The sequence below is a fragment of the Pseudobacillus wudalianchiensis genome, from assembly GCF_001685015.1.
In the GTDB taxonomy this organism is placed as follows: domain Bacteria; phylum Bacillota; class Bacilli; order Bacillales; family Domibacillaceae; genus Pseudobacillus; species Pseudobacillus wudalianchiensis.
In genome coordinates, this window is sequence record NZ_MAYT01000023.1 from 343,748 (window position 1) to 396,473 (window position 52,726).

General features: G+C 40.8%; 76 protein-coding genes and 1 tRNA gene (2 of these 77 cut by a window edge). 20 read left to right on the forward strand and 57 right to left on the reverse strand.

Features of this window, described 5'->3' with window-relative positions; all coding sequences use genetic code 11:
• The 5 genes from A8F95_RS12235 to dcm all read right to left on the reverse strand — a co-directional run.
• Positions 1-714 carry the 5' portion of a coiled-coil domain-containing protein gene (locus tag A8F95_RS12235; RefSeq protein ID WP_065410757.1) on the reverse strand. Its footprint begins 156 nt before the window's first position, so only the first 714 of its 870 coding nucleotides appear in the window; its start codon is at positions 712-714; its stop codon lies off the left edge, out of view.
• On the reverse strand, positions 711-908 hold the full coding sequence (locus A8F95_RS12240; RefSeq protein WP_065410758.1) for an XtrA/YqaO family protein: 198 nt from the start codon (positions 906-908) through the stop codon (positions 711-713). Before A8F95_RS12240 ends, A8F95_RS12235 begins: the two co-directional genes overlap by 4 nt.
• Positions 909-1,087: 179 nt before the next feature.
• On the reverse strand, positions 1,088-1,282 hold the full coding sequence (locus A8F95_RS12245) for a DUF6877 family protein (protein WP_065410759.1): 195 nt from the start codon (positions 1,280-1,282) through the stop codon (positions 1,088-1,090).
• A 21-nt stretch (positions 1,283-1,303) separates the two neighbouring features.
• A complete protein-coding gene (locus tag A8F95_RS23060) occupies positions 1,304-1,798 on the reverse strand; it encodes a hypothetical protein (protein WP_245671284.1) in 495 nt (164 codons plus the stop codon).
• Positions 1,799-1,836: 38 nt separating this feature from the next.
• The gene (gene dcm / locus A8F95_RS12255; protein ID WP_425414994.1) at positions 1,837-2,886 is read right to left on the reverse strand and encodes a DNA (cytosine-5-)-methyltransferase; all 1,050 of its coding nucleotides are present in this window, start codon (positions 2,884-2,886) and stop codon (positions 1,837-1,839) included.
• Positions 2,887-3,011: 125 nt separating this feature from the next.
• On the opposite strand from dcm, the gene A8F95_RS12260 reads away from it, so the two are divergent.
• Positions 3,012-3,347: a L,D-transpeptidase gene (locus tag A8F95_RS12260; RefSeq protein ID WP_065410761.1), complete on the forward strand. Its 336-nt coding sequence runs from the start codon at positions 3,012-3,014 to the stop codon at positions 3,345-3,347.
• Positions 3,348-3,495: 148 nt separating this feature from the next.
• On the opposite strand, the gene A8F95_RS12265 is transcribed toward A8F95_RS12260, so the two are convergent.
• The 19 genes from A8F95_RS12265 to A8F95_RS12345 form a co-directional block, all read right to left on the reverse strand.
• Positions 3,496-3,735, reverse strand: coding sequence for a hypothetical protein (locus A8F95_RS12265; RefSeq protein WP_065410762.1), 240 nt, complete (start codon positions 3,733-3,735; stop codon positions 3,496-3,498).
• Positions 3,725-3,907, reverse strand: a complete 183-nt coding sequence (locus tag A8F95_RS12270; RefSeq protein WP_065410763.1) for a hypothetical protein — start codon at positions 3,905-3,907, stop codon at positions 3,725-3,727. Before A8F95_RS12270 ends, A8F95_RS12265 begins: the two co-directional genes overlap by 11 nt.
• Positions 3,904-4,038 carry an IDEAL domain-containing protein gene (locus A8F95_RS22105; protein ID WP_141676266.1) on the reverse strand — a complete coding sequence of 45 codons (135 nt, stop codon included), beginning with the start codon at positions 4,036-4,038 and terminating at the stop codon, positions 3,904-3,906. The genes A8F95_RS12270 and A8F95_RS22105 overlap by 4 nt, the downstream gene beginning before the upstream one ends.
• Positions 4,039-4,072: 34 nt before the next feature.
• Positions 4,073-4,549, reverse strand: coding sequence for a hypothetical protein (locus A8F95_RS12275; RefSeq protein ID WP_065410764.1), 477 nt, complete (start codon positions 4,547-4,549; stop codon positions 4,073-4,075).
• A gap of 14 nt (positions 4,550-4,563) precedes the next feature.
• Complete coding sequence (locus tag A8F95_RS12280) at positions 4,564-5,004, reverse strand: DUF1064 domain-containing protein (protein WP_065410765.1); 441 nt, start codon at positions 5,002-5,004, stop codon at positions 4,564-4,566.
• Complete coding sequence (locus tag A8F95_RS12285; RefSeq protein WP_065410766.1) at positions 4,994-5,173, reverse strand: DUF6011 domain-containing protein; 180 nt, start codon at positions 5,171-5,173, stop codon at positions 4,994-4,996. The genes A8F95_RS12280 and A8F95_RS12285 overlap by 11 nt, the downstream gene beginning before the upstream one ends.
• A gap of 17 nt (positions 5,174-5,190) precedes the next feature.
• Positions 5,191-5,421, reverse strand: a complete 231-nt coding sequence (locus tag A8F95_RS12290) for a hypothetical protein (RefSeq protein WP_065410767.1) — start codon at positions 5,419-5,421, stop codon at positions 5,191-5,193.
• A gap of 2 nt (positions 5,422-5,423) precedes the next feature.
• The gene (locus A8F95_RS22500; RefSeq protein WP_176713685.1) at positions 5,424-5,591 is read right to left on the reverse strand and encodes a hypothetical protein; all 168 of its coding nucleotides are present in this window, start codon (positions 5,589-5,591) and stop codon (positions 5,424-5,426) included.
• Positions 5,591-5,785 carry a hypothetical protein gene (locus A8F95_RS12295; RefSeq protein WP_065410768.1) on the reverse strand — a complete coding sequence of 65 codons (195 nt, stop codon included), beginning with the start codon at positions 5,783-5,785 and terminating at the stop codon, positions 5,591-5,593. Before A8F95_RS12295 ends, A8F95_RS22500 begins: the two co-directional genes overlap by 1 nt.
• Positions 5,785-6,690, reverse strand: coding sequence for an ATP-binding protein (locus tag A8F95_RS12300; protein ID WP_245671286.1), 906 nt, complete (start codon positions 6,688-6,690; stop codon positions 5,785-5,787). Before A8F95_RS12300 ends, A8F95_RS12295 begins: the two co-directional genes overlap by 1 nt.
• Positions 6,575-7,351: a DnaD domain protein gene (locus A8F95_RS12305; protein WP_065410770.1), complete on the reverse strand. Its 777-nt coding sequence runs from the start codon at positions 7,349-7,351 to the stop codon at positions 6,575-6,577. Before A8F95_RS12305 ends, A8F95_RS12300 begins: the two co-directional genes overlap by 116 nt.
• Before the next feature lie 169 nt (positions 7,352-7,520).
• Positions 7,521-8,357, reverse strand: coding sequence for a recombination protein RecT (recT, locus tag A8F95_RS12310; RefSeq protein ID WP_065410771.1), 837 nt, complete (start codon positions 8,355-8,357; stop codon positions 7,521-7,523).
• A 10-nt stretch (positions 8,358-8,367) separates the two neighbouring features.
• The gene (locus tag A8F95_RS12315) at positions 8,368-9,303 is read right to left on the reverse strand and encodes a YqaJ viral recombinase family nuclease (RefSeq protein ID WP_065410772.1); all 936 of its coding nucleotides are present in this window, start codon (positions 9,301-9,303) and stop codon (positions 8,368-8,370) included.
• 97 nt (positions 9,304-9,400) lie between these two features.
• Positions 9,401-9,613, reverse strand: a complete 213-nt coding sequence (locus A8F95_RS12320; protein WP_065410773.1) for a YqaI family protein — start codon at positions 9,611-9,613, stop codon at positions 9,401-9,403.
• A 284-nt stretch (positions 9,614-9,897) separates the two neighbouring features.
• Positions 9,898-10,134: a hypothetical protein gene (locus tag A8F95_RS12325; protein WP_065410774.1), complete on the reverse strand. Its 237-nt coding sequence runs from the start codon at positions 10,132-10,134 to the stop codon at positions 9,898-9,900.
• A complete protein-coding gene (locus tag A8F95_RS12330) occupies positions 10,131-10,670 on the reverse strand; it encodes a helix-turn-helix domain-containing protein (RefSeq protein ID WP_077247345.1) in 540 nt (179 codons plus the stop codon). The genes A8F95_RS12325 and A8F95_RS12330 overlap by 4 nt, the downstream gene beginning before the upstream one ends.
• Positions 10,671-10,734: 64 nt before the next feature.
• On the reverse strand, positions 10,735-10,974 hold the full coding sequence (locus tag A8F95_RS12335; protein ID WP_065410776.1) for a helix-turn-helix domain-containing protein: 240 nt from the start codon (positions 10,972-10,974) through the stop codon (positions 10,735-10,737).
• Positions 10,974-11,675, reverse strand: a complete 702-nt coding sequence (locus tag A8F95_RS12340; protein WP_065410777.1) for a Rha family transcriptional regulator — start codon at positions 11,673-11,675, stop codon at positions 10,974-10,976. Before A8F95_RS12340 ends, A8F95_RS12335 begins: the two co-directional genes overlap by 1 nt.
• Before the next feature lie 12 nt (positions 11,676-11,687).
• The gene (locus tag A8F95_RS12345; protein WP_065410778.1) at positions 11,688-11,942 is read right to left on the reverse strand and encodes a helix-turn-helix transcriptional regulator; all 255 of its coding nucleotides are present in this window, start codon (positions 11,940-11,942) and stop codon (positions 11,688-11,690) included.
• Positions 11,943-12,117: 175 nt separating this feature from the next.
• Between A8F95_RS12345 and A8F95_RS23225 the strand changes: the two genes are divergently transcribed.
• From A8F95_RS23225 to A8F95_RS12360, 3 genes are all read left to right on the forward strand, one after another.
• The gene (locus tag A8F95_RS23225) at positions 12,118-12,576 is read left to right on the forward strand and encodes a helix-turn-helix domain-containing protein (protein ID WP_176713686.1); all 459 of its coding nucleotides are present in this window, start codon (positions 12,118-12,120) and stop codon (positions 12,574-12,576) included.
• 18 nt (positions 12,577-12,594) lie between these two features.
• Positions 12,595-13,050: an ImmA/IrrE family metallo-endopeptidase gene (locus tag A8F95_RS12355; RefSeq protein WP_065410779.1), complete on the forward strand. Its 456-nt coding sequence runs from the start codon at positions 12,595-12,597 to the stop codon at positions 13,048-13,050.
• Between the two features lie 207 nt (positions 13,051-13,257).
• Positions 13,258-13,548 (forward strand): SHOCT domain-containing protein, encoded by a 291-nt coding sequence (locus A8F95_RS12360; RefSeq protein WP_077247346.1) that lies wholly within the window; start codon positions 13,258-13,260, stop codon positions 13,546-13,548.
• A gap of 65 nt (positions 13,549-13,613) precedes the next feature.
• Here A8F95_RS12360 and A8F95_RS12365 read toward each other — a convergent pair whose 3' ends face one another.
• Entirely contained in the window at positions 13,614-14,060 is a 447-nt protein-coding gene (locus tag A8F95_RS12365) for a hypothetical protein (RefSeq protein ID WP_065410780.1), read from the reverse strand.
• Positions 14,061-14,086: 26 nt separating this feature from the next.
• On the opposite strand from A8F95_RS12365, the gene A8F95_RS12370 reads away from it, so the two are divergent.
• A complete protein-coding gene (locus A8F95_RS12370) occupies positions 14,087-14,866 on the forward strand; it encodes a hypothetical protein (protein ID WP_065410781.1) in 780 nt (259 codons plus the stop codon).
• Between the two features lie 96 nt (positions 14,867-14,962).
• Positions 14,963-16,171, forward strand: coding sequence for a site-specific integrase (locus A8F95_RS12375; protein ID WP_065410782.1), 1,209 nt, complete (start codon positions 14,963-14,965; stop codon positions 16,169-16,171).
• 137 nt (positions 16,172-16,308) lie between these two features.
• On the opposite strand, the gene A8F95_RS12380 is transcribed toward A8F95_RS12375, so the two are convergent.
• From A8F95_RS12380 to A8F95_RS12390, 3 genes are all read right to left on the reverse strand, one after another.
• Positions 16,309-16,381: transfer RNA gene (locus A8F95_RS12380), tRNA-Val, on the reverse strand.
• 88 nt (positions 16,382-16,469) lie between these two features.
• On the reverse strand, positions 16,470-17,168 hold the full coding sequence (locus A8F95_RS12385) for a hypothetical protein (RefSeq protein ID WP_065410783.1): 699 nt from the start codon (positions 17,166-17,168) through the stop codon (positions 16,470-16,472).
• Positions 17,165-17,959, reverse strand: coding sequence for an ATP-binding cassette domain-containing protein (locus tag A8F95_RS12390; RefSeq protein WP_065410784.1), 795 nt, complete (start codon positions 17,957-17,959; stop codon positions 17,165-17,167). The genes A8F95_RS12385 and A8F95_RS12390 overlap by 4 nt, the downstream gene beginning before the upstream one ends.
• Positions 17,960-18,039: 80 nt before the next feature.
• Between A8F95_RS12390 and A8F95_RS12395 the strand changes: the two genes are divergently transcribed.
• From A8F95_RS12395 to A8F95_RS12410, 4 genes are all read left to right on the forward strand, one after another.
• Positions 18,040-18,267, forward strand: coding sequence for a hypothetical protein (locus A8F95_RS12395; RefSeq protein ID WP_065410785.1), 228 nt, complete (start codon positions 18,040-18,042; stop codon positions 18,265-18,267).
• Positions 18,268-18,475: 208 nt separating this feature from the next.
• The gene (locus tag A8F95_RS12400; protein ID WP_065410786.1) at positions 18,476-19,201 is read left to right on the forward strand and encodes an alpha/beta hydrolase; all 726 of its coding nucleotides are present in this window, start codon (positions 18,476-18,478) and stop codon (positions 19,199-19,201) included.
• A gap of 107 nt (positions 19,202-19,308) precedes the next feature.
• Complete coding sequence (locus A8F95_RS12405; protein WP_077247347.1) at positions 19,309-19,824, forward strand: YjcG family protein; 516 nt, start codon at positions 19,309-19,311, stop codon at positions 19,822-19,824.
• 6 nt (positions 19,825-19,830) lie between these two features.
• Positions 19,831-20,253 (forward strand): GNAT family N-acetyltransferase, encoded by a 423-nt coding sequence (locus tag A8F95_RS12410; RefSeq protein ID WP_065410788.1) that lies wholly within the window; start codon positions 19,831-19,833, stop codon positions 20,251-20,253.
• 83 nt (positions 20,254-20,336) lie between these two features.
• Here A8F95_RS12410 and A8F95_RS12415 read toward each other — a convergent pair whose 3' ends face one another.
• The 7 genes from A8F95_RS12415 to A8F95_RS12440 all read right to left on the reverse strand — a co-directional run bounded on the left by A8F95_RS12415 (position 20,337) and on the right by A8F95_RS12440 (position 23,263).
• On the reverse strand, positions 20,337-20,600 hold the full coding sequence (locus A8F95_RS12415) for a hypothetical protein (protein ID WP_049660748.1): 264 nt from the start codon (positions 20,598-20,600) through the stop codon (positions 20,337-20,339).
• An 81-nt stretch (positions 20,601-20,681) separates the two neighbouring features.
• Positions 20,682-20,939 (reverse strand): sporulation-specific transcription regulator SpoVIF, encoded by a 258-nt coding sequence (spoVIF, locus tag A8F95_RS12420; protein WP_049660746.1) that lies wholly within the window; start codon positions 20,937-20,939, stop codon positions 20,682-20,684.
• Positions 20,940-21,115: 176 nt separating this feature from the next.
• Entirely contained in the window at positions 21,116-21,262 is a 147-nt protein-coding gene (locus tag A8F95_RS21730; protein WP_077247348.1) for a YjcZ family sporulation protein, read from the reverse strand.
• A gap of 79 nt (positions 21,263-21,341) precedes the next feature.
• Positions 21,342-21,698, reverse strand: coding sequence for a stage V sporulation protein AE (gene spoVAE / locus A8F95_RS12425; protein WP_065410789.1), 357 nt, complete (start codon positions 21,696-21,698; stop codon positions 21,342-21,344).
• Positions 21,699-21,728: 30 nt separating this feature from the next.
• Positions 21,729-22,205, reverse strand: a complete 477-nt coding sequence (spoVAC, locus tag A8F95_RS12430; RefSeq protein ID WP_065410790.1) for a stage V sporulation protein AC — start codon at positions 22,203-22,205, stop codon at positions 21,729-21,731.
• An 11-nt stretch (positions 22,206-22,216) separates the two neighbouring features.
• Entirely contained in the window at positions 22,217-22,693 is a 477-nt protein-coding gene (locus tag A8F95_RS12435; protein WP_245671288.1) for a YhcN/YlaJ family sporulation lipoprotein, read from the reverse strand.
• A gap of 219 nt (positions 22,694-22,912) precedes the next feature.
• On the reverse strand, positions 22,913-23,263 hold the full coding sequence (locus tag A8F95_RS12440) for a DUF1360 domain-containing protein (protein WP_065410792.1): 351 nt from the start codon (positions 23,261-23,263) through the stop codon (positions 22,913-22,915).
• Positions 23,264-23,398: 135 nt separating this feature from the next.
• Between A8F95_RS12440 and A8F95_RS12445 the strand changes: the two genes are divergently transcribed.
• Complete coding sequence (locus A8F95_RS12445) at positions 23,399-23,890, forward strand: CotY/CotZ family spore coat protein (RefSeq protein WP_065410793.1); 492 nt, start codon at positions 23,399-23,401, stop codon at positions 23,888-23,890.
• Between the two features lie 170 nt (positions 23,891-24,060).
• Here the strand turns inward: A8F95_RS12445 and A8F95_RS12450 are convergent, their stop codons facing one another.
• From A8F95_RS12450 to A8F95_RS12460, 3 genes are all read right to left on the reverse strand, one after another.
• On the reverse strand, positions 24,061-24,597 hold the full coding sequence (locus A8F95_RS12450; RefSeq protein WP_065410794.1) for a CotO family spore coat protein: 537 nt from the start codon (positions 24,595-24,597) through the stop codon (positions 24,061-24,063).
• Between the two features lie 96 nt (positions 24,598-24,693).
• Entirely contained in the window at positions 24,694-25,470 is a 777-nt protein-coding gene (gene fabI, locus A8F95_RS12455) for an enoyl-ACP reductase FabI (protein ID WP_049660735.1), read from the reverse strand.
• Between the two features lie 124 nt (positions 25,471-25,594).
• Positions 25,595-27,451 (reverse strand): monovalent cation:proton antiporter family protein, encoded by a 1,857-nt coding sequence (locus tag A8F95_RS12460; protein ID WP_065410795.1) that lies wholly within the window; start codon positions 27,449-27,451, stop codon positions 25,595-25,597.
• Positions 27,452-27,573: 122 nt separating this feature from the next.
• On the opposite strand from A8F95_RS12460, the gene prpE reads away from it, so the two are divergent.
• Positions 27,574-28,311, forward strand: a complete 738-nt coding sequence (gene prpE, locus A8F95_RS12465) for a bis(5'-nucleosyl)-tetraphosphatase PrpE (protein WP_065410796.1) — start codon at positions 27,574-27,576, stop codon at positions 28,309-28,311.
• Between the two features lie 122 nt (positions 28,312-28,433).
• Here the strand turns inward: prpE and A8F95_RS12470 are convergent, their stop codons facing one another.
• Genes A8F95_RS12470 through A8F95_RS12485 form a run of 4 tightly spaced genes read right to left on the reverse strand, consistent with a single transcriptional unit; the run spans position 28,434 to position 31,199 of the window.
• Positions 28,434-29,333 (reverse strand): RluA family pseudouridine synthase, encoded by a 900-nt coding sequence (locus A8F95_RS12470; RefSeq protein ID WP_065410797.1) that lies wholly within the window; start codon positions 29,331-29,333, stop codon positions 28,434-28,436.
• Positions 29,334-29,337: 4 nt separating this feature from the next.
• A complete protein-coding gene (locus tag A8F95_RS12475; protein ID WP_041099260.1) occupies positions 29,338-30,132 on the reverse strand; it encodes an NAD kinase in 795 nt (264 codons plus the stop codon).
• A gap of 17 nt (positions 30,133-30,149) precedes the next feature.
• Positions 30,150-30,794: a GTP diphosphokinase gene (gene yjbM, locus A8F95_RS12480; RefSeq protein WP_049660728.1), complete on the reverse strand. Its 645-nt coding sequence runs from the start codon at positions 30,792-30,794 to the stop codon at positions 30,150-30,152.
• Positions 30,795-30,821: 27 nt separating this feature from the next.
• Complete coding sequence (locus tag A8F95_RS12485) at positions 30,822-31,199, reverse strand: UPF0738 family protein (protein WP_065410798.1); 378 nt, start codon at positions 31,197-31,199, stop codon at positions 30,822-30,824.
• Positions 31,200-31,216: 17 nt separating this feature from the next.
• Between A8F95_RS12485 and A8F95_RS22110 the strand changes: the two genes are divergently transcribed.
• From A8F95_RS22110 to A8F95_RS22505, 6 genes are all read left to right on the forward strand, one after another.
• Complete coding sequence (locus tag A8F95_RS22110) at positions 31,217-31,420, forward strand: hypothetical protein (RefSeq protein WP_141676267.1); 204 nt, start codon at positions 31,217-31,219, stop codon at positions 31,418-31,420.
• Positions 31,421-31,553: 133 nt separating this feature from the next.
• Positions 31,554-32,147: a CYTH domain-containing protein gene (locus A8F95_RS12490; protein ID WP_065410799.1), complete on the forward strand. Its 594-nt coding sequence runs from the start codon at positions 31,554-31,556 to the stop codon at positions 32,145-32,147.
• Positions 32,113-32,817 carry a lytic transglycosylase domain-containing protein gene (locus tag A8F95_RS12495; RefSeq protein ID WP_281181773.1) on the forward strand — a complete coding sequence of 235 codons (705 nt, stop codon included), beginning with the start codon at positions 32,113-32,115 and terminating at the stop codon, positions 32,815-32,817. Before A8F95_RS12490 ends, A8F95_RS12495 begins: the two co-directional genes overlap by 35 nt.
• Before the next feature lie 163 nt (positions 32,818-32,980).
• Complete coding sequence (locus A8F95_RS12500) at positions 32,981-33,379, forward strand: globin domain-containing protein (protein WP_049660724.1); 399 nt, start codon at positions 32,981-32,983, stop codon at positions 33,377-33,379.
• Between the two features lie 23 nt (positions 33,380-33,402).
• Entirely contained in the window at positions 33,403-34,221 is an 819-nt protein-coding gene (locus A8F95_RS12505; protein WP_065410927.1) for a ClpXP adapter SpxH family protein, read from the forward strand.
• A 460-nt stretch (positions 34,222-34,681) separates the two neighbouring features.
• Positions 34,682-34,849: a hypothetical protein gene (locus A8F95_RS22505; protein WP_176713687.1), complete on the forward strand. Its 168-nt coding sequence runs from the start codon at positions 34,682-34,684 to the stop codon at positions 34,847-34,849.
• A 116-nt stretch (positions 34,850-34,965) separates the two neighbouring features.
• Here A8F95_RS22505 and pepF read toward each other — a convergent pair whose 3' ends face one another.
• The 12 genes from pepF to A8F95_RS12565 form a co-directional block, all read right to left on the reverse strand.
• Positions 34,966-36,783, reverse strand: a complete 1,818-nt coding sequence (gene pepF, locus A8F95_RS12510; RefSeq protein ID WP_065410801.1) for an oligoendopeptidase F — start codon at positions 36,781-36,783, stop codon at positions 34,966-34,968.
• Positions 36,784-36,847: 64 nt separating this feature from the next.
• On the reverse strand, positions 36,848-37,993 hold the full coding sequence (locus A8F95_RS12515) for a competence protein CoiA (protein ID WP_065410802.1): 1,146 nt from the start codon (positions 37,991-37,993) through the stop codon (positions 36,848-36,850).
• 155 nt (positions 37,994-38,148) lie between these two features.
• A complete protein-coding gene (gene cls, locus A8F95_RS12520; RefSeq protein ID WP_065410803.1) occupies positions 38,149-39,663 on the reverse strand; it encodes a cardiolipin synthase in 1,515 nt (504 codons plus the stop codon).
• A gap of 137 nt (positions 39,664-39,800) precedes the next feature.
• Entirely contained in the window at positions 39,801-40,460 is a 660-nt protein-coding gene (gene mecA, locus A8F95_RS12525; protein WP_065410804.1) for an adaptor protein MecA, read from the reverse strand.
• Positions 40,461-40,705: 245 nt separating this feature from the next.
• Positions 40,706-41,101: a transcriptional regulator SpxA gene (spxA, locus tag A8F95_RS12530; protein ID WP_049660716.1), complete on the reverse strand. Its 396-nt coding sequence runs from the start codon at positions 41,099-41,101 to the stop codon at positions 40,706-40,708.
• Positions 41,102-41,529: 428 nt separating this feature from the next.
• On the reverse strand, positions 41,530-42,105 hold the full coding sequence (locus A8F95_RS12535) for a GNAT family N-acetyltransferase (protein ID WP_065410805.1): 576 nt from the start codon (positions 42,103-42,105) through the stop codon (positions 41,530-41,532).
• Positions 42,106-43,311, reverse strand: coding sequence for a putative glycoside hydrolase (locus A8F95_RS12540; RefSeq protein ID WP_065410806.1), 1,206 nt, complete (start codon positions 43,309-43,311; stop codon positions 42,106-42,108). It lies immediately after the preceding gene.
• Positions 43,312-43,552: 241 nt separating this feature from the next.
• Positions 43,553-44,482: an ABC transporter ATP-binding protein gene (locus A8F95_RS12545; RefSeq protein WP_065410807.1), complete on the reverse strand. Its 930-nt coding sequence runs from the start codon at positions 44,480-44,482 to the stop codon at positions 43,553-43,555.
• A 1-nt stretch (position 44,483) separates the two neighbouring features.
• On the reverse strand, positions 44,484-45,551 hold the full coding sequence (locus A8F95_RS12550) for an ABC transporter ATP-binding protein (RefSeq protein ID WP_065410808.1): 1,068 nt from the start codon (positions 45,549-45,551) through the stop codon (positions 44,484-44,486).
• 21 nt (positions 45,552-45,572) lie between these two features.
• Positions 45,573-46,601, reverse strand: a complete 1,029-nt coding sequence (gene opp3C, locus A8F95_RS12555) for an oligopeptide ABC transporter permease (RefSeq protein ID WP_065410809.1) — start codon at positions 46,599-46,601, stop codon at positions 45,573-45,575.
• Positions 46,601-47,530, reverse strand: a complete 930-nt coding sequence (gene opp3b, locus A8F95_RS12560; protein WP_065410810.1) for an oligopeptide ABC transporter permease — start codon at positions 47,528-47,530, stop codon at positions 46,601-46,603. The genes opp3C and opp3b overlap by 1 nt, the downstream gene beginning before the upstream one ends.
• A gap of 150 nt (positions 47,531-47,680) precedes the next feature.
• Positions 47,681-49,345, reverse strand: a complete 1,665-nt coding sequence (locus A8F95_RS12565; protein ID WP_065410811.1) for a peptide ABC transporter substrate-binding protein — start codon at positions 49,343-49,345, stop codon at positions 47,681-47,683.
• Between the two features lie 358 nt (positions 49,346-49,703).
• Between A8F95_RS12565 and A8F95_RS12570 the strand changes: the two genes are divergently transcribed.
• Positions 49,704-50,078, forward strand: coding sequence for a DUF3899 domain-containing protein (locus A8F95_RS12570; protein WP_065410812.1), 375 nt, complete (start codon positions 49,704-49,706; stop codon positions 50,076-50,078).
• 61 nt (positions 50,079-50,139) lie between these two features.
• Entirely contained in the window at positions 50,140-51,129 is a 990-nt protein-coding gene (trpS, locus tag A8F95_RS12575) for a tryptophan--tRNA ligase (RefSeq protein WP_065410813.1), read from the forward strand.
• Positions 51,130-51,159: 30 nt separating this feature from the next.
• On the opposite strand, the gene A8F95_RS12580 is transcribed toward trpS, so the two are convergent.
• The 3 genes from A8F95_RS12580 to fabF all read right to left on the reverse strand — a co-directional run.
• On the reverse strand, positions 51,160-51,924 hold the full coding sequence (locus A8F95_RS12580; RefSeq protein WP_065410814.1) for a YjbA family protein: 765 nt from the start codon (positions 51,922-51,924) through the stop codon (positions 51,160-51,162).
• Between the two features lie 85 nt (positions 51,925-52,009).
• Entirely contained in the window at positions 52,010-52,216 is a 207-nt protein-coding gene (locus tag A8F95_RS12585; RefSeq protein ID WP_049660700.1) for a YuzI family membrane protein, read from the reverse strand.
• A gap of 188 nt (positions 52,217-52,404) precedes the next feature.
• Positions 52,405-52,726, reverse strand: the 3' portion of a protein-coding gene (gene fabF, locus A8F95_RS12590) for a beta-ketoacyl-ACP synthase II (protein WP_065410815.1). The gene runs 923 nt beyond the window's last position; only the last 322 of its 1,245 coding nucleotides appear in the window; its start codon lies beyond the right edge, outside the window; the stop codon is at positions 52,405-52,407.

The following is a 52,726-nucleotide window of genomic DNA, read 5'->3' on the forward strand; positions in this document are numbered from 1 at the left end:
ATTAATAGTGTCTGAATTAGACTTTGTCAATTTGTCAAAATTCTTCTCAATAAATTCATTTAAAATATTTTCACTTACACTTTCGGAACTTTCATTTAAATCACTTAAATAATCATTTAGCAATTTATTGTAATTTTTGTATTTATCTTGATTAAAGTATTCTATATTTTTTAGTCGTTTAATTTCATTATTTAATTTTTCTACTTCAAGTCTCTTATTGATTAAATCTTGTAAGTCTTCCTCTTTTATACCATATTTTTGCAATACGCTTTCTACTGATTGCTTGTACTCTTCCTCGACATCCTCTTTCTTCTCTTGCTTATCTAATAGCAGCCCTGGCAAATTTTCTACCTTGGTGCGAATCTCGTCATTATTTTTCTCAATAAACTCAAGCGACTTAGTAAAAGAGGCTTTCATATCAGCCAAAGAATTTGCAATGTCTCTTGTATGATTAAAGGATCTATCATAAAAATCATTACTTTGATCAGTTGATTTGAAGTAAAATGCAGCCGATAAATAAATTGAGAAAAAAGCTAAAATAAGAGACAAAAGTGTTGCACTATCGATTTGTACTTTTCCTGTAATAAGTAGAAAACAAATTGTTCCTATCATACCTAATGCTGCAATAGTAAATGTCCAACTATTTCTATTTTTAATAGTTGAATCTATTGAACTTTGATTTAATAATCTGTATCTTTTTTTTATACTGCTCAAAACTCTTCCCCCTCATCCCACTTCACGCGCTTTACTTTCCCCTGGTGGGTAATAATCTTTGTTTCTCCATGTTGAGGTAAATCGGCAACTTTAACTTTGCCATCACATATAACAATAGCCTTGTTATTTAATTCCATTATATCCAACTCTAGTCGCATTGTACTAGGATCAATTATTAAATCTGTTAATCTCACAAAAACCACTCCCGATCTGTTAAAATAAAGGTACCAACGTTATTTTAAAGAGCCGGGAGCTTTCCTGGCTTTTTTGATGTAACCCCCTCAGTTGATAACGTTACAAAATTCTAGTTGTAGAATATTTCAACATTTCAAATCCCTCAATACAGACTTGCGGCCAGTCAAATAACAAACCATTATACATGACAAGTGTTTCTTCTTTTCAATTCTTCCTGAACCAAGTCCAGTATGTAGCGCTGTTGCTGCACATATTCATCAACTGGATCACCGCCGGCAACATGAGAGCCTATCCGTTTTTCCACATCTTCCACTAGGTGAAGCAGCCCCTCAGTTCGAAGGCTCTTAATCTGCGATTCTAGTAAAATGCTCATTCAGACTCCTCCTTTGCTTTCTCAACGAAAATGGCCATGTCGTTTCATGACTTCAATGATTTCGCCAATGTATGGCTCATCAGTATTAATAACAATATAGGAGTTAAATGGTTTCTTACCGTCTTCTATTCGGCCTTCCTCTATCCAGTCACAAATATTGTTGAAAGAGGCATTAAAATCCTCCCGTGCTCCTTCTGGGACATATTTGGTCACGTCCCTCTCGTTAATGACTGTGTATCGTCTTTCTCGGCCTTCCAGGACTGCTCCTTTAAAAGCTGATTCCGGCACCTTAACTTCTCTATTTGACTTATTCCCAAACCACATTGTTCGCACAAGTTCATCATCATAATACATTTCCAGGACAATATCTCCATCTTCGTCTTTAAAAAATTGAGATGTCGCTTCTTTATCACCCCTTTGATCAGAATTGAAAACTAAATACATTTCCTGATCCATAACTTTAAAGTCAATTTCATCAAAACTTTCATAGGCTTCTACTCTTGAAATTTTTTTCATTACAACCGCTCCTTTGCTGGACATTTTTAACGTGTTTTTCAGCAGATTAACTGCATTTGTCCATTCTTATCACTAACAAATTCTGTTCCAAAATCTTCTTTTAGCAATACTTCAAAAATGGCCTCAAGCACATCAACAACAATGCTGTTTCCGGCTAGTGCATAAAGCGTGGCATTACGCTTTCCAGGCTTCGTTGGGAATTGCTTTAGCATCAGCTCAAAGTCTTCGTCATCAAATCCCATTAGCCGCCACACTTCCCGTTCAGTCAGATATCGATACATCGGCTTGTCTTCCAATCGAATAATACCGGCATTCGGACATCGGTCTTGGCGCTCTGTAATCGTCCAGCAGAAATCTTCAATCACGCTTAGTCGTCGCTTATACGCATCACTCGGCTTCACCGGATTGAATTCCTCGATCTTATTCAGCATCGATGGAATAGTAATCATGTACTGAGGCGCCGTAACATTCTCTTCTAAGAAGCCTTTGATATGACGCATTGGTTTCTGTTTCAACCTTCCAAAATTAAAGGGTTTGCCCAATGTGGATATACAGAATACTCTTTCTCTGAAGTGAGGTATACCAAAGTCTCTTGCATCTAGCACATCAAAACTGTTCGAATATCCTAAGTCAGCCATGTCGTGCAGGTACTCATTGAAAGCTCCGACCGTCTTTTTATCAAGAACACCTGTGACATTCTCCCAAATAACTGCACGCGGCTTCCAGTCCCCCATATTTCTTATAATCTTAATCGTCTCGTGCATTAGCGAACTTCTAGTACCGCTGCCTTTGCTTGCTCCACGTTTCTTTTTGTTTTTATCCATAACGCTTGAATACTGCGCTCGGGAGTTATCTTGGCAAGGACTACCATGCACTAGGATATCGGGTTGCAAGTTCCATCCAACAACTGACTGCGGTTTATGAGAGTGATCATATAGCGCGTTGTATGCCCTCACCCTGTTTTCTTGGATCTCCACGTAATCAATTGATTTATGTTCAATTCCCAAGTTAATCAACGCTTTTCGAGGCGCGCCAATGCCTCCAAACAATTCTAAGATTTTAATCACCGGCGTTTCTCCTTGTTTCACATTTTCAATGTACTGTTCATTAAGTAGTTTTCCTTTCTTCTCTCATTAACTGTTCAATCAATTTTTGTTAATTAACAAATGCCTGAGTTACTTCATACAATAATCAAAAAATGGAGTTGATCTTCATGGCGAAATGGATTGACGTATCGACATCACAACATCAATTAAAACTTTTTGATGGAAATAGGCTTATAAAGGCTTACCCAATTGCAGTTGGAAAAATACTGTCACCAACGCCTTCTGGAACATACTCAATTATCAATAAACAACACAATCCTGGCGGAGCATTTGGAGTGCTTTGGATGGGATTGTCAAAGCCTCATTATGGTATACACGGAACAAATAACCCAGCTTCCATCGGCAAGAATGTCTCACATGGATGTATTAGAATGTTTAATCATGATGTTTTAGAATTATCATCTAGAGTTTCAATTGGTACTAGGGTGTTTATTCATAAATGACTCTGTTAGTCTCATCCTCTTTATTACATAGTTTGTGTCGACTATTCCTCAACAGCTTCCATCAGGTACTTACACTTGGGGCACTTCTTCATCGGAATGATCTCTATAGACATTTCAAATACTCCACAATCTGTGCAACGGTATTCAATCACTTTGCTTCCCCCAGTTCCTGCAGCTGCCGTTGAATCTTCCTCTGACACTTGGAATGCTTGGTGTATTTGAGCCTTTGTTGAAGAGAAATAACTACTCGTTCTCTCCGATGCTTTTCATTCTTTTCAGCAAAGTAATCACGCGACTGGATTAAGTATTTAGCAAACTGATTTCCGGATCCTGCCGCCTCCCGAATGACTGTTGCAACTGGACTAAATGATCTCTGTTTATCCCTCACTTTGCTCACCCTCCATTTGCTTCATAGCCCATTGTTCAAACTCTGCTCGTTTCCGCGCTCCCCGATACTGGGCCAGCAACCGCTCCCGTTCTTCCGGTGCTGGCTTTGGATTAATCTTGCTGCTCAAGTCCATCCATTGTTTCATGTACTGTTCTGTTGTTAATCGGCTCATTTGCTCCCCTCCAGTGCTTCATTTGTAAGAGACTGAAACCATTCCCGATCATTTGTGTCCAGCGCCATATTGATATGCAACTGCTTCAATTCTGCTAAGTCCTCTGCTGTTAAATAGGCTTCCTTCCCCATCAGTGAGCCCTCCCTTATTTTCAGAGACTATTTATTAAAACAACGACATCTGTTCAAAATTAGCCGACTCTTCCTCAACAAGTTCCATTTCGAAAGACTCTTCCAGCAGCTCCTCTTCAACCAATTGGAAATCAGTAAACCAATGAAGAGGAAAACGGCCACCCAACTGCTTCCGATCTCGATCTTTATAAAACGTGGCATTTTTTCGATTGGCTTCTGGAAGTATAAAAAACCGGTTCTTTAGTTTGTGAAATGTAAACTGTTTCTCAGGCCTCCAAATAAACTGTGCGCTGTACATCTTACCTTGCTCTAATGGAGGTAGATCAGCAGCATTCGGTTCCGGCGGCCACCCATCAAGAGCCTGGAATTTATCAGCTTGAAAGCACCCCATGTGAGCATTTTTATTAAGAAAGCGAGAAACATAATAATTTAACGGTCCGTTCGGAAAGAGGTAAACAGTTTTGGGAAACTCACCGGCGAGTTCCGGATCCACGCACACTCCTTGTAGCATGATTTATCACTCCTTTAACGTTTTCGCTTCCATGCTCCGTTTGTATATTCCATGACAACTACTTCTGTACCAAGCTGCCGTTCTAATAGCTTTCTTCTTAGCGAAAAATCTCTTGAAGCAGGCCCACCTTTTATATCAACAATTTCTGTCCATCCGTTTTTATAAGTAACTAAAAAATCAGCTGTATATTTAGCGCCTGCTTTCGTTTTTGAGCCTTTTCCTGAGCAAAGGGAACATTGAATAGCTCTTCCTGTTTTCTTGCTTATATTGCGCCCTGTGCCCTCACAACGGTAGCAAATAACTGTATACGCTGGTATTACTTCAAACTCTGGCTGGACTTGCACCGATTGAACGGCCGGATCTACAGAAAGCAGCTTGTGGTAATCTGCCTCCGCTTTACTGTCATAAACTCGACCATTCCAGACTCTTTTCCTCGCTTTCCATTTACGCGCCATACAATTCCACTTCCGTCATATCCATTACTTCATCCATTTTGATTTGAATCTTTTCAAATTCTGCCTCTGCATCTTCAATCGCCTGTTTTTTCTTACAGACGGGGCCCATGCCGGCTTCCATGCTCTTCTGTGACCTCAAAGGACGGTTACAACGCTCACATAGTTTCATTCAGAACACCCCTTTATCTACAAATCCAAACTCAGCTGACCACTTGCAGCTTCCTTTTGAAGCTCGTCTATTCTTTTGTGTAGTCTCTTGTTTTCCTCACGTAATTCGGTTGTTATAACGGCAGAAGAACTTGCATTCTTTACACAACGTTCATGTACGATGTGGTTTCTCCACATTGTCCATTCATCCTCCCAGACTATTCCTTCGTAAAAGATGCAATCATCCGGAAAAATAATGCCGCTGGCCATAATCAACTCCCCTTTTTCAATACTGCTACCGTCAACAACCGCCGTAATTCGATATATCCCATTTCCTGAACAGAAACGTTCCCGCTTTGGCTGATCCCCATGCCTAGCAATTGTTCAATGACAGATTGTCGTTTCAGTTCCTGAACAGTTACTTTTTCTTTAGTTCTCATCAGCTCACGTCCTTTTCAGCAAGAGCGTACCGTTGTAAAGCTGCCTCTAGTTCCTCATCAAACTTAGCCATTCTCTTATTCTTTTCAACAAGGGCCGCCCCTGAAATAGGGCCGCATATCGGGCAAGGTTGGATGTAAAGCAATGATCCATCCTGACCTCCAACTGAATGTGTACCACCGCATAAATCACACATTATCGTTTTAACCTCCAATCAATTCCTTCTGCTTCTAGCACAAATTTTCCGCATTCTCCGATCAACCGGCTGGCCCCTGCATATCCTATCTTGTCAGCAAGCGTGCCGCGATCTTCATTGCTGTTGAAGACGATCGGCTTTTGTTTACGGTACCGCTCGTTAATAATCGTGTAGTACATTCGCTCGCGCGGCTCTGTCCAGCTCACTTTTCCGATGTCATCCCAAATGAGTACATCTGCTGATAAAGCACCGTTTAAGAGACGGTTATACGTTTCTCCCCCGTCATCCATTTTCTTTGCTTGCATAAGCTCTTCCATGAAAGTTACATCCGATACCGTTAGCACGTTAAAGCCTTCCTTGATCAGCTGTTTAGCCAAAGCAATTTGCAAATGAGTTTTACCAATGCCGTAATTGTTGTGTTTTTGTTTCAAGGCGGACCGTTCTGCAGCAGGCATTTCTTTCAAACGCTGCTCCCCGAAAACTGCGAGCAAACCGTAATTATTAGACGGGATCACCTTCTCTTTCCCGTCACCGTTTTTGATGATTTTGAAGAGTGACCGGTACTCCTTTGTTAATTCCAGCATTTCTTTCTGAATTGGCGATGTAGTTTCATAGTTTTCAAAGTTCGCCTTGGTAAACTCCTCCGGAATCAGGGACTGTTTGAATCGCCGTTTCCACGCCTTTCTTTCACGGCATTCACACGGTTTAGAGAAGGTATACATCAAGTTGTTTGTTGATTTCTTTTGGTAGTACACTAGCTCTGTATCCTTACAAACAGGACATTCATATTCATCCGCCCCATGCTCTTCGGGCTTCTTCGAGTTCTCGATAGGCTTGATCCGCTGATTTGCCTTTGCCTGTAGATCCGCCATTACTTCCGCGATGCTGGTAAACTTTCTGGCCACTCTCTTCACCTCGTTTTTTGTTTTTGTTAGGATTCTTCAAAATGGACTCCACGTACTTTAGATTGCGGGCTCCATATAGAACTGCTTCACCCATAGCATGTAAAACTAAAGCTTCTCCATAATCGTCAATCAAGCTTCCTAACGTATTTGCTACAAATCCGCTAAGCTGGCCAAACCCTTCTTGTTCGTAAAAATGAAAAGGATTAACCGACACGCGCGTATCTTCTTCATCATCTTCTTTATCTTTTTGTTTAGTTTTATTTAGTTTAATTAATGCGGAACTAACTCCGGAACTAGGTGCGGAACTAACCTCGGCACTAACTGCGGAACGAAGTGCGGAAATATTTTCCGACCTTTGAGGAAGTTCGGAATTATTTTCCGTTCTTTCAAAGGAAATGATCTTGTAAGTGGGTGCTTTTCCTTTTCTGGAAGCAAAGTCAATTCGGCCTTTTTGCTTCAATTCATTTCTCACTTTTCGGAGGGTGCGATCTGTTAATCCTGTTTTGACGCATAGCACCGATTCAGCCACCGTAAATGTTTCTGCCCATCCAGCCTTATTATTTATGTGCATGAGTGCGTACCATAAATTAATTGCTGATGGTGACAGTTCATTTATTTCGAGCCAATCATAGAATGCGTTCATTTCTCTGATGTAGTTCACGCTTAATCCCTCCTTTCACATACCGCGAATCCATTCTCCACTCTTTTAATTTGATAGTTTGGGTAACACTTTTTCATATATTGCAAGATTAGTAGCTTCAAATGCTCCTGATCCTTTGCCTCCTCCCACAAGCGCTGCGGGAGGACAACAGAAGTTTTTATATTAATCATCAGCCTTCAAATCCAAAGTCCTGTTGCAAGGGCTCTTTTTTGTCTTCCGATTCAGCAGCTGGCTCTTCTTTCGGCGTTTCAATTACCGGATCTTCCATATCGATGTATTCCGGTTCAGCTGTTATGTCTTTCCTTACAACTTCATCTTGTACAGCCTGCTGCTGCACTTCGATGGAGATCGGCAGGTACTTCCACATGTGGCGGATCACTGTTTTCTTGGCCATTTCTTCAAAATCTGTTACCCAAGGTCCATTCTTCGATGCTTTGGAACGGCCCCTTCTCTTATCAATTTCCTGCATGTCCATAACTTCAAATTGGTACCCGCCATCTTTAAAATGTGCTACTCCATAGACATGGGTCATGTTTCCTCGATTCCCCGCAGCTGGTTTATGGATAAGCTTTGGATTTAAACCCAACTCGTATTCAAAATCATCATTTTCAAAAACGGCATGAGCATAAATGTTTTGAATCTGGCCAGATCTTCTAGCAAGGTCAATCATGCCTTTATATCCGATAATGAATGTGGCTTCTTTTCCGTAAGGAATGATGTAACAATGTCCAATCAGCCCGGGCTCCAATCCAAGCTGTGCAGCTTGCATGACAGCCCCCATAAGAGATGAAATATTACATTCCAGCAATTTTGGTGTAGTTCTTATAGTTGTCAAAGCAATTCTTGCAAGCCGATCAGCATCCATATGTTTAGGCAACGCCTTTTCAATTTCCGGCCCCATCTTCTTTAAATAAGCTGCGATTGTATTGGCTGGAGAAGCAGGAGCATTGTTGCCCCCGTTCGCCTTATTAGCTAATTGATTTTTAACGTCTTTATTTGTAGCCATTGTCTTCCTCCTATTTCACCGCAAACCGGCGGTAGCTGGATTGTTTTGCATACTGGTTATAAAGCTCGGGATGATCTTTCAAGAATGATTTGCTGTCGAACCGGTTAGAGCTGACCGTCTTCCAGGTCACAACTCGTTCGCCGGCAAAAGCTTTTTCATTCTCTCCCATAAGGGCTTTAATTTGATTTTCATACTCTTTCTTTTGAGTCTCTAATTCCTTTAGTTCGACTGACACCTGATCCAGCGCTTCTAATAGTTGGTCTGCTTCATTTGGCAGCTCAACCTCTGTCAATGGTACCGACTCGGGATAAAGAGCCTTGAGCAAATCACTGGAAGCATCTGATCCGTCAAACATCGGCGGGTTATTTGCTTCGACATGGTTTTTCCAAAAATTTGTCTCGATGTCGATTAGGTATTGAATCAGTTCCTCATCCCGTTCGATTTTCTTATAAATAAATTTATTACCGCCGATAAGAACAGCGATCCACCAAGCCGTATAACCCGTTACCGCCATATAGTGCTGGCATTGAAGCAAGTAAGAAGCTGGAACCTCTTCTCCTTCCCATTCCGCTTTCAGATACTCAGAAGCTGTTTTGCATTCAAGCCCCTCTTTTGTTCCAACAATCAATCGATCTACATTGGCGAGCATAAATGGATATTCTGGATGCTTTAGAATGGCATTACGCTTGCGTACTTTTAAACCTGTTCGTTTAGTAAATTCCTGAGCTACCACTTCCTCTAGGACGTTTCCAAAGTAGGCAGCTTCACCAGCTATATCTTCATCAGGAGCTTGTCCTGTTTTATCAAGGAACACAGCGACTGGAGACTTCCATTTATTCAATCCAGCAATGGCTGCGGCATCTGAACCGCCAATTCCTGCTTTACGAGCTTTCAACCATTCTTCACGATTCATGTCATTCGTCATCGCAAATACTTGCGCTTGCATTAAGAGCCCTCCTCTTGATTCGTTTTTCAAAGTTCGGTACAATAAAAGAAATCAATTATTTTTAAAGACCTGACTCGCTCTGCAAAGCGAGTCTTTTTCATTCCGCTGTTTTGTATTGAGCGCCAAGATATTCGATTAGATAATCCTCCAAATTCTCCTCAAGGACGATCTCTCCACCAATTTCAATGATTGAATCACCGATTAAGATTTCATCACCCATAGCATCAATGCCGCAATGCTCCGGTTGGCTTACCATATTTGCATAACCTGTTTCCATAGTTTGAGTGATTGCTGGATGTTCGATATTCATTTGTTTCACCTTCTTTCTGATGGCTTAATGTCCATCGTCAGCAGCCCGAACCACCAGGCACAGGGGGAGAAGCCCGTTCCGGCCGCTGACGATGAGCACCGGAGTGCCCATCAACTGAAAATGTGTTATAATAAGATTGTCTGAGTAACTTTCATGCGGTGAGCTGCCCAAAGCTTGCCGCTTTTATTTTTGCTTTTTTTCTGATTCTCCATTGGCTAAGCCCCAATAATATGCGGCGGCAACTGCTACAAAAAAGACTATTACTGTTTCCATTTTTTATCCTCCTAACCAATTCTGACCACTCGTTCTGCTAAGATTCCTTGTTCTCTTAAACGCTGGACCACTTGTTCTAACTGCTGTCTGTTTTCGTTTGCTGCCTTTAACCTTTTCAGCTCTCTAATTGAGTTTAGAAAGTCAAATACTGTTCGTTCAGCTTCCTCTAGCTCTCCTTTAATCAAGCATTCTTCCATTCTGTAAATAAGGCTATGTGCACACTGTTTTTCTTTCATTTCTGTTGTCATAGTTCTACTCCATTCAATTGGTCTTTACTGGCGTAACCGCGGGAAATAAGCTTTTTATAATGCTTCTCCCAAACACCGCGATAACTGATTTCTGCCTCCTCGCATATAACTGCGAGAAAATGTTCAATACCTGTGATAACATCCACTAATTGAACTAGTGATTCTATCAGCTCATTTTTCTCCCAGGCAGACAGAAACTTGAGTTTATTTGCTAATTTCACCTTTCTAATGGCTTCCGAGGCCTCTTCTAATTCCTCCATCACCGAATCTTTAACACTGGCTCTGTGGAGATCTACTTTTTCACCATCAAGGCGAAGAGGCCCCGTACCGGTATATTGATGTCTAAGAGCCATTACAAACCAAGCATCGTCTTTCATTTTTACGAGTTTACGAGATATGTCAGGCGGAATTTTTGCCCGCTCCGTTTCGTATGCTGAAATAGTCTCTCTACAAACACCTACCTCCAAGCTAAGCTCTAATTGAGTCTGATCCCCTCTTAATTCCTTTAGCGCTTGTCCGACATTACCTTTTTTCATCCCCATTCCTCCCCTTCTTTACCGTTGACTATAGGCAAAACAGCTTATAATAGAATCAAATAACTTAAGGAGTTAAAACTCGTAATTTCCCGTATTCTTTTTCTTTCTTTTCAACAGGTTGATTTATGATTACCGGCTGTGATCTTTCTTCGATCCATTGATCGATTAAATCTTTCTTAAAGACCCATTTACGACGTCCTGGGAAACGAAGGACTGGCAATCCTTCTTCATGTACGTATTTTCGAACTGTGCCGATGGAAACACCGATATATTCAGCAGCTTCTTTTGTAGTTAGAGTTTGCATTACGACACCACCTTTCGAGGAATCCAACTTTCTACATAACGAATAGCAGCTTGAAGTTCCTTTTGTTTTACATCTTTATATGAAGCGACAGCAAAACGATCTTTTATCTCTCGATACAATTCACGGAATAACTGAGGTCGGTACTCTGGATCGGATTCAACTTCATATACTTTTGCGGCAACCGCTTTTTGCAGGCGTCTCTGTTCACCAGATGTAAGCGTGATCTGTTCATCTACTTTTGCTTCGAGTTCAGTGAGTTTAACCTGATGTGTATTTATTACCTCTTGCATTTGATCTTGTCGTTCAGCTGTCTCGACCGTAAGTTTCATTGACTGGATCAATGCTGTACGATCGTCCAGAACTTTTACTTTGTTACTTTCAAGCTGTTCACGTAGTTTTTTAAATTCTTGAATAAACTTTACTTTGAATTTCATTGCTTCTGGTGTTACATAAGACATTGCTACCAGCGTAAACGCTTCTTCCGTCATATTGATTTTTCGATATTCACGGCCGCGTTCGTTTTGGTAAGCTGACTCCTCAAAGTTGTGGAGTGAAAAATTCTGTTCACCGGATAGATTTAGCTTTTCGATTTGATTCTCGATATCACGGATAACAATGTCGTGACGTTTATTGAATACTTCTGCAACCGTTAAGCTGTCAGTTACGACTTTGTTGTTTTTAATAAAAACGAGTTGGTTCAATTTAACTCCTCCTTAGCTGACTTCCTTTTTACCTTTTGGTAATTCGTTGTTATAGGAAAAAATTTGTTCAAAATTTAAATCACTAAAATTTTTCAATACACCAGCTATAAATTTACTTCCGGGATTTCTTTTCCCATTTAACACACGATTCACAGTACTGTGAGCTACACCTATCATTTCCGCAAATTGAACTTCTGATAACCTGTTATCTTTGAGATATTTTCGTAAAACTTTCGTTCTAACAAAGATGTCCGCTGACTTATTCATATAGTTTTTCACCCCTCCTTTTTACCTTTTGGTAATTACCTTATGGTAATAATTTATCATCAATTTTACCAAAAGGCAATACTTTTATTCATTTTTTTTTGAAATTAATTGCCTTTTGGTAATAACGGATATTATCATTGCGTTAACAGAAATACTTTATGAATGGATGATTGTTATGAGTGATTTTGGCACTTATATAAAAAACGTAAGAGATTCTAAGGGCTTAACCTTAAATCAGGTAGCTCTTTACTCGGATATTAGCGCAGCTCAACTATCAAGAATTGAAACAGGTAAGCGTGGCGTTCCTAAACCAGCTACAATTAAAAAAATTTCTGAAGCCCTCAAAGTCGATTACGATGAGTTGATGAGAATTGCTGGTTACATTGAAGAAAATGATAAAGAGGATACGCCTAAGCTAACCGAGAAAGACGAACGCGATATCGCAAAACGAATGAAGAAAATGAGGGAGGATTTAACAGAGGCAAAGGCAGATGGTGACGGTTTGAATTACATGGGAGAACCAATGAGCCCAGAAGCAATCGAATCCTTGCTAGAAGCTTTAGAACACGCTGAGCGCATAGCTACTTTAGCGAATAAGAAGTATACCCCTAAAAAATATAGAGATAAGGATTAAACTTTAAGGGGGATAATTATGTCTCGGATCAAAGAGCTCACTAAGACAATAACAAAAAAATACGGCACAAATAACCCTTATGAAATCGCTAAAGCTAAAAATATTTGCATTATAGAACGCAATCTTCATGAAAGCATCTATGGGTTTTACAAATACATAAGAAGAAATAAATTTATTTTTATCAACTCCAACTTACATCAGGAATCAAAGTTTTTCACCTGCGCCCACGAGTTAGGACATTCTGAACTACACCCCAGAGTAAATACTCCCTTTTTAAAGAGAGGAACTTTATTCTCTGTTGATAAAATTGAAGTGGAAGCTAATACTTTTGCAGTTGAATTATTGATGCCGGATGAAAAAATCTATGAGTACAAATATACTAACCTATCGTTATATGAAATTAGTGAAATACTTGGCGTTCCTAAGGAGTTAGCGCGTTTAAAAACTCTGAAGGAGTGCCAAAAAATTTTTTAATTATTTAATGGAATAATCTTCTCAATATGTATGTAAACGTTAATTTCGAAAGGAATGAGATGAATGGAAACTTTTGAATTCAAACACGGTGGAAAAACTACTGTTACACTCGATTCCGAACACATTCGCATTGATAGAAAATGGTTTTTTAATAGGTCCTCTGGATTAAAAGGCGAAAAAACCATCAAGCTAAACATGATCTAAAGTGTGAAGATTGTTCCTGCATCCACTATTAAAGCAGGTTTTATACAATTTGGTGTCACTGGCAATAAAGATGTAAAAGGCATCTATACTGCTGGGGATGAAAATTCAATTATGTTTTCAAAAAAAGAGCAAGAAATGGCTGGTGAACTGAAGGTAATAGTAGAAAGCAAAAGAAAACAGAGTACCTTCGCTTCTTCCCTAGCAGATGAATTGAGAAAGCTAGTAACTCTTAAAAACGAAGGCATATTGACTGAGGAAGCGTTTCAACAACAGAAACAAAAATTATTAAAGTGACCAAAATAGCCTTGCGGAGGGGTTCTTTCACCCCCGAAAACATGATGCTGTATTCAAAACATATGTCATACAGGGAAATTAATATCGCCACATTTATGACAATATATTACCTTCCATGTTAGAGGACTGTTTAAAAAGATTGGCTCGTTACAACAACTTGTAATAATCTCTTCCATATCATTAAGTTCTATTTGTATCCTAGGGTCAGTTTTCTCTAAGGGCTTGAAATCTACTTTAATATATGGACTTTTAACTCTTTGTTTCATTCTGCCAAATTCTTTGTTTACTAGATTAATGAACTCATTTTTTGCTAAATCAACAATGTGTTGCCCTTGATCTCTAGTCAACTGTTCAGCTGATGGTGCCGGCAACCCACAATGAGGACAGTAACATTTACTCTGTGTCTCTTCTGTGTGTTCATTATAAAAAACCTTAAACTCTCTTTCGCAAAACGGACACTCTTTTCTTAAAAGGCCGTTATCATCTAAACGAATACTGACAGGGATTTTCATAAAATCACCTCAAAGGAGTTATTATTATGTCACAATCATACCAAGAGTTAACGAAAATTTCACGTGAATTTAAGGATTTATCTGGAGACTTACTAAGGTCAACAACTAGTACCTTTGACTCTTCACTCAACTTTCTAAAATCTTTTTGTGAGGAAAACGAAGTTATACAGGAAATTTTGAAACCTATTGTAGAAAATGAATATGATACTAATCAATGGTTTGAAAAGGCTGTTAACCAGAGGTCTTCAATGGTAGGTTCTGGAGATGCTACTTTACCTAATAAAAAAATTGATGCTTTAAAAGTCATTTACGATTTACTTTGGAGCACTAATCCTCAAGATACATTAATCCATTTTGGGCATGCCACGATGTTTACCAAAAAATACAATGACCAACTAAGGAAGGTAAATGACAGTATTGTTACCATTTTTATAAGATTTATCATAAGAGAATTGGAAGAAAAAATCGAACTTGTGAAACCGCAAAATAACCAAAACGTAAACAACTGGATTTTTAATGCTCCAACAAATTATGCAAATCAATCGACTGATTTCACTCAAAACATTCAAATCAATAATCCTGAAGTTTCGGAACTACTAGCTCAAATGAGAAGTGTCATTGATAGTGATACATCATTAGATTCAGCTGAGAAAGTTGATGCATTTGACACTATAGATATGTTGGAAGAAGAAACTAGCAAGCAGACTCCTAGCAAAAGAAAAGTAGAAAAGTTGATAGCCTTATTACCTACTGTCGATTCAGTATTATCTATAGGCGAAAAAATTATTGGTATAATTCCCTCTTAAAACATTTACGCATAACTACCTCACTTTCACTCATATAGTGAGGTTTTCATTTACCACACAAAAGAACATATATTCGTAAAAAAGGAGTGGATATACATGGCTAAAGGACATTTTAGACCAAGAGGTAAAAACAAATGGCAGCTCGAAATTGACCTTGGTTATTACATCGATCCGGTAACACAAAAAAAGAAACGAAATAAAAAATATAAAACAGTACTTGCTAAAGGTTCCCGGGAAGCTGAATTAGAATTAGCTAAATTCGTTGTAGAAGTAACGGGAGAAAATTATTTTGAACCTAAAAAAATGATGTTTGTCGATTTTGTAAAAAATGAATGGCTGCCTAAGCATGCAAATAAACACCTTTCTCATACAACTAGAGCAACATTTCTGCAACACTTAGAAACGAGGATACTTCCGGCCTTCCAGTATTTACGAATGGATCAAGTCCAACCGATGCATATTATCGATTTTCTTCATAACCTTCAAGAGAATGGTATGCGTCTGGACGGAAAAGAAGGAAAGCTTTCCAGCTCCACGATTTTTTATAATTATCGAATTTTGAATAATATCTTTAATTTCGCTGTTAAATGCCGGATTGTTGAAAAATCACCTGTAAAAGAAATAGATAAACCCAAAGTTGAATATAAGGAAGTGGATGTTTACACTCTTGAAGAAGCGAGCGAATTGTTAAAGTGCTTGAACGCGGAGTTGCTACATTGGCAAATTATTATTAAACTCGCTATTACTACAGGGATGCGGCGATCTGAATTATTTGGCTTAGAATTCAAACATATAAACTATGAAAAGAGAATTGTTCATGTTAGACAGGCCCTCACTTATTCAAAAGCAGAAGGTTATCAAGTTCATGAAATAAAGAAAGGCAGCAGGAGTGCAAAGAAGCGGGATATTGTTATATCCGAAACTCTTATAGAACCTTTAAAAAGTTTAGAATTGCAACGAAAGAAAGAACGACTTGCGGCAAAAACGCTGTGGGAAGATGGAAAACACAATTTTTTACTGGCTGACGAAAACGGAAAGCCTTATCATCCAGAGTCTTTGAAAAATTGGTGGGAACGATTTATTAAGCGGCATAAGTTGAAATATATTAACATTCATGCTTTGAGGCACACATCAGCCACCCTTCTCATTAACGAGGGTGTTCACGCAAAAATTATTTCGGAACGCTTAGGCCATTCTGATATTACGACCACAATGAATATTTATGGCCACGCTCTAAAACAGGCTGACGAAATTGCCACACAAAAATTAGATTCTGCACTATTAGGGACCAAAGAAAATCATTAAAAATCATTAAGTTATCACGTTTGGTCGGCAGAATGTCGGCAAAATAAGTGTGCTTTTTTGGTGATTATTGATAATGAGAGTAACAAAAAAGAGCGAAAACCCTTATATAACAAGGATTCTCGCTCTTTCTTTTGGTATGATTCCGACTGGGTTCGAACCAGCGACCTCTACCCTGTCAAGGTAGCGCTCTCCCAGCTGAGCTACGGAATCGTTCAACTGACAAGTTCTATTCTATGAAAATTCTGGTCAGTTGTCAACGAATATTTTGCTTTTCAATATGAAAGTTTTCCGTTAGCTATTAATTTACTTTTTCCCTCGTTAAAAATAGCATTCTCACAACTAGAAATCCAACAAATATGTAGGTAATCACCCAAACATTCTCTGGCAGATGAGCTTGGACTCCTTCCTTTATCGTATTGGCCACAGCCGATACGGGCGGCAGGATATAAACGATCCACTTCCACTTTCCTGGAAGTACGTCCATAATTTTCGAGCTGGCAATGGCAGCACATACGACAAAGGCACTGCCGCTCCAGGAATACTTTTTCCCACCCATATTCGTAGCACTAAAAAGACTGCCTGTAAAAATCCCCAACAGAATAAACACAATGTGACCATATAGAAAGAGACTAATCCGTTCAATCGTTAGCGGCTCCCCGAAAATCCCCAGCAGGAGCGGCAGGACAAAGGAGACAGCTGCCAACGTAAGACCGACAAGAAAAATAACGATCATTTTCCCGTAAAGAAAGCAGGCTCTTTTCGGCATATACGAAAGCAGGATGAGTTTTTCACTGCCTTTTTCTAAGTTACAGACGACCATAGTGAGCCAGACGATGACCGGATAGAGAACAAACGCGGAGATTGAATGACTGTCAGCGATCGGCAAGTTTTCATAATAGTATTGGCTGAAGATCCAGGACACATACAAAATCGATGGCGGCATCCATTTCAGTGAGTACAGCAGAGAGCGCAGCTGATACGCAACAAATGATTTCACCGCTCTCCCCTCCCTTTTACTTCTATAATGTGCCCGTTGTGTCGCAGAATCTCGCCAATCATTTTATCTGACTCTGTCTCCTCGACCACCAGCCGGTAAGTATGTTCGGCTAATGGAACAGCCTGCCATCTGTTTTCGCTCATTCGATAAGTAATTTCCATCATCCGGCTCACTTGCTTCACAGGCAAACACGAAACAAGGCGGCCTTCCTCCATCACAGCGATGTGTGTAGCAAGCTGGTAAGCAAGCTCAGTTTCATGTAGGGTGAAGACGGTTGTCTTTCTCCCTTTCCGCTCCATCAGCAAATCTACCGCTATCTGAACTGTCCCTTCATCCATGCCGGTGAACGGCTCGTCGAGAAACAGCACCTCTCCTTTTTTCATTAAAGCCTGGATAAAACCAGCTTTTTGCTTTGTGCCTTTAGAGCATTTTTTCAATGGCGTATCCAAAAAAGGTTCAAGTCCAAACAGGCTTGTGTAATAATCTATCTCCTTTTCTTTATAGCTGCCATTCATCTCGGCGAGCAGCTGCAAATAGTTCCTCACTGTGAAGGAAAGATGCTCCGGAAAGTGTTCTGGCACGTAGGCATACGAGGTAAAATACCGCTGAATGTTTCCGGTCTGCGGTTCGCTGATTCCGGCCAGCAGCTTGATGAGCGAGCTTTTCCCTGAACCATTGACCCCCGTTACCGCGACAGTCGTTCCCTGTTCGATTTCTATCGTAATTCCCTGTAAAATCTCTTTCCCATTTACCGATAATCCTGATTCGATCGCTTCGATTAGTTTCCCCATGTTTTCCCCCTAAATACTGTCATGTCACTTGCATAAAGAACACTTGTTCGTATATAATAAGAACAAGGAGCTGATCTTACATGAATGCTTTGTTGCTGCGAAGTCAGCGTGAAAATTTGCCTCTTGTCATTATGTATCAGGCACAGGACGGAACGATAACAAGACGTAATATTGTAGTAAAGTCACTTTCGTCATCTGCTGTGTATGCCTACTGCTTCTATCGCAAACAAAATCGCCGCTTTTTGCTTTCTAATATACTTGCTGCTTATCCTGCTTCTATTTTACGCAGGAACAGCCAGCCGGCCTGATTTTTTCAGGACGGCTTTTTATTTTATTATAGTAAAAAATCCTTTCTGAGGGCATTTTTCAAAAACCTGTCTAAATTCTAAAGGAAAGGCCATACATATTAATGAACCCATAAACAGGAACTGCTTGAATGGGGCTTCACCGCTTACTGTCCGCCTCATTTATGCTAAAATCAAGACGAATAACTATTAATTGGTTTGGAGGGTCACTATGACGATACAGCGTGGCACCATTGAAGATGAAAAGATTTATTCTAAAGAGCTTGATGAAGAAATTGAGCTTCTCGTATATCTTCCAGCGAATTTTTCTCCCTTATATAAATATTCGCTGTTAATTGCCCAAGATGGGAAAGACTATTTTCAGATGGGACGTATTCCGCGCATCGCTGATGAACTGCTGGCGGAAGAACAGATTGAGAACCTCATCATTGTCGGGGTTCCTTACCGAAATACAGAAGATCGCTGGCAAAAGTATCATCCGGATGGCCAGAAGCAGGAAGCCTACATTCGCTTTTTAGCACACGAGCTTGTTCCTTTTCTGGACGAGAAATATCCTGGCTACCATGTTGGCTATGGACGTGCGCTAGCCGGTGATTCACTTGCGGCCACCGTTTCTTTAATGGCAGCTCTTCGCTACCCCCATACTTTTGGTAAAGTGATCATGCATTCGCCTCACGTAGACGATAAAGTTATGAATGCGGTGGATGAAGCCCAGGATTATAAACAGTTGAGTCTTTATCATGTTATTGGGTTGGAGGAAACAAAAGTAACACGGATGAATGGGGAAATTGATGATTTTCTCACACCAAACCGATCTCTGCACAACCTTTTTTATGAGAAGGGCTTTGATTGCTTCTATGATGAATTCGAGGGCGGGCACACGTGGAAATTTTGGCAGGCCGACTTAAAACGCGCACTGCTGACAATGTTTGAGTAAAAGCATTTTCCTAGAAAAGTGTCTTTACTATGGAATTGTAAGGAAATTTGTTATAATAGAAAGATGATTCATAATTATTTTTTAATTCATAAGGAGTGAGCATGAATATGAAACTAGGTATTGTTATTTTCCCATCAAAAAAACTTCAGGATTTCGCTAATTCCTACAGAAAGCGTTATGATCCTCACTACGCGCTCGTTCCGCCACACATTACATTAAAAAGCCCGTTTGACGCTGAGGAAGGCGATCTAAAAAGCTTAACAAGCCAGCTAGAAGAAATCGCTATAAAGCATCAGCCATTTTCTTTTCATTTGAGCAAGGTGAAAACATTCCACCCTCTCAATAATGTTATTTACTTAAAAGTTGACCCAAATGAAACCTTGACTGCTTTAAATGAAGACTTACATGAAGATTCTATTATCGGCGGCAAGCCGGAATATGGATTTGTTCCTCATTTGACAATTGGGCAAAAATTATCCAATTTAGAGCATGATGATGTATACAACTCCCTGCAAATGATGGACGTAGACCACGAAGAAACAGTAGACCGCTTCCATTTACTTTACCAGCTGGAAAACGGTTCATGGACAGTTTATGAAACATTCTTACTCGGAAAGGGTTAATAACTAGTGAACGTAACAACTGTAAAAAACAACCAAGAACGCGAAGTCGCTTATGCTATTCGCAAAAAAGTGTTTGTGGAGGAACAGCGTGTTCCTCTTGAAATTGAAATTGATGAGCATGAAGATGCAGCGGTACATTTCGTTCTATACGATGAAGAAAAGCCTTGCGGAGCTGGCCGCTTCCGTATCAAAGATGGCTTTGGCAAAGCGGAGCGAATCTGTATCCTGCCTGACTACCGCGGCAAAGGAGCCGGCCGCCTTATGATGGAAGCAGTCGAAGCAGAAGCGAGAAAGCAAAATGTTCCTGCTCTAAAGCTCGATGCACAAGTACATGCGATTCCATTTTACGAGCGTCTTGGCTATGAAGTGATCTCGGATGAATTCATGGACGCGGGCATTCCTCATAAATCGATGAAAAAAGTATTTTAACACTTAGCTAAACAAGAAAAAGCTGTTTCGTTTTTCTAAACGAAACAGCTTTTTCTTTCTGTTGCATCAGATACTATTTTTTATCATGCAAACTCATTAATATTGACACCTTTTCCGCTGATCTTTGCCAAATGTACTTGAAAAGCCTCGTATTCTTTTTTCTTTGATAGCCGGGCCTCTGTACGGTCATCCGAAGCCATCGATGCATCAGAACTGTTATCAAGTATTTTGCTGAAAGACACTCTTTCTACAGGATCAATGGATGAATAGCTATCGCCGACATGATTTACTACTCGTTCTTGATACTGATTATATTGATACGGCGTAATCGGCAGGATGTAGCCCATCTCTCTTCCCCCCTTCTTCACAAAAGTATTTTCTGCTCTTTACCCTCTTTCGAAACAAACTAAACAATTTTTTAAAATTTTTTATTTTTTCTTATTCAACATGTCCGTAATCGTCTGCATATCCAGCTTTTGGCCATCTTTTACAATGGATTGCACAATTTGATCTTCTAACTGCCGCGGTACTGGTTTATTAGCAAGTGCCGATACGCGCTTAATAATATTTCTGACTGTTTTCTCATCTTTAAAATTCGCATTTTGTAAAGAGTTTGCCAGTTCCATAATATCTTTCATTCGTACACCTGTTTTTTGTTCAATGTTTTTGAAAAATCCATTTTCCACCTTGATTCATCCTCCTTTTTCTCTTTTTATCTTATGCCTCCCTTTTAAAAAAGTTCACGGGGCTTATAGCAAAAAGCCCCTTAACTCTCTTACAGGCGGGCCATTCTTTTGAGAAAAAAGAAAAGGCTAACGTAAAGGAATGGTACACAGTCCGTTTACGTCAGCCTGAGCGCTCATTAGCAGTAAAAGCTTGCTCCGACGATAATTAATAAAATGAAAAGCACAACGATCAACACAAATGTTGATGTGCCACGGCAGCCGTATCCATAACCGCCATATCCATAGCCGCAGCAGCCGCCGCCATATCCGTAACCAAAGCCCATTCTTATCACCTCACTTTTCGTCCTTACACTGCTACTATATGAGAAAAATGAGGATACGTTTGGGCAAATAACATGCCAATTATCCTTTTGGTTTAAACACAGCCGCACCAATGAATCCAAAAATGATGGCAGCAGAGATACCTGAACTCGTCACTTCAAACATTCCCGTTAGAACACCGACAAGGCCATGCTTTTCTGATTCTTGCATAGCGCCTTCCACTAATGAGTTTCCAAAGCTTGTAATGGGAATAGTCGCTCCTGCTCCGGCAAAGTCAATTAATGGCTCATATAAACCAAAGCCAGAGAGAATGGCACCGACGACTACCATCGTACTAAGTGTATGGCCTGGCGTTAATTTGCCGACATCCATCATTAATTGACCAATCACACAGATAAGCCCGCCAATCACAAAAGCCCAAAAAAACATTGCGAGCATCCTTTTCCTCTCCTTTCCTTTCTAAAAAAGTTAGAGACCGCCCCACTGTATCAAAATGGTTTTAATTAAGGCCACCACAAAAGCAGCGAACACACCGAACAAGATAACGGACCCTGCCAACTTAAACATATTACCGCCTACTCCTAAGACAAATCCTTCTGTCCGGTGTTCAATAGCAGCAGAGATCACTGCGTTGCCGAATCCTGAAACAGGCACAGCACTTCCGGCGCCACCATACTGTCCGAGGTGATCATACACACCGAATCCTGTTAATAACATGGCGAGAAATACCATCGTGGCGACTGTCGGATTACCGGCCGTTTGTTCGGTGAAGTTAAAAAAGTAAATAAAGAAATACGTAATAGCCTGTCCAATCGTACAAATTAGGCCGCCAACAAAAAAAGCGCGCAAGCAATTTTTAAGCACTGGCCGCTTTAACTCATGCTTTTGATTCAGCTTGTCATATTGCTGCTGAGTAGGTGTCTTTTTTTCGTTTTTGTTCGCCATCTGCTCTCTCCTTATGTTAATTCTTGTTTTAATTTAATGATTCGATGAAGCCGTTTATCCGCTTCTTTATCGTTTACTTTGCCAGCATCAATGTCTTCACGCAGCCTGACAGCCTCGAGAAAAATTTTATAGTCGCTCGATACGATGAAGGTTTCCTTACTGTATTCCTTTTCAAGACGATCCTGCAGGTTTTTCTCAATTTTCTTCATCCGAAAACGATCTAGGTGACGCACTTTATAAGCCACCAGAATGTTATGATCTCCTTTCACAACGGCAGCATCATAAATTTCTTTTACTTCTTCCACTTCTCCACGGATTTTTTCTACAGATACTCCGTCTTTTTCGATTTGTATGGGTTCCGGATTAGTCGTTTTCATTAAGGCCAGCCGACTGTCTTTTCTTTCTTCCTGAAGATTGCATCCTGCGAGGATCACAGCCGCCAGTAAACAAATGACCGCTTTCATGTTCTCCCTCCATTCTTCTGCCATTTACCATTTAGTTTTTTCTGTTTTTGCGTTTTTATTTATCCAAAAGAAAAAACCGTCTTTATTTAGACGGTTTTTTAGACTTTTTCTTCTTTTTTGAACAACCACACGACTTCTTTTTCGGCTTTTTACTGCTGGCGTTTTGGTTTAGGGAATCCCTCATCCATCCATCACATCCTTTTATCCCTATCACATTATTATATGAGAAAGCATAATAATGAGTTAATCTGTTCCCCCAATCAAACGCTGTACAATTGACTCAATTAAGGCCGCACCGCCAGCCACTGCGAGAATCATGATGAAGAAGCGTCCAGTATGCGGTGAAAACACGTATAACAGGCAGCAAAAAGCGGAGGCCCATACGCCCGTGCACCAATAACAGCTTAGCAGGCGCCCGATCCACCCTCTTAAGCCTTTCTCTCTCGGCACAATGAACAGCTCCACTTCGCCTGTCTCCGTTTTTTCTTCCACCTCCATAAAAAAGGGGGCCCTCACCTTTTCCATAATATCATCAAAAACAAGCAGTCTTGTTAGCCTGAAAGATGAAAGGAAAAGAACAGTAAGATCAATCATCGTAATAATGAGCGTTCATCCTTTCTTTTAAAACATAATTTTTCTTGTTAAACACGGCAATTGTCCCGTACCCAATTAGGGAAAACACCATATGTTAGTAATGTAAGAAAATAATTTAAAGAAAGGAGCTTATTCATGAGCTGTAAATGCAACGAACATCACTCTAGTTGTGTTTGCGAAGTGCTGCGAGCTATTAAAGATCTTCAAGACGAAGCAGATCGCGATGAATGCAGAGGCTGTAAAGATTGTTTAGCAGAACCTCTGGGCGATTTAGCTGGCGTACGCGACACAGCGGACACCCGCGTTTTCACTCTGACACTAAAAGACGGTTCCCCGTTTTTTGCTTTCTTTAAGCCGAGAAACTCAGAACACAGCCACTGCAACGCTTGCGTTTCCATTTTCTTCCGTGTAGAAGAGGTGTTTGACAACTGTTGTGCACGTTTGCGTGTATTAAGACCAATGAAAGACGACAAGGTGGTCAATCTCACAGATGGATGCTGTATCGACCTTTCTAAAGTATGCGAAGTAGATGATTTCGACAAAACATTCAACTGTATCACAGTTGACTTGAATTGCTTCTGTGCTGTTCAATGTATCAAAGATATCGATTTAGATATTTGTGATTAATGAAGAGGAAAAAGCAGCGGTTGTTACCGTTGCTTTTTCGTTTGCAGAATGGTTAATCGATCCGTAACTAGTTTATCAACCAATTTTCATAATTTACTGACCATTGGTTCTTTTTTACTGACCTAACTTTTACATTTACTGGTCTGAAAGACAAATTTACTAGCCGCTCTCTAAAATGGCCCAAGCAATCTAATGTATTTAAGCTCTTTCCGTTCAACCGTTACCGTTTCGTTTTTCAATGTTTCTATCGTGATCAAGTCAGGCGTTACTTCACGAAGTATCCCTCTGTGGATAACAGATCCACAGTCGAATACACATGGAAGCTTTGTAAATTGCGATGCTAAATGCTGAAGCTTTTCATCCATTTCCATATCATGAAAACGTTTGACTGGGCGCATGCCCATCCATACTGGCTGCTCACTTGTTTCTGGCGCTTCTTCTCCAAGCGGCTCATCATTCTCGAAAACTTTGGTAATTTCTCTCTTTCTCTTTTTCGTGTCCTCCATCACTAGTTCTTCTGTTTTTACTGCTTCATGAATAGGATTGTTTTGTTCTTTATCTGCCTGTTTCCCCTCTACTACTTCTTCTTTTATTCTCTCTGGCTGATTTTTGGTGTGATAGGTGCTTTGCATCACAGGTTCCGGGAAAACAAATTTAGGCTGATGAATATACAGAAGCGGCTCGCGCTTTTCCTTATTATTCTTCATACTTACACCTCCTGACAGGCTTTCTTTTCATTTATATGCTTGTTTTCGCCGATTCATGAAAAAAACAAAAAAACCCGCCATAAGCGGGTTTTTCTCTTACTTAGCAATAATATGGAAACCAGAATCAACGTGGATATTTTCACCCGTAATGCCGCGAGCCATATCACTTAAAAGGAATACAGCTGTATCACCTACTTCTTCTTGTGTTGTAGTGCGGCGCAATGGGGCACTTTCTTCAATATCTTTTAAGATAGAGTTGAAATCGCTGATTCCTTTAGCAGCCAATGTGCGGATTGGACCGGCAGAAATCGAGTTAACGCGAATGCCGTATTGACCAAGATCGGCAGCCAAATAGCGAACACTTGCATCAAGAGACGCTTTTGCTACGCCCATAACGTTATAGTTTTTCACGACGCGCTCGCCGCCTAAATATGTCATAGTCATGATGCTGCCGCCTTCTGTCATAAGCGGTTTCGCATACTTCGCTACAGCCGTTAAAGAATATGCGCTAATATTGTGAGCAAGGAGGAAGCCTTCACGAGATGTATCAACAAAATCTCCCTCTAAGTCTTCTTTGTTAGCAAAAGCGATACAGTGGGCAAGTCCATGAATCGTGCCGACTTGTTCTTTAATTTGTGCAAAGCATTTTTCAATATCTTCATCAACTGTTACGTCACAAGGCAAAATTAAAGATTCGTTTCCTTCGAGTGTTTCAGCCAGCTCGCGAACATTTTTTTCTAGACGTTCGCCTGCGTATGTAAAAATTAAACGGGCGCCGGCCTCGTGTAGTGAGCGGGCAATTCCCCAGGCAATACTTCTTTTATTGGCAACTCCCATAACAACAAATGTTTTCCCTGTTAAAGAAAAAGTCATTTCCGTTCCTCCCGTTAATACAAGTTATTAGTACCTAGTAATAATATTAACAGGAAAGTCTTTGATTGAAAAGCACGTTTTAAAAAAAGCGTCCTAAAGTCTACACTTTTAGGACGCTCTTTCCTTATCCGCCGTATTCTAACTCTAATTTTAATTCATCTACATATTCTTTCGATCCCGTTAAAATTAGCCGGTCATGCAAGCGGAGCTCGGTATCTCCATGCGGAACAATGGATTCATTTCCGCGGAATATCCGGACAAAGATCACATCGCCGGTAAACGGGAACTTCCGAAGAGTGAGGCCTTCATAGTTATCATTTAATAGTTCAACCTCATATAAAGATGTTTCTTTATTCGTTAAAATGTTAATGATGCTCGGCGATTCAATTAACGCACGGAGAAGTGCCTTCGCTGAAAGAAAATAAGAAAAAGTTTCAATCCCTGCCTCGATGAGCTGTTGTTCCATTTCTTCCTGTTCGACATGAGCGATCACCCGCTCTACACCTCTTTCTTTAGCCGCTATGGCCAGTTCAGCATTTTGCTCTAAATTCCCTGTAGCAAATACAAGGATATCCGCTGCAAACACGCCGTTTTGATCGAGCGTATCAGCCGTAAGATCTTCTAGTTCTTCTACATCAAAAACAGAATTGTTTAAATTGTTTTCCTCTACTTCTGGTTTTTTTCGGTAAACGACTGTATCATATAAAGCTGATTTCAACTCTTTTGAAATGGGCATTGTATATTGATTAGCGCCGACAAAAACAATCTTAATCCGCTTTTCTGCTTTCATATGAGGCGGAAACAGCTTTTTAAAGACAATTGGTGTAATTAAACAAGTAACAACTGCGACTAACACAAGCAAACCACTCATTTGGGAGGTAATAACACCAATCCGTTCAGCGATTTTAGCTGCCGCAATGACGAGTGATAAGGTCGATGTCAGCAAAAAGGCAGAAGCCATCACTGTTTTCGTGTCATACCATTTCTTTAAATAAAGGAGCGGGAACACTTTAGAGATAAAAAAGGCAATCATTAATAATGGGATCATCATGAGCATCTTTTTATCACTTAATAATGACCAAAGATCAAGCTCGACTCCGACCATAACGAAGAAAATCGGAATTAAAAATCCATAGCCGAAGGAGTCCAGCTGGCGGACAAGCTCATGATTCGGAGCCAGCAGCGAAACAAGCACTCCAGCAAGGAAAGCACCAAGAATATTTTCTGCCCCTAGATACTCTGACAGAGCGACCAGAACGATCATAAGTGTAAAGACAGCTCTCGTGCCAATCTGCACAGTGCTCGTCGACAAGGCTTCAAACAGCGGTTTATTTTTAAAGCGTTTGGCAATGAAATAAAGGATAACGCCGGCTGCGAATAAAACGAGCAGAAGCCACATATTTCCCCCGCCACTGCCATTTAGCGATACGAAAACCGTCAGCAAAATCATCGTCACGAGATCGGCAATAACAGCCACAAGCAAGATAATTTGCCCAATGACGGTTTTCATTAAATGGGCTTCTTTTAAGGTTGGCACGACGACACCTAGCGAGATCGTTGAGATAATCAACGTCATCAAAAAGGCGTCATCAATTAAGTGAAGCAGGACAAATAAATAAGATAGCCCGAATGATAGAACGAGAATGCCTGTAAAGATAATCAAAGCCGCCATAAAGGAATGAGGCTCTTCCTTCCCAGGCTTCATTCTAGGTGCTTCTTTTTTCTTGTTGGAAAATGCCGAGAAATCAATTTCCAATCCGCTCAAAAACATTAGGAAGAGAAAACCGAGCGTCGATAACGTTTCTAGCCACATATCTTGAGAAACTATATCTAAACCGCTTTTTCCGATGATCAATCCGACAATAATTTCTGCGATGACAACCGGCACAAAATTCAACTTTAACCGATGCAGAATAATAGGAGTTAAAAAAGCGGCAACAATAACAATAACTAATGAAAGCAATGAAGCATGTTCTGCCATAAAAGCCCCTCCTTTTTGTGGGAATTTTTTACCTTTCATTACTATAGCAAAAGCGGCTAAAATGTTCTTTTATTATAACTTGCAGTATGATAAAGATGATAACTAAAAGGGGTGTCTATTACATGAATATCGATATTATTGGAGACATTCACGGCTGTTTTGCAGAACTTGAAGAATTAACAAAAAAGCTAGGCTATTCCTGGGAAAGCGGTCTCCCTCTGCATCCTCAAGGCCGTGTTCTCGGCTTTGTCGGTGATTTAACTGACCGGGGCCCGGAATCGATCCGTGTGATCGAAACCGTCTTCGGTCTATGGGAGAAAAAACTTGCTTATTATTCTCCTGGCAACCATTGCAACAAGCTGTATCGTATGCTGATTGGCAATAAAGTGAAAATCAACAACGGACTGGAAACGACCGTTGCTGAACTAAATCAATTAAATAACCGGGATTACAAACGGATAAAAAAACAATTTATTACCTTATACGAACAGTCCCCGCTTTACCAAATTCTTGATAACGGAAATTTAATTATTGCTCATGCAGGTATCCGTGAAGACTATATTGGCAAGTTTAATTCTAAGGTAAAAACATTTGTTTTATATGGAGATATTACTGGAGCTGCTGATGTTGATGGTTTCCCGATCCGGCGCGACTGGGCTAAGCATTATCAGGGGAAACCGTGGATCGTCTATGGCCACACACCAACCAAAGAAGTACGGATTGTCAATCATACAGCTAATATTGACACAGGTGCCGTTTTTGGCGGCGCTTTAACAGCATTCCGCTATCCCGAACAAGAAACCGTTTCAGTTCCATCCTCCATGCCGTTCATTGCCGAGAAATTCCGGCCGATTGAATAAAACAAAATGGTCCGCCAGTAGCGAAAGGCGGACCATTAGCAGCCAAATGCAGAGCTCTTGCCGATCATTTTGGCTGGATCGTTTATAACTTCTTTTCTTCTCCCATCACTCGCTTATGTTATTCATGATATTCTCGCTCGATCAATGGTACTCTGCATATCCTCCGGCAAAGGCCGTTCAAAATGCAACGGCTCTTTTGTGATTGGGTGCGGAAGCGACAGCCTTCCGCAATGAAGAGCTTGCCGGCTTATGACGTGAGAAGACCCTCCGTACAGTTCGTCACCAAGTAAAGGATGGCCGATATGCGCCATATGCACTCGAATTTGATGGGTACGGCCGGTTTTTAGCTGAAGTGCTACCCGAGTAAAGTCGGAAAACTTCTCGATCACTTTATAGTGAGTACAGGCATATTGCCCATCGCTTCTTACTTCTCGTTCAATAATACTTGTCTCTTTGCGGCCAATCGGCTCTTCAATCACACCGCTTCGAGAGGTTAAAACCCCTTCTGCCAACGCCTCATATGCCCGGGAGATACTGTTAGTCTTCTGCATTTCCGAGCATAAATGATGAACGTGCCGATGCTTAGCAATCAGTACCAGACCCGATGTATCACGGTCAAGTCTAGTGACGATATGTACAGTAGCTTCAATTTTATTTTCTTCATAATAGCCGAGCAGTCCATTCGCAAGACTGCCTGTCGGGTGCTCCCGGGACGGAATCGTACTCATGCCTGCCGGTTTTTCTACGACGAGTAAATACTCATCCTCGAATACGACAGAAAGCGGAAAGCGTTCTTTGACGATGCCTTCACTCGGCACTTCCCTAGGAAAGAGAACAGCCACTTCATCCCCCGTCTTTAATGGAAAGCGGACATTTTCCTCCCGTCCATTTACCGAGATATGCCCGCCATCAAATTTAATGTCTGTCAGCGCCCGCCGCGATATTTGCCGCTCAGCTAAAAACTCTCTCAATAGCTTTCCGTTGTCTTTTGCTGCCGCTGTCCACTTTAATTGAAACCTCATGAGATCAGCTGCTCACGAATGAATCATGGACTCTTTTCCAGAACGGGAACGGCCGGAAACGGGCAAAACGAATTTTTTCATTTGCTACCCGGTATTGAATCGACTTCACATCTTTATGAAGCAATGTTAAGTGATCAATGGTAACGAGAAAATCAGAACGATTAACCGGTTTTAGCATACATGTATGGTGAGCGGGCAAAATTAATGGAGAGCCTACTGTTCGAAACACCCGATTATTAATGGAGGCCATCTCAGCAAGCTGGAGCGCTCGGATAGATGGATGCAAAATAGCTCCGCCCAGAGCTTTATTGTAAGCCGTGCTTCCCGAAGGCGTAGAGATACAAAGACCGTCGCCGCGAAAACGCTCAAATTGATCACCGCGAATTTCTACATCCATGACGAGTGTGCCGTCTACCGCTTTAACAGTGGACTCATTTAACGCAAGATATCTTGTTTCTTTGCCGCCATGCTGATAGCGAATAATTGCTTCTAAAAGCGGATATTCAATAATTTGATAAGGGGTGCGGGCAATCGCGATGACGAGCTTTTCAATCTCATCCGGCACCCAGTCTGCATAAAAGCCGAGGTGACCAGTATGTACACCAACAAAGGCTGTTTTATCCAAACGTTCAATATAGCGATGGAAAGCATAAAGAAGTGTTCCATCCCCACCGACAGAAATGACAATGTCCGGCTTATTTTCATCATAGGTTAGTTTAAAATCAAGCAAGTAGGCGCGGATTTTGTGCATCAGAGCATTAGACTTAGCATCTCCCTTAGAAGTTACTGCAAACTTCATTTCCAATCACCTTCTTTCTATTCTTCTGTTCTGTGGTCTTTCACCTGCTCTTTTTTCTTCGTGAAAAACGCTTGTGCTTCTTTTATTTCTTCACGAATAAGGGACATTTCTTCATCAAGCCGAAAAGCAGCCTCAGCCGCTCTCTCTAATCTCATCAGAATTTCTTCTGGAAACTGGCCATCATACTTATAATTTAAAGAATGCTCAATCGTTGCCCAGAAATTCATGGCTAATGTGCGGATTTGTATTTCTGCGAGTATCTTCTTTTCCCCGTGAATAGTCTGTACAGGGTACTCGATCACCATATGATACGAGCGATAGCCGCTCGGTTTCTTATGTGAAATGTAGTCCTTTTCCTCTACTATTTTAAAATCCTTACGCATACGCAACTTCTTGACGACTTTGATAATATCATCAACAAATTGACACATCATGCGAACACCGGCAATGTCTTGCATTTCGCTTTCCAGCCGATCCAAAGGGATGTTTTTGTCTCTGGCTTTATCAAGAATGCTCGCAATCGGCTTTACCCGGCCTGTAACAAATTCAATCGGTGAATGTTCATCCCCGTATTCAAACTGCTTTCGCATTCCTTTTAGCTTTACTTTTAGCTCATCCACCGCTTGTTTATAAGGTATTAAAAATTCATCCCAGTTTATCATTTTTCTTCCCTCTCAGACATAGCTGCATTATTGATGATGCAAAAAGACGGTCTCTACCTTTTCTACCATTTCCTCTCCATAGTTACTGTTGCCTTCAATATTGCTAATTAAATAAGCAAGCTCGTCCTTCCAGCTAGTCAGCTCAAGAAGAGTGTCTTCTCCTTTAACGAAGAGACGCGCCTCTTCTTTCAATGCCTTCTTGAGGTCTCCCCATACTGGTTCATGTATGTATAAATAAATAAATTCATCCTTTTCCTCTGCTAAATAAACAAAAGCCATTTGATCAGAATCGACGATCATTTGCTCTGCAGCTTGAATGCCTGCCAGCTTGATCGGCATTTCTGCATGCAGCTCAACCCCATTATCGTTCCACAAAGCTTTTGTAAAATGAATCGTTTTCCTCATTCTCTTTTCCCCTCTCCATGCCTACTGTGTTAAACTTTAAAAGCGAAAGCGCCTTGCCAGCTGCGACAAGCATAAGGCAAGCTGGCGGGCAAGTATTCTTCTACCTTCTTGCCAGACTCACTTATGGCTGTCAGCTAAGACAAGCTTATAACCTTGAGCAGCTTGGTGCTAACCTTAGAACAAAGGCGCCCTATCAGCTGCAACTGATGAAAGATGATTGATCAGCCCACCGTCAGACAAGCAGCTAAATCTATTTAGTATTGATAAAAACCCATTTCATATTTTAACACATCCAGCTATTTCAAATACAGAACTATAGATAGGTGAAACTAAATTAGAGAAAGAGGAATAAGCATGAGTCAAGAACTAGAAATTGAATTCAAGAATATGGTAAGTGAGACAGATTTCAAGCGGCTTGTTGATGCTTTTCACTTGCAAGTGGAGGATTTTCAAATCCAGCACAATCATTATTTCGATACGGAGAATTTTCTGTTGAAACAAGCAGGCTGTGCGCTTCGCATTCGAGAGAAGAACAGAACGTTTGAGCTAACGCTAAAAGAGCCAGCTGCAGATGGACTGCTTGAAACGAACCAGGAAATTTCCCAGGCAGAAGCGAAGGCTTTGCTAACAAGCAATGCTTTTCCAGATGGCCCAGTAAAGAAAGCCATTTCATATGTAATAACCGATTTAGCTGAATTAAAACCTTTCGGCACACTATCTACAAAAAGAGCAGAGGTTGACTATAAAGGCGGATTGCTCGTTTTCGATCATAGCTTGTACTTAGGACGGGAAGATTATGAAATTGAGTATGAAGCAGTGGAGAGAAAAAGCGGAGAAGAAATCTTTAAAGATTTCTTAAAAAGCTATCAACTTCCTTTAAAGCAAGCCGATAATAAAGTCAGAAGATTTTATAATGAAAAGTTACGCCAGTCAGCTGGTGATCAATAAGGAGCGAACGATGAGCAGCAATCCATTCCAAACCATGTTTGCCACAGGTATTATGCAAAATATGTCGATGTCTCCCAATACAGCGGCTTCTAACACGCCAGCTCCCTCCCAAATATTTGGTGCTGTTTTGCAACAGGCTCTCATGCAGGGACTGGAGCTTGTCGGCGGCGGCTCTCTTGCTGAGTCTCTAGAAAGCCCGGATTTAAGTCCTGCCGCTTCAACCGCTTTACCGTCGGCTGTGCTTCCGACAAAACCAGGGGCAGACCTTTTAAAGCCGGTAAGCACAACAACTAAAACCGATTTTGATGATATTATTACGAGAGCGGCTGAAAAATATAACGTACCAAAAAAGTTAATTCAGGCAGTCATTCGTCAAGAATCTAATTTTAATCCTAATGCAAGAAGCTATGTCGGTGCGGGCGGCCTTATGCAGTTAATGCCGGCAACTGCACGTGGTCTTGGCGTCTCTAACGTCTATGACCCGGAACAAAACGTGTTCGGCGGCACGAAATACCTCCGTCAGATGCTTGATCAATTTGACGGGAATATTAGGCTGGCACTCGCCGCCTACAATGCCGGAGCAGGCAATGTTAAAAAATATGGCGGCATCCCTCCTTTTAAAGAAACACAAAATTATGTACAAAAAATAACAGCCCATTATTACGCGTAATGTTCATAAACTAAACAGACCTCTCAGTGGTCTGTTTTCTTTTATACTGGTTCAATAGCCCTGTGCGAAGCTTGTCAAAAATAGGCACAAGCACTTTGTTTGTGTTATAACAGTCCCCTTGATAAAATAAATTTACACTACAAGGAAAAAAGGAGTTATTGGTATGGGCGAAAAATCAATAGCACCATTTGAATACATCGGTAACGAGAAGCTGTCAGAGCTAGTTGACACGTTCTATTCAAAGGTTAGTCAGCATCCGGATTTGTTTCCAATTTTCCCTGATGACTTAACAGAAACGGCCCGCAAGCAAAAGCAATTTCTTACTCAGTATTTAGGCGGTCCTCCCTTATATACAGAAGAACATGGTCATCCAATGCTTCGAGCACGCCATATGCCTTTTCCGATTACTCCGACACGTGCCCGCGCATGGCTTTCCTGCATGCGGGAAGCGATGGATGAAGTAGGGCTTCACGGTGAATTCCGAGATTTCTTCTACGAACGGCTGAAACTAACGGCTAATCATATGGTAAATCAGCCGGAAGGTCCGGGTGAAGACCGTTGAAACCGTCACTACTTCTTAACCGGATGTGTGCCTCGCAGCAAAAGCCTCTGGAGATTTACTTATTTGTGGATCCGCTTTGTCCAGAATGCTGGGCGCTTGAGCCATTTATCCGAAAATTATATATCGAATATGGCCGGTATTTCCGTTTAAAGCAGGTGCTGACTGGAAATCTCGCGGCGCTTAATCTCCCGGAATCCAAAATTCGAAAGTGGGAAGCAACTGCCGCCAGAATGGGGCTGTCATGCGATGGAGCGCTCTGGATGGATCATCCTGTCTCTTCCCCCTTTCTTGCCTCTGTGGCGATTAAGGCAGCAGAATTGCAAGGACGCCGGGCAGGAAGCCGCTTTTTGCGAAAGCTTCAGGAAGTTCTCTTTATCGAAAAGCAAAATGTTTCTGATCTGACCATCTTAACGGATTGTGCAGAAGAAGCAGGACTCGACAAAGCAGAATTCTTGAACGACATTCATTCTTCCAGCGCTGCCAAAGCCTTTCAATGCGATTTGAAGATCGCGGCAGAAATGGAAGTAGAAGAAACGCCGACACTCGTCTTTTTTAATGAAAATATTGATGAGGAAGGCATTAAAATAACAGGACTCTATTCTTATGATATTTATGTACAGATTATTGAGGAAATGCTTAACGAGATCCCGGAGCCCCAGCAGCCCCCTCCTCTAGAGGAATTTCTGAAGCAATTTCGTTTTACGGCTTCAAAGGAAATCAGCACGGTGTATAATTGGACGGAACGAGAAGTCGAAAGAGAAATGAAAAAACTTCTTCTCCAGCGCAAAGTACGCAAAATCCCAATGAAGTTTGGTCCTATTTGGGAATTTATTGATAAATAATGAAGGGACGAGGCATCCGCTTTACCCTTTTAGGTAAACGGCCTGCAATGAAGGCTGTTGCAGACTGTTGACAAACGCTCGCTTTCTTCGCTGCTCACCAGGCTTCGCTCCTCGAAAGACAAGCGTTTTCAATCAACCTGTGATATAAAAAAGAGACTTCGTCTATACTCTCAAACAGCCCACACTGAAGGCTGTTTTTATTTTAAATAAAAAGAATAAAAAAAAGAAAAGGCCTTGTATCATTACAAGGCCTTTTCTCACGAACAAAGGGGATGGGAGAAATTTTTCACGGTCAAACAAAGGGGTATATGTTTGTATGTGATCAACTTCACGATTTTTATCTTATCATGTATATGCTATTAAAAACAAGGGATGGTGCTTGATTTCACACATTTGTCATAACAATGGAATAGAAAGCGTAAACTAACATATAATGGTACAAGTTGTGGGAGGTCCCTCTATGAAATGGGTTATTTTCTTATTTTATCTTTCTCTTATGGCCGGTGCATTCTTTTTCCACGTGCTCGGTCTGCTGAACTTATACCCATTATATGTAACAGCTCCGGTGTTATTTTTCGTTTTATTTCTTCCTGTTTATGTGCTGAACCGATCAAAGAGATCCAGGTAAAGAGCTCAATGAAGCAAAGTCTACATTGGTTTTTGCAGAAAATGAAGCCTGCTTAGAAGCTGCCACTGTACGTTTGTAAATAGCAAGAGCGCCCGAATACACGGACGCTCTCTTTTTTACGACAATAGCTGTTCCATTTCATTCAGCTTTTGTTCAAATACCTTGCAGGCTTCTTCAATTGGTTGAGCCGTCGTCATATCCACTCCAGCCTTCTTCAACACTTCGATCGGATAATCAGAGCTGCCGGCTTTTAAAAATTCATTAATGTAGCGATCGACTGCTGGCTGTCCTTCTTCTAAAATTTGTTTGCTAAGCGCTGTAGCTGCACTGAAGCCTGTTGCATATTGGTACACATAATAGTTGTAATAGAAGTGCGGAATCCGCGCCCACTCAAGGCCAATCTCTTCATCGATAACCATGCCGCTTCCAAAATATTTTTTGTTCAGCTCATAGTATTCCTTTGTTAAGGTCTCTGCTGTTAATGCCTCTCCATTTTGCGCTTTCATATGGATGAGGTGCTCAAATTCAGCAAACATCGTCTGACGGAAGACCGTGCCACGGAAGCCTTCTAAATAATGATTTAAAATATAGAGACGCTTCTTTTCATCGTCTACGTTCTTAAGTAGATGGTCATTCAACAATGCCTCATTACAAGTGGAAGCTACCTCTGCCACGAAGATGGAATAATTGCCGTATACGTATGGCTGAGACTCTCTCGTAAAATAACTGTGCATGCTGTGGCCAAATTCATGAACAAGCGTAAATAAGTTATTGACGTTATCCTGCCAGTTCATTAAAATATATGGATTTGTTCCGTACGTACCAGAAGAATAAGCACCACTTCGTTTGCCTTTATTTTCAACGACATCCACCCAGCGGTTTTCCAGGCCGCTCTTTAGGATCTTGCCGTATTCTTCTCCCATCGGAGCCAAGCCCTTTATCATGTACTCCTTCGCTTCGTCGTAAGTTACTTTCATTTTGATATCTTTTACGAGCGGAGTGTACAAGTCGTACATATGAAGCTCATCGACACCGAGCACTTTTTTCCGCAATTCTACATAACGGTGAAGCAAAGGCAAGTTTTTGTTTACCGTATCAACGAGATTATCATACACCGCTTCCGGAATATTATTGCCTGAAAGCGCTGCTTCCCTTGCATTGTTGTAATGCCGAACACGTGCATAAAAATTATCTTTCTTCACCTGGCTGCTAAGCGTGCTGGCAAATGTATTTTTAAAATCACCGTACGTTTTGTAGACCGCTTTAAAAGCCTCTTCCCGTACACGGCGATCGCTGGACTCTAGAAACTGAATATAGCGGCCATGCGTAATTTGCACGTCGTCTCCATCTTCATCCTTAATAACCGGGAACTCTAAATCTGCATTGTTCAACATGCTAAACGTGTTGCTAGAAGCGGACGTCACTTCCGAAACCTGAGCCAGCAGGTTTTCCTCTGCCGCAGATAATACGTGCGGACGCTGCAAATTAATTTCTTCAATGGCATGTCTATATACTTTCAGCCCCTCATACTGCTCCACAAATTCCTTTAGCTTGTCTTCATCAATCTCTAAAATTTCAGGCGTTGCATAAGAAAGGGCGCTTCCAATTTGCGTATATAAGTTTTTTGCCCGGTCATCCATTCCCTGGTAGTGAGAATTGGTTGTATCCTGATCATAGCGCATATGGGAGTATGTATAGAGCTTGCCCATACGCTCTAATAATTCATCCTGGTAAGTAAAAAAACGGAAAAGATTTTCTGCACTTTCTCCAAGCGTTCCACGATAAGTTTGTGCTTGCTCCGACAGCTGCTTCACTTGCTTAAATTCTTCTTCCCACTGCTCATCGTTTTCAAAAATATCTTCAAGCCGCCACGTCAACTCTTCTGATACTTGTTCTCTTGTTGGAAGCTGCTTTACTGCTTGTTCATTCGTCATCTTGAATCCCTCCAGTTTCCATATTTTCTCTTCCTCTTAATCATATTATTGTATGCTGAAAAACTCAAAAAATAAGCCGGTGCATCAGCAACTCTTCAAATTCCTTTATAAAGCCTTTCTCTCTTTCCATCTGTCCAAAAGTTGTCTGGCCCGCTTCCTTTTCGGCTTTTCCGGCTAATTCCCAAAAAGCCAAGTATTCTTTCATCAGATCGGTAATTGTAGGTGTGGAGAGCACTGGAAATACATTTAGCTGCAGCTCTCCTTTTTTAATCCGGTTTTCTATCGCAGCTGCTGCTTCCCGCTCTTCTACTTTCTCTTCGTGGATCAACAAGTCGTTCCATAAGTAAAATTGCCATTCAATGGGATGATTTTTAATAAGTGCCATGAAGCGTACTGGTACTCCAATACAAAGCGGCAGCAACGATGGATGGTGGCCTGTTTTATATACTGCGCTGAAAAATGGATCGTATAACCCTTGTTGAAAATATAGTTTTTGTTGGAGCCATCTCTCTTTTTGTTTGAACCAGTCAGACAGAGAAAAAAGAACAGAAGCTGGTGGTTGTGCAAAATGCGGTGGATAGGATAAAGAAGTGAGCGGAATCGTTTGTAGAGAAGCAGAATAAAGCGAGGAAGTAAGCGGAATAAGCTGCGAGTAGAGGGTGAATTGCTCCCGATTGGGACAATATGCTAAAAACCAGAAGCCGAACAGAGGAGAATATTGAAAAAAGAGACGGTGAAACGTGGAAAATTGATAAAAACGTCCTTGCCTTTTAATGGGCGGCCCGCCATAAATCCAAAAAGGGAAAAATTCGTTTTCTTGGTACCCTTGCGTTCTTGCTGTGAACAAGGCGGCTGAAAGAAAAGAGCATTGATATTCAATTGCTACTTTCCTATCAACAAGCAAATCGGGACGCTGGGAAATCTCCGGCAAATAAGCTTCTGCCTCCACCTGATGGGTACGGCTAATCCAACTATGCAAGTCCGCTTTCCCTTTCAAATGGCGTTCAGACTCTCCCTCAGAAAATGGCTGGCATCCCTCTAATTGTTTGTGTGCAAAATGAGGAATTTTCACGGCCCCTGCCTTTAAAATGACTGGCTGCCTGCATGACGGACAAAATTGAGAGGAAGAGCGAATTTTTTGGATCGTTTGCTGGTCAGGACGATTTGTCAAACTAACCAGCTGTCCGGCCTGATCCCTTGCAACAAGCATCTATTGTCACTCCTTTCTTACCTATCACTATTCTCCTTTCCTCTCTTTTATCCTGCCGCCCGGCCTGTGAAGATTATTTTAGGCGCTGTTCATCGTTCTGGCGTGTTGTTTGCAATCGATAGGAATTTCTCTCCATTATTGCCGCAGTGTTACTTTTATAATAATGGTGATAGCAGCCTTGATGTTGACTCGATGAGACGGTAACCGAGATGGCGTCCATTAAAGTCCTCAAGATCAATTTCATCCGAGGCGTTGAGATCGTTAAGATACTCTCTTACAAGCGATTCAATGCTATGGGTATGGTACAAGAAGGCATTGACCTCAAAATTTAAATGAAAGCTTCTCATGTCCATATTAGAGGTACCGATAGAGGCTATTTCACCGTCTACGATGATAAACTTACTGTGCATGAACCCTTCTCTATATTCAAAAATACGGGCTCCTGCTTCAAGCAGTTCCGGAAAATAAGATCGAGATGCATGAAAAACAATTCGCTTATCAGGTCGCTTTGGCACTAGCAGCCGGACATCGACTCCGCTTAGTGCCGCAATTTTTAATGCTGAAAAAATGTCTTCATCGGGAATAAAATACGGGCTCGCAATCCAGACAAATTCTTGCGCCGATGTAATCATAGAAAAGAAAACATTTTTAATGACACTCCACTCATTGTCCGGACCGCCAGCAATCATTTGAACCCCACCCGTTCTTCGGACCTTCTTCTCTGGTTCTGGTGTCAAATAACCGGGTGTAATAAAGCTGTCATTCGTCATGTAATACCAATCCTGCAGAAAGATTAACTGCAGGGAGCGGACTGCTTCTCCGCGCACGTACAAATGAGTGTCACGCCAAAATCCGAATTGAGGGTCTTTCCCTAAATACTCATCCCCGATATTTAAGCCGCCGACAAACCCGACCTTTCCATCAATGACGATAATCTTTCGATGGTTTCGAAAATTAAACTTACTGTTTAAGAACGGCATTTTCACCGGACCAAATGCTACCATTTCAATGCCAGCTTCTCGCAATTCTTGAATATAGGCCTTTGACAGCTTCCAAGAACCGACCGCGTCATATAAAAAGCGAACCTTCACTCCCTCTCTCGCTTTAGCAATTAGCACCTCTTTAATCTCATTGCCAATGTCATCTGCCCGTACGATGTAATATTCTAAATGGATATGATGCCTCGCTTTTTTTAGCTCTTTTAGAATGGACTCAAATGTCTCTGCTCCGTTTGTCAGTAACTCTGTCTCTGTGTGGAAAGAGATCTCCATATTCCCAAGCCGTTCAGCTAATGCATAAATTTTATGTTCTCCATACTTTTGAAAGTGCTGCTTTAAATCCTCTTTTGTGTGGGTGAAATTATATTTTTGATATGTTTCTTTATCTAAAATATATTTCTTCTTAAACATCCGCTCTTTCCGATAACTTCTTCCAAATAACAAGTAAAAAATAAATCCTAAAAGCGGAAAAGCGCCTAACACGACAAGCCACGTAACTGTCTGCGTCGGATGTCTGTTTTCAAAAAAGATTAAAAAGCTAATGACGATGACAGATAGTGTTAAGGCTACACTCGTATATTTTAACAACCCACTCATATAATGATCGGCCCACAATATGTAGAGCACAACCACCACTAACACAAAACCAACTACTTTTATTGTATTTTTCATCCTTTTTCCTGCCCCTTCTCACCCTGCTGCTCTTCTCCTGCTATTATACCCTCTTTTTTCAAAGAAAAGCTCTGTCCTCATACTTTATTGGTGCATAAAAAAAGCGCTGATTTCAAAAGAAATCTGCGCTGGCTTTATTAGTTAAAATATTTGCGGACCGTTTCAAATACATTGCTTTCCATCACGCATGTTCCGTACTCTTGAAGGCGATGGATCGTAACACCAGATTCATCCGTATACTCAAGCAGGAAGCTTAATGTATTCTCCACTTTTTCTTCATCCAATATTTCTTCTGGGAATTCCACAAATAAATAATACTTATCGTTATAAGCATACAGCTGTGTCGATAACTCATCAAGAGAGGTATATTTACTCAACTGTATAAGGTCCTCAAAGTCCTTAAATGTAAGCATAAATTCCAACAGTGGCTCTTTTGCTTCATCATCTTCCCTTGCCTGAAAATGCTCATCCAGCAACTCTTCTAAGCGGTCATCTACTGGGAAATCCCGGTACTTATCTCCGGGCAGCGGCAGTTCGATTCTTTGACCGTCTTTCGTTAAGTTCGCTTGTGTGACCAATATTTCCAATCCTTTATCTAAAGCCTGGACTTGAATCCACAGCGGACCATCGACTGTAAAATCTTCTTCATCGTGTATTTCTTCCATCATATCCCAAAAGAGTTCTTCGCTCCGCTCACGATTATACCAAATTTCCTCGCGGTCAAAGCCTCTTTCCTCTATATCCAAGTATGAAATGTAAAACTTCACTGTGTTATCGTTAATACGTTCGATTTCCATAACTACCTCTCCCTTCCGTCTAAGGGTACCTGAGGACGCCTCCCCTTATTATTAGGCAATGCCCTAACTGGCTTGATGCTATACATCTACCTGATTCTATTGTATGCTAAACGTACAGCAAATGAAAATATAATGATTTTAAAATAAAAAGAGTGTCTCGCTATTCTATCTGAATTTTATAAAAATTACAACCTGAAAAAATAAAATAAAAACCCCCATACTACTGGTATGAAGGTCTCTCTTCTTTAGTTGACGAGCCGTTGTGCTTCCTTTAATTGGAATGTGCGCACTTTTCTTGGTAAGAAGCGGCGAATTTCATCTTCGTTGTAGCCTACTTGTAATCGTTTCTCATCCAGAATAATCGGACGGCGAAGCAGCCCCGGATTAGATTGGATCAGTTCGAATAAATTTTGCAGAGGCAATGTCTCAAGATCTACGTTTAATTTTTGGAAGATTTTTGAGCGCGTGGAAATGATTTCATCCGTGCCATCTTCTGTCATTCTTAATATTTCTTTAATTTCTTCGATGCTCAAAGGCTCAGAAAAAATATTTCTTTCAACGTATGGAATTTCGTGTTCTTCTAACCATGCTTTCGCTTTGCGGCAGGAAGTACAACTTGGTGAAGTATATAAAGTAACCATTCCTCAAACACACTCCTTAAAGATTAAAATATAATACCTGTTTTTCATGAGGAATCTCCATTCATGAAGCAGTCGTTTTGAATCGCTTCAATGTCCGGCTACACTATATATTATACATGATGGAGCGGCTCATGAATATAGTTTTCATTACATTGTAATAATAATTACAAATTTTTTTCATTTCGTGATTTGTTTTGAAAAGATAGACATACTTTTTATTTGTACCCGCTGTTCTCCTACTTTAAACCCAAAATAAATATTTTACTAAACAAATAAAAAACAGTCCCAAAATGAGAATGGAAATAAAGATTACTTTATACACTAACAGGCTGATTGAGAACGTTCTCCTTGCTTCTGACAATGAGTAGCTGGCGTTCATCAACAGCCTGTCAAAGTTTTCTAGGAATTGAATCTAGTTTTGCCGCTTGTTATGTTAATTCGCTTAATATATCTTCTTCTCTCGTTTCATCTCTGGATAAAACTTTATGAACTGGATCAAATGGTTCACCATATAACTCTTCATCTTTATATTTATGAATAAGACGATAGGTTTTTTTCATGTTATCGTAAATTTGCTCTTCCGTTTCATCATTCGGCGCCCAATAGAGGATTTCCATATCATTTACTTCATTGGTAGCGAGTGAGCGGCGGGAATATCCAATAGTTGAAGCATGCTTGAATCCTTCGCGCGCATAGAAACGCAGACGTTTTCCACTATCTGTGTCTTCATAATTTATCGGTTCTACTTCTAAAATGATAGCTTTTCCTTTTTCTTTCAGCTGCTCGATCAGCTTATGTCCAAGTCCCTGGCCGCGTGCATTTTTAGAAACAAATAAATAATCAACAAACACAAAATCATCGAGCTCCACGTAAATAAGCACGTGATTCGGTCCCTCATCTTTATGATAAATATCACTTTGTTCCTCTAAAAGCAACTCGATATGTTCTCTTGACTTCATTTCTTCAATCGGAAAATACTGATTCAACTTTTCATACCAATGCATTTAATCTTCCTTTCCTGTCAAAGGTGTGTAGTCCACATTTGATGTATAGTTGTTGCTAGCATTCCACAATAAAAATTCATTTATGCCATTTTCATTTAATGCCCGGATTTGGGCCTCTACCTCTTCTTTTCCATAAGGACGATAGTTGCCAGTCCCAAGCCAAGAAGCCGTAAAGTCTTGCAGCCATGGTCTAGAAAGAGGCGGTGTCTTTAATGCTTTTAACTTTTTATTCTCCACTTTAACGTATTCTGTCACTAGTTTATATGGTTCCGTGTCAGGCTTCTCAATGCCAAAATAAGAAGTCCAATGGCTAGGGTAGATCATCGAGGAGATCACGTCGACGTTCTCTGAAATCTTCGAGAAGTTTTGTCCGATTCCCGGAGCTTCTGGAAGCGTAGCGGAATAGCCAAAGATATCGACTGACACTTTCACACCATAAGGCTTTAGTTTTTCCCTGGCGTAAGCAACAAAATCGGTCACCGCTTGCACGCGGCGTTGAACAAAATCCTCCTTCGAATGCTCATATTTTCCCATACTATAGGCAAGCTGCTTATCGCGCTTCTCAAATCCTTCTGGAAAACGGACATAATCAAACTGCACTTCCTGAAAGCCCATTTTCGCCGCTTCAATCGCTATCCCGACATTATAATCCCATACTTCTTTCATGAATGGATTAACGAAAGCATCGCCATTGCCGTTCGTCCACACCTTTCCTCCTTCCGTAAAGGACCACTCCGGCTTTGCTTTCGCTAAATTGGTGTCTTTGAATACAACAACACGGGCAATCGGATAAATCTGCTTTTCCTCCATCTTCTTTAGTAGTTTTTTTGGATCTTTAATAAACGGCTGACTAATGCGCGCATACGGAGAATCCGGTTCCGTCTTATATGTAAGGTTCCCCAAATCATCTTTTATGTCAATGACCATTGCATTTAACTCGGTGTCTTCCACCATTTTCATCAGCCTATCGAAGCGTGTGCTGCCTGCTGAGTGGCCAGTCACATAAATCCCCCGGACAGCATCCGGGTAGGAAAAGTGAAGTTCTGATCCTTGTTGAAAGCGTGTCATATTCTTTGGAATTTCTTTGCTAAGCTCTGGTACTGGCCGCTCTTTGAAAGTACCTTTTTCATCCGCCGCAATAGCTCCTCCTGCCAACAACATCATGCCTATTATTATTGCTGCTCCGGATGTTCTCCACCTCCGCATACACATCTCTCCTCTTCACCCTTTTTCATCCAGCCTCCTTTATCCTTTATCCTTTATCCTGCTCATTTCACTTTAAACTATAAATTCTGCACTTCTTAAAATATTCCTTTATAGGGACTTATCAAGATTTTGTTCACGCTTCGAAGTATTCCTATACTCGCTGACTAGTTATTATTTTTCTAAAAAAAGAGAGCTGCCTACTAGCCAGTCAGGTTGTGACCGTGTAGATAGCTCCCTTTTTTTAATAATTTGCTTGATAGTGGGTAAATTCTTTTTCAGAACAGTAGACCCAATGGCCGGGCGCTACTTCTCTCATTTTTACTTCTTCACCGGCCGCATAATGATGAACGGCCGGATTGTATGTTTTCCGTGTACGGGTTCTTTCGTAATCCGGGTCTGGAAGTGGGATAGCTGAAAGCAGTGACTGTGTATATGGGTGAAGCGGCTTTTCGTACAGCACATTACTTGGTGCCAGTTCCACCAGTTTTCCAAAATACATGACGCCGATACGGTCGCTAATGTACTTTACCATGGACAGGTCATGGGCGATAAATAAGTACGTCAAGCCTTTCTCCTTTTGCAGCTTCCGCATCAAGTTTACAACTTGTGCTTGAATCGATACATCAAGTGCTGAGATCGGTTCATCGGCAATAATAAAGTCGGGCTCAACCGCAAGAGCACGGGCAATTCCAAGTCGTTGACGCTGGCCGCCAGAGAATTCATGCGGGTAGCGGTTGGCGTGCTCACGATTTAAGCCGACCGTTTCCAGTAAACTATATACCTTATCCATCCGTTCTTTTTTTGTTTTTGCCAAGCCATGAATATCAATTCCTTCTGCAATAATGTCCACTACCTTCATCCGCGGATTCAGAGACGCATACGGATCTTGGAAGATCATTTGCATTTTTCGGTTAAACTCTTTTAAATCTTTTTTCGATTTTTTTCCGTGAACATCTTTTCCGTTAAATAACACCTGTCCCCCGGTGGCTTCGTATAAACGAATGATCGTCCGGCCAGTTGTTGACTTCCCGCACCCTGACTCCCCTACTAGACCGAGTGTTTCGCCACGGTAGATATCAAAGGAAATGTCATCTACCGCCTTCACCATATTCGGTTTGCCTTCGTTAAAGTATTGCTTTAAATTTTTGATCTCTAGTAGCTTTTCAGCCATATCAGCGACCTCCCCCAACCAATACAGGCTTATCAAAATTTTGTGGCATCGTCCGCTGAGTTTGCCGTACATTCACCGGCGGCTCAACGGCTGGTGCGTCTGGATGAAGCAGCCACGATTTTACGAAGTGAGTAGGTGATACTTGATACACAGGCGGCTCCTGTTCAAAATCAATCTTCATTGCATAGCTGCTTCTTAGAGCAAAAGCATCTCCTTTTGGCGGATTTAACAAATCTGGAGGCGTCCCCGGAATAGCCTGTAACGCTATTCCTTCCTCTGTGTCTAAGCTCGGCATGGAAGACAGTAAGCCCCACGTATACGGATGACGTGGATCATAAAAGATTTCATCGACTGTTCCTGTTTCCACAATTTGCCCTCCATACATAACAGCTACCCTGTCAGCGACATTGGCGACTACCCCAAGATCGTGTGTAATAAAAATAATGGAGGTTTCAATTTTTTTCTGTAATTCTTTCATTAGTTCTAAAATTTGCGCTTGAATCGTTACATCAAGAGCTGTTGTTGGTTCATCGGCAATTAAAATCTTAGGATTACAAGCAAGAGCGATGGCAATGACGACACGCTGACGCTGTCCACCCGAAAATTGATGAGGATACTGCTTCATCCGCGCTTCCGGATTTGGAAGACCAACAAGCGCTAGTAGCTCGATCGCGCGCTTTCTCGCTGCCTCTTTCTTCATTTTTTGATGTTTTAAAAGCGGTTCCATTATTTGCTTCCCTACTGTCATCGTTGGATTAAGGGAAGTCATAGGATCTTGGAAAATCATCGAAATCTCTTTTCCCCGCAGCTTTTCCATTTCTTTTTCTGAGATTTTCACTAAATCTTTTCCTTCGAATAACATCTTTCCTTCTTTAATTCGTCCAGGCGGATTTGGGATTAAGCGCATGAGCGCCTTTGTTGTTACTGATTTTCCGGAACCAGATTCTCCTACGATCGCCAGTGTTTCTCCTTTTCTTAAATGAAAATCTACCCCACGGACAGCTTTTACTTCTCCCGCATGCGTATCGAAGGAGACATGTAAGTTTTGAACATCTAACAATCTTTCCATCGAATATTCTCCTCCTAGTGATTATTTCCGCATTTTTGGATCAAGCGCATCGCGCAAGCCATCAGCTAATAAGTTAAAACTCAAAATGAGCAAGCTAATAATAACAGATGGAATAATCAGCATATGAGGATATACCTGCAGTGATTTAAATCCATCATTTACGAGAGAACCGAGTGAAGCTTCTGGCGGGCGAATCCCAAGGCCGATAAAGCTGAGGAAGGCCTCTGTAAAAATAGCAGACGGAATCGTAAACATGGTTGTAACGATAATCGGTCCCATCACGTTAGGCATTAGATGTTTCCAAATCAACCGATTCCCTGAAGCTCCAAGAGTGCGTGAAGCAAGGACAAATTCCTGGCCTTTTAATTTCAAAAATTGCCCGCGGACAATCCTCGCCATGTTGACCCATCCCGTAATAACCATCGCCATTGTGATAGAGAAAATCCCTGGTTCAAAGACGAGAATAAACAAAATGACTACGATTAAGTGAGGAATCCCCATCAAAATCTCAATAACACGCTGCATAATGTTATCGACACGACCACCGTAAAAACCGGAGATCCCTCCATAGGCAATCCCAATAAAAAAGTCGATAATAGCAGCTAATAGACCAATATAAATGGAGATACGCGTACCGTACCACGCTCTTGTCCATAGATCACGCCCAAGCTCATCTGTACCAAACCAATAAGCTTCTTTTACATTTTTCGCTTTATACATATCAAAGCCGTCTTTATCTTTGCCATCAAACGGCAGCCATTCAATATTTGCAAGTGCCGGAATTTTCGGCGGCAGCTTCGCGTGGGCAATGTTTTGTTCCTTATACGTGTATTTGTTCATAGATGGCCCAAAAATTGCCATAAAGGACAGAAGCAAGATTAAGATTAATCCAACAATGGCTCCTTTGTTTCCTTTTAATCGCAGCCAAGCATCCTGCCAAAAATTCAAGCTCGGCCGACTGATCGTGTCTGATTGCAAAGCTTGCTTTTCGGCTGGCTGAAAAAGGTCTTTTTGCAATTCAACGTTTTTTTCTGCTTGTTCTGTGCTCATTATTTCTTCCCTCCACTCAATCGGATACGTGGATCGATCACACCATAAAGAATGTCGACAATAAAGACAACAACAATAAATAACACGCTATAAAAGAGCGTTACCCCCATAATGACCGTGAAATCATTTGTCATGATTGAACGGACAAACTGCTGTCCGATTCCAGGAATACCAAAGATATTCTCAATAACGAGTGAACCAGTCATAATATTTACCGCTAACGGGCCCAATAAGGTGATAATCGGAATTAAAGCATTTCGCAGAGCATGTTTCACCATAATATCAAAAGAACTGATTCCTTTTGCGCGCGCCAGCATAATATAGTCGGAGCTTAATACTTCTAGGAGTTCAGACCGCATGTACCGTGCCACGGTAGCAATTACGAATACAGATAAAGCAATGGTCGGAAGCACCGTGTATTCAAACCCTTCCCATGCGGCTACCGGAAAAATTGGATATTTAACTGCAAAATAGTACTGCAATAATCCAGCGAAGACAAAAGAAGGGATTGATATTCCTAAGACGGCAACGGTCGTAGCTGCATAATCCAACAGACTATTTTGTCTTATAGCAGCAAGCAGACCTAAAATAATCCCAACAATTGTTCCAAATACAACAGCTTGGAAACCTAAATACGCGGAGGGACCAATACGCTCACCAATCATGGTTGAGACCGGACGATTATCATATTGAAAAGATAAACCTAAGTCCCCTTTAAACAGATTGGCCATATAATGAACGTATTGGACAGGAAGAGGGTCATTTAACCCGTACTTATCAAGAATAATTTCTTGTTGGGCCGGGCTTAATTTTTCTTGATTTTTAAGTGGCGATCCTGGCAGGAGCTTCATTAAGAAGAAAGTAAGTGTTGCAATAATTAATAAAGTAATAACCATATAGATTAATCTTTTAAAAACAAACTTTGCCATTGGAAGCCCTCCTTTACTATTTTTCAATAAATTCTTTTTATTGTTTGATAAATTCATTCAATTCAGATTTTTATCCCCTTAGCAGGGAAAAAGGAGAGCATATGCTTCTAGCGCATACACCCTCCTCCTCAATATAGGTATTTAACCTGCTTACTTAAACTCCGCCCATTTATAAGAGCGTTCTGGTCCAACTTTGTGGAATAACACACCCTCTAATTTCGGATTTGATAAGTAAGCACGAGATCTTTGATACATTGGGGCAATAGCTGCTTCATCCTCTAACAGGATCTTCTCAGCTTTCACTAGAGCTTCCCAGCGTTTTTCTGGCTCAAGAAGCAAAGTCGTTTTGCCTTCTTGGATTAATTTGTCATATTCTTTATTAGAGAAACCTTGTTGGTTATGAGCCCCGCCAGTTACATACATATCTAAGTATGTCATTGGATCTAAATAGTCTGCTCCCCAACCGCCAAGAGACAATTGATAATCCATTTTTGTTTCAAGATCAAGCTTTTGCTTAAATGGCTGTTGTTTAAGATTAATAGTTAAGCCATCAAGATTTTTTTCAAGTTGTTCTTTAATGTATTCGCCGACTTTTTTAGATAAGTCATCATCATAGTTTAACAATTCCAATGTAACTGTATCTTGTCCAAGTGCTTTCTTTGCTGCTTCCCAATGCTTTTTCGCTTCTTTAAGATTTGTCTTTAAGTATTTATCGCCTGATTCACGGAAGTCTTTTCCATCTGGCCCTTTCGCAAATTCTTCTGGAACGAAGAAATCTGCTACAACAGATCCATTATTCAATAGCACATCTGTGATGCCTTTTTTATCAAATCCCATAGCAATCGCTTTACGGGCATCCACATTTTTCAACCATTCGCTCTTCGTTTGATTCATACGAATGAAGAAAATAGAAGATTCCTTAACTGTGAAGAAGCCTTCATTTTCTCTATACTTATCTACAAACTCAGAAGAAAGCTTAATTAAATCAGCGTCACCGCTTTCAAAAAGGTTAACATCTGTTTGAGTATCTTTAACAATCTTTGTATTGATTTGGTTCAGCTTAACCGTATCAGCATCCCAATACTCAGGATTTTTCTTTAATACGAACTTGTCTTCATGCTTCCACTGATCTAAAGTGAATGGACCATTGTATAAAGTAGTGTTAGCTTCTAGGCCGTATTTATCGCCTTGCTCTTTTACGTATTTTTCATTTTGTGGCAAGAACGTGCCAAAAGTTAGCAATTCTTTAAAATATGGCACTGGATTTTGCAGCTGCACTTCTAATGTTTTGTCGTCTACTGCTTTAACGCCAAGTTCTTCAGGCTTCATTTTACCTTCGTTGACAGCTTGGGCGTTTTTAATATCATACATGATGTAAGCGTATTCAGCAGCAGTGTTAGGATCTAAAGCCTTTCTCCAAGCAAAGACGAAATCATTTGCAGTTACCGGTTCTCCGTTAGACCACTTCGCATCACGAAGCTTGAATGTCCACGTTTTGCCATCTTCACTGATTTGTGGATCACCGTCAGCCATTCCATCTACTGCTTCATCATTTTTACCTAATCGGTACAATCCTTCCATCGTACTGTTTAATGTAGTAAAAGAAACAGTATCCGTTGCCAAAGCGGAGTCCATAGAAGGAATATCTTGTGTTTCTGTTAAATTCAAAACATTGTCGCTCTTATCAGAGCCTTTTCCGCCGCTGCCAGCTTTCTCTTTACTGTCATTGCCGCCTCCGCCGCAAGCAGCTAAGAACGTGCTCATTGCCAGCAACAGAACAAGAAATAGAGCGTAACTTTTCTTCTTCATCTTCATCCCCCTTGTCCATCATTTTCTTCCTGATTATTCAGAAGATTTCTTTACTAATTATAAACTTTATTAGTTTTTTTGCAATAATTATTTTAATTTTTTTAACAAGTTAGACATATTTTCGTAATCAAGCAGTTTGTTGCTGTAAAATAAGCCTTATGGCCTATTTTGTATTCAAACGAATAATAATCCATAAGTATGAAGCGCTTTCATTTACTAGCAATTCAGAATAGTTTACCAATAAAAATTCTTTTGATATAATTTATCCGCCTTAATACAGCCATGTTTGGAGAATTTATATAGGAAAAACTGGAGTACGTTCCCTTATTTTGCTATACTCCTATTATTCATGGAGGATCAATAAATGAAATTTTTACAAAGATTTCTTATTATCAGCGCTTGTATTATTATTCTTTCTGTTGTATACGCGTTATTTTCTGCTGTATTTTTTCGCAGCTTCTTAGACTTTTCTTTTTTATCTTCTCTTTTCTGTGTAACGGCAGGTGCCTTTCTATTCGTTTTGGAAGGCGGCTTTTTTAACAGCATAAATCGTAGCTTTAAGCTGTTTCGCAAATCTACAAAAGAAGGACAATATATTGCTGAATTCGACGATCTTGACGATACAAATTCACCGCATGAAGAGTATCCTAAAAAGAAAAGTTGTCAATGGACATACCCCCTTTTAACTGGCGGAGGCTGGATTGTGCTTGCTACTTTCATACTCGCGCTTATTTCCTGATCTTGAAAGTTGCAGAGTATTTGTTTATAATTTTGTCAACTAAGAAGTGAGGGATTATTTTATGAAAACAATATTTTCTGGCATCCAGCCGAGTGGAACTATTACGCTTGGCAACTACATTGGGGCGCTCAAACAATTTACTGAACTGCAGGACGATTACAATTGTTATTTTTGTATCGTTGATCAGCATGCTATTACGGTTCCACAAGATCGCCTTAAGCTGCGTCAAAATATCCGCAACCTAGCCGCTTTATACATAGCTGTTGGAATCGACCCTAAAAAAGCTACGTTGTTTATCCAATCAGAAGTACCGGCTCATGCTCAAGCAGGCTGGATGCTTCAATGTGTTGCCTATATTGGCGAATTAGAGCGGATGACACAGTTCAAAGATAAATCAGCCGGCAAGGAAGCCGTCTCTGCAGGTTTATTAACCTATCCGCCGCTCATGGCTGCAGATATTCTCCTTTATGGAGCGGATCTAGTCCCTGTTGGCGAAGACCAAAAACAGCACCTTGAGCTGACAAGAGATCTTGCTGAAAGATTTAACCGCAAATACAATGATATCTTCACAATCCCTGAAGTACGCATTCCTAAAGCGGGCGCTCGGGTGATGTCACTGCAAGACCCGACTAAAAAAATGAGTAAATCTGATCCAAATAGCAAAGCGTTCATTTCACTGCTAGATGATCCGAAACAAATTGAAAAGAAAATTAAAAGTGCTGTGACGGACTCAGATGGCATTGTCAAATACGACAAAGAGGAAAAACCAGGTATTTCCAATCTCATGTCCATTTATTCTGTGTTGGGCGGCTTGTCTATCGAAGACATTGAAAAGCGCTATGAAGGAAGAGGTTACGGTGACTTTAAAGCTGAACTAGCTGAAGTGGTTGTCCGTCATTTAGAACCAATTCAAAAACGTTATTATGAGCTTGTCGAATCTGAAGAGCTTGATCATATCCTTGATGAAGGAGCCGCTAAAGCCAATCAAGTGGCGGGCAAGATGGTAAAGAAGATGGAAAACGCTATGGGCCTTGGCCGAAAAAGAAAATAAGAACAGCTAAAAAGCTGAACCCTATCCGGTTCAGCTTTTTTCGTTTAATTGATTTAATTTCGAAGAGTGTTCTGTTTCCCACAGCTTTTCAAAAAACGGCTGCCCTTTTATCAGATTTTCACAAAGACGATCGTGGCGGCTTGTCCACCCTTCTAGTGCTTCCTCAAGGAAAATCCGCTTGATGTCTTCCATGTTCATCGTCTGAATATCTTCATAGCGTTCTGGCATCCACTCTGTATACCAATAACGAATTTCTGCTGAGTTTTTAGAAGAAAATAATTGATCAAGTGCCATAAATAAGAGCTGTTTTAGTTGTCTTTCTTTTCTTGTCAATCCGCTCATGCTCTCAGGAGAAAGCGATAAAATATGATATTCCTTTTCTTCCATTTCCCATTCTAGCTCATAGGAAGTAACAGGATGAACTTCAAACATCTCGAAAGCTAACTGTTCTTGCCTTGGTACAAGACGGCTTTTTCGAACTGGGATTGTGTAACCCATCGTATCAACAGCTAAAATGCCTTTTCCATCCGTGACGACGAAGCAATGTTCAAGTTGAATCCGCTCATGATTTCTTCTCAGGAAGGCTTTTTTCCGAACATCCTCAAGCATTTGTTTTGGTAATTCCGCTAATTGATTTTCAATATAATAAAATAATTTCTCATCTATTAGAAGCAGAGGCACCTGATCTAATAGCTCGACAGCGTCCTCTTTGCGCCATTCATGATAATGGCATACGTTGTATCCGTTTTCCTCCCCTTCAAACCAGTTCACCCAGACATCATGAAGATATAACATAATGAACCTCCTCACTTCTTCATCTATTTGTCTTAAAGTATGGGCAAAGCGAAGTAAAATTATTCCTTAAACGACTATTTTTTCTTTATTGCCTCGTTGGAAAATAAAGAGCGGCTGTCATCATGAAAACGCCAGCGGCCAACAAATAACATTCCGTTCGTTCAAATACAAATTGGAAATATTCCTGCACAGTGAATCCGGCTGTCAGCAAATTTAAATACATGATACAGCTTACTCCACCAAGAATGGACAAGCCGAATCCGATTAAAAAGGCAACTAGGCGTAGGGCCATTTTCTTCTTCCTTTGTCAATTGATTAGGCTGCAGCAGCTTGTCCTATATATGTATGCCTTTTATAAAAAAAAATGTCCAAAAGACTTATTAGAATACAACTTTCGGGACGGACATACTGTCTGGAAAATGCTGAAGTAAACAAAAAGATGAATAAAAGTCGATCTTTTATTCATCTTCTTCATGTAGTTTATTCAGGTTTGTATTTACGCAAAGCGATGGTTGCATTGTGGCCGCCGAAGCCAAGTGAGTTGCTGAGAGCCACGTCTATTTCTTTTTTTCGTGATGTGTTCGTTACGTAATCTAAATCACATTTTGGATCTGGTGTTTCGTAATTAATCGTTGGCGGTAACATGCTGTTTTTGATCGCCAAAGCGGTAAAGATCGCCTCTACTCCTCCAGCAGCACCAAGCAAGTGGCCTGTCATGGACTTTGTTGAGCTGACCGCTAATTTATAAGCATGTTCACCGAATACATGCTTAATCGCCGTTGTTTCAAATTCATCGTTATAC

What these genes read in the sequence shown, in the direction of transcription:
- A8F95_RS12330 (WP_077247345.1), bottom strand. Translation starts at nt 10,670, where the DNA reads ATGAAAAAAGGTAATGTCGGACAAGCGCTAAAGGAATTAAGAGGGGAT.
- opp3C (WP_065410809.1), bottom strand. Translation starts at nt 46,601, where the DNA reads ATGAGCACAGAACAAGCAGAAAAAAACGTTGAATTGCAAAAAGACCTT.
- A8F95_RS12545 (WP_065410807.1), bottom strand. Translation starts at nt 44,482, where the DNA reads ATGGCTGAAAAGCTACTAGAGATCAAAAATTTAAAGCAATACTTTAAC.
- mecA (WP_065410804.1), bottom strand. Translation starts at nt 40,460, where the DNA reads ATGGAAATCGAACGTATTAACGATAACACAGTGAAGTTTTACATTTCA.
- A8F95_RS12405 (WP_077247347.1), top strand. Translation starts at nt 19,309, where the DNA reads ATGAAACTAGGTATTGTTATTTTCCCATCAAAAAAACTTCAGGATTTC.
- A8F95_RS12500 (WP_049660724.1), top strand. Translation starts at nt 32,981, where the DNA reads ATGGGCGAAAAATCAATAGCACCATTTGAATACATCGGTAACGAGAAG.
- A8F95_RS12440 (WP_065410792.1), bottom strand. Translation starts at nt 23,263, where the DNA reads ATGATTGATCTTACTGTTCTTTTCCTTTCATCTTTCAGGCTAACAAGA.
- A8F95_RS12580 (WP_065410814.1), bottom strand. Translation starts at nt 51,924, where the DNA reads ATGTTATATCTTCATGATGTCTGGGTGAACTGGTTTGAAGGGGAGGAA.
- A8F95_RS12285 (WP_065410766.1), bottom strand. Translation starts at nt 5,173, where the DNA reads ATGAAACTATGTGAGCGTTGTAACCGTCCTTTGAGGTCACAGAAGAGC.
- A8F95_RS12355 (WP_065410779.1), top strand. Translation starts at nt 12,595, where the DNA reads ATGTCTCGGATCAAAGAGCTCACTAAGACAATAACAAAAAAATACGGC.
- A8F95_RS23060 (WP_245671284.1), bottom strand. Translation starts at nt 1,798, where the DNA reads ATGAAAAAAATTTCAAGAGTAGAAGCCTATGAAAGTTTTGATGAAATT.
- A8F95_RS12395 (WP_065410785.1), top strand. Translation starts at nt 18,040, where the DNA reads ATGAATGCTTTGTTGCTGCGAAGTCAGCGTGAAAATTTGCCTCTTGTC.
- A8F95_RS12275 (WP_065410764.1), bottom strand. Translation starts at nt 4,549, where the DNA reads ATGCTACAAGGAGTGTGCGTGGATCCGGAACTCGCCGGTGAGTTTCCC.
- A8F95_RS12315 (WP_065410772.1), bottom strand. Translation starts at nt 9,303, where the DNA reads ATGCAAGCGCAAGTATTTGCGATGACGAATGACATGAATCGTGAAGAA.
- A8F95_RS12445 (WP_065410793.1), top strand. Translation starts at nt 23,399, where the DNA reads ATGAGCTGTAAATGCAACGAACATCACTCTAGTTGTGTTTGCGAAGTG.
- A8F95_RS12485 (WP_065410798.1), bottom strand. Translation starts at nt 31,199, where the DNA reads ATGAGGAAAACGATTCATTTTACAAAAGCTTTGTGGAACGATAATGGG.
- A8F95_RS22500 (WP_176713685.1), bottom strand. Translation starts at nt 5,591, where the DNA reads ATGAGAACTAAAGAAAAAGTAACTGTTCAGGAACTGAAACGACAATCT.
- A8F95_RS12295 (WP_065410768.1), bottom strand. Translation starts at nt 5,785, where the DNA reads ATGTGTGATTTATGCGGTGGTACACATTCAGTTGGAGGTCAGGATGGA.
- A8F95_RS22105 (WP_141676266.1), bottom strand. Translation starts at nt 4,038, where the DNA reads ATGGGGAAGGAAGCCTATTTAACAGCAGAGGACTTAGCAGAATTGAAG.
- prpE (WP_065410796.1), top strand. Translation starts at nt 27,574, where the DNA reads ATGAATATCGATATTATTGGAGACATTCACGGCTGTTTTGCAGAACTT.
- A8F95_RS12505 (WP_065410927.1), top strand. Translation starts at nt 33,403, where the DNA reads ATGTGTGCCTCGCAGCAAAAGCCTCTGGAGATTTACTTATTTGTGGAT.
- A8F95_RS12490 (WP_065410799.1), top strand. Translation starts at nt 31,554, where the DNA reads ATGAGTCAAGAACTAGAAATTGAATTCAAGAATATGGTAAGTGAGACA.
- A8F95_RS12290 (WP_065410767.1), bottom strand. Translation starts at nt 5,421, where the DNA reads ATGGCCAGCGGCATTATTTTTCCGGATGATTGCATCTTTTACGAAGGA.
- A8F95_RS12260 (WP_065410761.1), top strand. Translation starts at nt 3,012, where the DNA reads ATGGCGAAATGGATTGACGTATCGACATCACAACATCAATTAAAACTT.
- A8F95_RS12370 (WP_065410781.1), top strand. Translation starts at nt 14,087, where the DNA reads ATGTCACAATCATACCAAGAGTTAACGAAAATTTCACGTGAATTTAAG.
- A8F95_RS12585 (WP_049660700.1), bottom strand. Translation starts at nt 52,216, where the DNA reads ATGGCCCTACGCCTAGTTGCCTTTTTAATCGGATTCGGCTTGTCCATT.
- A8F95_RS12245 (WP_065410759.1), bottom strand. Translation starts at nt 1,282, where the DNA reads ATGAGCATTTTACTAGAATCGCAGATTAAGAGCCTTCGAACTGAGGGG.
- A8F95_RS12280 (WP_065410765.1), bottom strand. Translation starts at nt 5,004, where the DNA reads ATGGCGCGTAAATGGAAAGCGAGGAAAAGAGTCTGGAATGGTCGAGTT.
- A8F95_RS12460 (WP_065410795.1), bottom strand. Translation starts at nt 27,451, where the DNA reads ATGGCAGAACATGCTTCATTGCTTTCATTAGTTATTGTTATTGTTGCC.
- A8F95_RS12325 (WP_065410774.1), bottom strand. Translation starts at nt 10,134, where the DNA reads ATGACAACAGAAATGAAAGAAAAACAGTGTGCACATAGCCTTATTTAC.
- A8F95_RS23225 (WP_176713686.1), top strand. Translation starts at nt 12,118, where the DNA reads ATGAGTGATTTTGGCACTTATATAAAAAACGTAAGAGATTCTAAGGGC.
- A8F95_RS12570 (WP_065410812.1), top strand. Translation starts at nt 49,704, where the DNA reads ATGAAATTTTTACAAAGATTTCTTATTATCAGCGCTTGTATTATTATT.
- opp3b (WP_065410810.1), bottom strand. Translation starts at nt 47,530, where the DNA reads ATGGCAAAGTTTGTTTTTAAAAGATTAATCTATATGGTTATTACTTTA.
- A8F95_RS12345 (WP_065410778.1), bottom strand. Translation starts at nt 11,942, where the DNA reads ATGAATAAGTCAGCGGACATCTTTGTTAGAACGAAAGTTTTACGAAAA.
- spoVAC (WP_065410790.1), bottom strand. Translation starts at nt 22,205, where the DNA reads ATGGCGAACAAAAACGAAAAAAAGACACCTACTCAGCAGCAATATGAC.
- yjbM (WP_049660728.1), bottom strand. Translation starts at nt 30,794, where the DNA reads ATGATAAACTGGGATGAATTTTTAATACCTTATAAACAAGCGGTGGAT.
- A8F95_RS12335 (WP_065410776.1), bottom strand. Translation starts at nt 10,974, where the DNA reads ATGCAAACTCTAACTACAAAAGAAGCTGCTGAATATATCGGTGTTTCC.
- A8F95_RS12390 (WP_065410784.1), bottom strand. Translation starts at nt 17,959, where the DNA reads ATGGGGAAACTAATCGAAGCGATCGAATCAGGATTATCGGTAAATGGG.
- trpS (WP_065410813.1), top strand. Translation starts at nt 50,140, where the DNA reads ATGAAAACAATATTTTCTGGCATCCAGCCGAGTGGAACTATTACGCTT.
- recT (WP_065410771.1), bottom strand. Translation starts at nt 8,357, where the DNA reads ATGGCTACAAATAAAGACGTTAAAAATCAATTAGCTAATAAGGCGAAC.
- A8F95_RS12470 (WP_065410797.1), bottom strand. Translation starts at nt 29,333, where the DNA reads ATGAGGTTTCAATTAAAGTGGACAGCGGCAGCAAAAGACAACGGAAAG.
- A8F95_RS12435 (WP_245671288.1), bottom strand. Translation starts at nt 22,693, where the DNA reads ATGGCAGAAGAATGGAGGGAGAACATGAAAGCGGTCATTTGTTTACTG.
- A8F95_RS12540 (WP_065410806.1), bottom strand. Translation starts at nt 43,311, where the DNA reads ATGCGGAGGTGGAGAACATCCGGAGCAGCAATAATAATAGGCATGATG.
- A8F95_RS12515 (WP_065410802.1), bottom strand. Translation starts at nt 37,993, where the DNA reads ATGCTTGTTGCAAGGGATCAGGCCGGACAGCTGGTTAGTTTGACAAAT.
- A8F95_RS21730 (WP_077247348.1), bottom strand. Translation starts at nt 21,262, where the DNA reads ATGGGCTTTGGTTACGGATATGGCGGCGGCTGCTGCGGCTATGGATAT.
- cls (WP_065410803.1), bottom strand. Translation starts at nt 39,663, where the DNA reads ATGAAAAATACAATAAAAGTAGTTGGTTTTGTGTTAGTGGTGGTTGTG.
- A8F95_RS22505 (WP_176713687.1), top strand. Translation starts at nt 34,682, where the DNA reads ATGAAATGGGTTATTTTCTTATTTTATCTTTCTCTTATGGCCGGTGCA.
- A8F95_RS12270 (WP_065410763.1), bottom strand. Translation starts at nt 3,907, where the DNA reads ATGAGCCGATTAACAACAGAACAGTACATGAAACAATGGATGGACTTG.
- spxA (WP_049660716.1), bottom strand. Translation starts at nt 41,101, where the DNA reads ATGGTTACTTTATATACTTCACCAAGTTGTACTTCCTGCCGCAAAGCG.
- A8F95_RS12495 (WP_281181773.1), top strand. Translation starts at nt 32,113, where the DNA reads ATGAAAAGTTACGCCAGTCAGCTGGTGATCAATAAGGAGCGAACGATG.
- A8F95_RS12320 (WP_065410773.1), bottom strand. Translation starts at nt 9,613, where the DNA reads ATGAATATCGAACATCCAGCAATCACTCAAACTATGGAAACAGGTTAT.
- A8F95_RS12550 (WP_065410808.1), bottom strand. Translation starts at nt 45,551, where the DNA reads ATGGAAAGATTGTTAGATGTTCAAAACTTACATGTCTCCTTCGATACG.
- fabI (WP_049660735.1), bottom strand. Translation starts at nt 25,470, where the DNA reads ATGACTTTTTCTTTAACAGGGAAAACATTTGTTGTTATGGGAGTTGCC.
- A8F95_RS12475 (WP_041099260.1), bottom strand. Translation starts at nt 30,132, where the DNA reads ATGAAGTTTGCAGTAACTTCTAAGGGAGATGCTAAGTCTAATGCTCTG.
- pepF (WP_065410801.1), bottom strand. Translation starts at nt 36,783, where the DNA reads ATGACGAATGAACAAGCAGTAAAGCAGCTTCCAACAAGAGAACAAGTA.
- A8F95_RS12415 (WP_049660748.1), bottom strand. Translation starts at nt 20,600, where the DNA reads ATGGGCTACATCCTGCCGATTACGCCGTATCAATATAATCAGTATCAA.
- A8F95_RS12450 (WP_065410794.1), bottom strand. Translation starts at nt 24,597, where the DNA reads ATGAAGAATAATAAGGAAAAGCGCGAGCCGCTTCTGTATATTCATCAG.
- A8F95_RS12535 (WP_065410805.1), bottom strand. Translation starts at nt 42,105, where the DNA reads ATGCATTGGTATGAAAAGTTGAATCAGTATTTTCCGATTGAAGAAATG.
- A8F95_RS12565 (WP_065410811.1), bottom strand. Translation starts at nt 49,345, where the DNA reads ATGAAGATGAAGAAGAAAAGTTACGCTCTATTTCTTGTTCTGTTGCTG.
- A8F95_RS22110 (WP_141676267.1), top strand. Translation starts at nt 31,217, where the DNA reads ATGCCTACTGTGTTAAACTTTAAAAGCGAAAGCGCCTTGCCAGCTGCG.
- A8F95_RS12400 (WP_065410786.1), top strand. Translation starts at nt 18,476, where the DNA reads ATGACGATACAGCGTGGCACCATTGAAGATGAAAAGATTTATTCTAAA.
- spoVAE (WP_065410789.1), bottom strand. Translation starts at nt 21,698, where the DNA reads ATGCTCGCAATGTTTTTTTGGGCTTTTGTGATTGGCGGGCTTATCTGT.
- A8F95_RS12375 (WP_065410782.1), top strand. Translation starts at nt 14,963, where the DNA reads ATGGCTAAAGGACATTTTAGACCAAGAGGTAAAAACAAATGGCAGCTC.
- A8F95_RS12365 (WP_065410780.1), bottom strand. Translation starts at nt 14,060, where the DNA reads ATGAAAATCCCTGTCAGTATTCGTTTAGATGATAACGGCCTTTTAAGA.